The sequence below is a fragment of the Leucobacter rhizosphaerae genome (genome assembly GCF_022919175.1).
Lineage (GTDB): Bacteria > Actinomycetota > Actinomycetes > Actinomycetales > Microbacteriaceae > Leucobacter > Leucobacter rhizosphaerae.
This window is the reverse complement of sequence record NZ_CP095043.1, coordinates 2342167-2398685: the sequence shown is the minus strand read 5'-3', so window position 1 is coordinate 2398685 and position 56519 is coordinate 2342167. Positions and strand designations below refer to the sequence as shown.

The 56519-nt window shown below is 69.3% G+C and carries 52 protein-coding genes (2 of these 52 only partly in view); 12 read left to right on the top strand and 40 right to left on the bottom strand.

From position 1 onward, the window contains the following. The 7 genes from MUN76_RS11120 to MUN76_RS11090 form a co-directional block, all read right to left on the bottom strand. Positions 1 to 291: the start of an amino acid ABC transporter ATP-binding protein gene (locus MUN76_RS11120; RefSeq protein ID WP_244688760.1), read on the bottom strand. 462 nt of this gene lie to the left of the window's left edge; the window shows 291 of its 753 coding nt (coding positions 1-291); the start codon lies at positions 289 to 291; its stop codon lies off the left edge, out of view. Between the two features lie 23 nt (positions 292 to 314). After that, entirely contained in the window at positions 315 to 1346 is a 1032-nt protein-coding gene (locus MUN76_RS11115) for an amino acid ABC transporter permease (RefSeq protein WP_244684678.1), read from the bottom strand. A gap of 30 nt (positions 1347 to 1376) precedes the next feature. Next, entirely contained in the window at positions 1377 to 2261 is an 885-nt protein-coding gene (locus MUN76_RS11110; RefSeq protein WP_244684676.1) for an ABC transporter substrate-binding protein, read from the bottom strand. Positions 2262 to 2477: 216 nt separating this feature from the next. Continuing rightward, entirely contained in the window at positions 2478 to 3368 is an 891-nt protein-coding gene (locus MUN76_RS11105) for a metal ABC transporter permease (protein WP_244684674.1), read from the bottom strand. Then, the gene (locus MUN76_RS11100) at positions 3365 to 4303 is read right to left on the bottom strand and encodes a metal ABC transporter permease (protein ID WP_244684672.1); all 939 of its coding nucleotides are present in this window, start codon (positions 4301 to 4303) and stop codon (positions 3365 to 3367) included. Before MUN76_RS11100 ends, MUN76_RS11105 begins: the two co-directional genes overlap by 4 nt. Further along, positions 4300 to 5052 (bottom strand): metal ABC transporter ATP-binding protein, encoded by a 753-nt coding sequence (locus tag MUN76_RS11095; RefSeq protein WP_244684670.1) that lies wholly within the window; start codon positions 5050 to 5052, stop codon positions 4300 to 4302. Before MUN76_RS11095 ends, MUN76_RS11100 begins: the two co-directional genes overlap by 4 nt. Further along, positions 5049 to 5927: a metal ABC transporter substrate-binding protein gene (locus tag MUN76_RS11090; protein ID WP_244684668.1), complete on the bottom strand. Its 879-nt coding sequence runs from the start codon at positions 5925 to 5927 to the stop codon at positions 5049 to 5051. Before MUN76_RS11090 ends, MUN76_RS11095 begins: the two co-directional genes overlap by 4 nt. A 195-nt stretch (positions 5928 to 6122) precedes the next feature. Here MUN76_RS11090 and MUN76_RS11085 point away from each other — a divergent pair, with 195 nt between their 5' ends. Together MUN76_RS11085 and MUN76_RS15575 are read left to right on the top strand one after the other, a co-directional pair. Beyond that, positions 6123 to 6749 carry a Pr6Pr family membrane protein gene (locus MUN76_RS11085; RefSeq protein WP_244684666.1) on the top strand — a complete coding sequence of 209 codons (627 nt, stop codon included), beginning with the start codon at positions 6123 to 6125 and terminating at the stop codon, positions 6747 to 6749. Then, positions 6746 to 9388: an MFS transporter gene (locus MUN76_RS15575; protein ID WP_346730388.1), complete on the top strand. Its 2643-nt coding sequence runs from the start codon at positions 6746 to 6748 to the stop codon at positions 9386 to 9388. Before MUN76_RS11085 ends, MUN76_RS15575 begins: the two co-directional genes overlap by 4 nt. On the opposite strand, the gene MUN76_RS11070 is transcribed toward MUN76_RS15575, so the two are convergent. From MUN76_RS11070 to MUN76_RS11020, 11 genes are all read right to left on the bottom strand, one after another. Then, the gene (locus MUN76_RS11070; protein ID WP_244684664.1) at positions 9385 to 10056 is read right to left on the bottom strand and encodes an amino acid synthesis family protein; all 672 of its coding nucleotides are present in this window, start codon (positions 10054 to 10056) and stop codon (positions 9385 to 9387) included. The two genes, MUN76_RS15575 and MUN76_RS11070, sit on opposite strands and share 4 nt — an antisense overlap. Further along, positions 10053 to 10460, bottom strand: a complete 408-nt coding sequence (locus tag MUN76_RS11065) for a cupin domain-containing protein (protein WP_244684663.1) — start codon at positions 10458 to 10460, stop codon at positions 10053 to 10055. Before MUN76_RS11065 ends, MUN76_RS11070 begins: the two co-directional genes overlap by 4 nt. Positions 10461 to 10464: 4 nt before the next feature. Beyond that, entirely contained in the window at positions 10465 to 11592 is a 1128-nt protein-coding gene (locus MUN76_RS11060) for an ABC transporter ATP-binding protein (RefSeq protein WP_244684661.1), read from the bottom strand. Positions 11593 to 11617: 25 nt separating this feature from the next. Then, complete coding sequence (locus MUN76_RS11055; RefSeq protein WP_244684659.1) at positions 11618 to 12418, bottom strand: ABC transporter permease; 801 nt, start codon at positions 12416 to 12418, stop codon at positions 11618 to 11620. Then, on the bottom strand, positions 12415 to 13296 hold the full coding sequence (locus MUN76_RS11050) for an ABC transporter permease (RefSeq protein WP_244684657.1): 882 nt from the start codon (positions 13294 to 13296) through the stop codon (positions 12415 to 12417). The genes MUN76_RS11055 and MUN76_RS11050 overlap by 4 nt, the downstream gene beginning before the upstream one ends. Beyond that, on the bottom strand, positions 13293 to 14372 hold the full coding sequence (locus tag MUN76_RS11045) for an extracellular solute-binding protein (RefSeq protein ID WP_244684655.1): 1080 nt from the start codon (positions 14370 to 14372) through the stop codon (positions 13293 to 13295). The genes MUN76_RS11050 and MUN76_RS11045 overlap by 4 nt, the downstream gene beginning before the upstream one ends. 72 nt (positions 14373 to 14444) lie before the next feature. Further along, positions 14445 to 14795 (bottom strand): carboxymuconolactone decarboxylase family protein, encoded by a 351-nt coding sequence (locus MUN76_RS11040; RefSeq protein WP_244684653.1) that lies wholly within the window; start codon positions 14793 to 14795, stop codon positions 14445 to 14447. A gap of 37 nt (positions 14796 to 14832) precedes the next feature. Further along, a complete protein-coding gene (locus MUN76_RS11035; RefSeq protein ID WP_244684652.1) occupies positions 14833 to 15609 on the bottom strand; it encodes an alpha/beta fold hydrolase in 777 nt (258 codons plus the stop codon). Further along, positions 15606 to 16658: an LLM class flavin-dependent oxidoreductase gene (locus MUN76_RS11030; protein ID WP_244684650.1), complete on the bottom strand. Its 1053-nt coding sequence runs from the start codon at positions 16656 to 16658 to the stop codon at positions 15606 to 15608. The genes MUN76_RS11035 and MUN76_RS11030 overlap by 4 nt, the downstream gene beginning before the upstream one ends. A 38-nt stretch (positions 16659 to 16696) precedes the next feature. Next, positions 16697 to 18241 carry an aldehyde dehydrogenase family protein gene (locus tag MUN76_RS11025; protein ID WP_244684649.1) on the bottom strand — a complete coding sequence of 515 codons (1545 nt, stop codon included), beginning with the start codon at positions 18239 to 18241 and terminating at the stop codon, positions 16697 to 16699. A gap of 2 nt (positions 18242 to 18243) precedes the next feature. After that, the gene (locus tag MUN76_RS11020; protein WP_244688756.1) at positions 18244 to 19257 is read right to left on the bottom strand and encodes a flavin reductase family protein; all 1014 of its coding nucleotides are present in this window, start codon (positions 19255 to 19257) and stop codon (positions 18244 to 18246) included. A gap of 111 nt (positions 19258 to 19368) precedes the next feature. Here MUN76_RS11020 and MUN76_RS11015 point away from each other — a divergent pair, with 111 nt between their 5' ends. Further along, a complete protein-coding gene (locus MUN76_RS11015; protein WP_244684647.1) occupies positions 19369 to 20073 on the top strand; it encodes a GntR family transcriptional regulator in 705 nt (234 codons plus the stop codon). 191 nt (positions 20074 to 20264) lie between these two features. Here the strand turns inward: MUN76_RS11015 and MUN76_RS11010 are convergent, their stop codons facing one another. The 7 genes from MUN76_RS11010 to MUN76_RS10980 form a co-directional block, all read right to left on the bottom strand. Then, positions 20265 to 21521: a M20 metallopeptidase family protein gene (locus tag MUN76_RS11010; RefSeq protein ID WP_244684646.1), complete on the bottom strand. Its 1257-nt coding sequence runs from the start codon at positions 21519 to 21521 to the stop codon at positions 20265 to 20267. Continuing rightward, a complete protein-coding gene (locus MUN76_RS11005; protein ID WP_244684645.1) occupies positions 21518 to 24202 on the bottom strand; it encodes an ABC transporter ATP-binding protein/permease in 2685 nt (894 codons plus the stop codon). The genes MUN76_RS11010 and MUN76_RS11005 overlap by 4 nt, the downstream gene beginning before the upstream one ends. Next, the gene (locus MUN76_RS11000) at positions 24199 to 25221 is read right to left on the bottom strand and encodes an ABC transporter permease (protein WP_244684644.1); all 1023 of its coding nucleotides are present in this window, start codon (positions 25219 to 25221) and stop codon (positions 24199 to 24201) included. The genes MUN76_RS11005 and MUN76_RS11000 overlap by 4 nt, the downstream gene beginning before the upstream one ends. A gap of 10 nt (positions 25222 to 25231) precedes the next feature. Next, positions 25232 to 26797, bottom strand: coding sequence for an ABC transporter substrate-binding protein (locus MUN76_RS10995; protein ID WP_244684643.1), 1566 nt, complete (start codon positions 26795 to 26797; stop codon positions 25232 to 25234). A 125-nt stretch (positions 26798 to 26922) separates the two neighbouring features. Continuing rightward, positions 26923 to 28368, bottom strand: coding sequence for an aldehyde dehydrogenase family protein (locus tag MUN76_RS10990; protein ID WP_244684642.1), 1446 nt, complete (start codon positions 28366 to 28368; stop codon positions 26923 to 26925). Then, positions 28365 to 30035 (bottom strand): thiamine pyrophosphate-dependent enzyme, encoded by a 1671-nt coding sequence (locus MUN76_RS10985; protein WP_244684641.1) that lies wholly within the window; start codon positions 30033 to 30035, stop codon positions 28365 to 28367. The genes MUN76_RS10990 and MUN76_RS10985 overlap by 4 nt, the downstream gene beginning before the upstream one ends. Before the next feature lie 72 nt (positions 30036 to 30107). Then, positions 30108 to 31568: a S10 family serine carboxypeptidase-like protein gene (locus tag MUN76_RS10980; RefSeq protein ID WP_244684640.1), complete on the bottom strand. Its 1461-nt coding sequence runs from the start codon at positions 31566 to 31568 to the stop codon at positions 30108 to 30110. A gap of 117 nt (positions 31569 to 31685) precedes the next feature. Here MUN76_RS10980 and hisC point away from each other — a divergent pair, with 117 nt between their 5' ends. Further along, positions 31686 to 32795: a histidinol-phosphate transaminase gene (hisC, locus tag MUN76_RS10975; protein WP_244684639.1), complete on the top strand. Its 1110-nt coding sequence runs from the start codon at positions 31686 to 31688 to the stop codon at positions 32793 to 32795. 21 nt (positions 32796 to 32816) lie between these two features. Here hisC and MUN76_RS10970 read toward each other — a convergent pair whose 3' ends face one another. The 3 genes from MUN76_RS10970 to MUN76_RS10960 form a co-directional block, all read right to left on the bottom strand. Continuing rightward, positions 32817 to 33599 (bottom strand): helix-turn-helix domain-containing protein, encoded by a 783-nt coding sequence (locus tag MUN76_RS10970; protein WP_244684638.1) that lies wholly within the window; start codon positions 33597 to 33599, stop codon positions 32817 to 32819. Next, a complete protein-coding gene (locus tag MUN76_RS10965; RefSeq protein ID WP_244684637.1) occupies positions 33596 to 34303 on the bottom strand; it encodes a FadR/GntR family transcriptional regulator in 708 nt (235 codons plus the stop codon). The genes MUN76_RS10970 and MUN76_RS10965 overlap by 4 nt, the downstream gene beginning before the upstream one ends. 77 nt (positions 34304 to 34380) lie before the next feature. After that, positions 34381 to 35862 (bottom strand): S10 family peptidase, encoded by a 1482-nt coding sequence (locus MUN76_RS10960; protein ID WP_244684636.1) that lies wholly within the window; start codon positions 35860 to 35862, stop codon positions 34381 to 34383. A 169-nt stretch (positions 35863 to 36031) separates the two neighbouring features. Here MUN76_RS10960 and MUN76_RS10955 point away from each other — a divergent pair, with 169 nt between their 5' ends. Both MUN76_RS10955 and MUN76_RS10950 read left to right on the top strand, forming a co-directional pair. After that, entirely contained in the window at positions 36032 to 37261 is a 1230-nt protein-coding gene (locus tag MUN76_RS10955) for an acyl-CoA dehydrogenase family protein (RefSeq protein ID WP_244684634.1), read from the top strand. An 11-nt stretch (positions 37262 to 37272) separates the two neighbouring features. Then, on the top strand, positions 37273 to 37914 hold the full coding sequence (locus MUN76_RS10950) for an SDR family NAD(P)-dependent oxidoreductase (protein WP_244684633.1): 642 nt from the start codon (positions 37273 to 37275) through the stop codon (positions 37912 to 37914). Positions 37915 to 38026: 112 nt separating this feature from the next. Here the strand turns inward: MUN76_RS10950 and hpaB are convergent, their stop codons facing one another. From hpaB to MUN76_RS10925, 5 genes are all read right to left on the bottom strand, one after another. Then, positions 38027 to 39487, bottom strand: coding sequence for a 4-hydroxyphenylacetate 3-monooxygenase, oxygenase component (hpaB, locus tag MUN76_RS10945; protein WP_244684632.1), 1461 nt, complete (start codon positions 39485 to 39487; stop codon positions 38027 to 38029). A gap of 73 nt (positions 39488 to 39560) precedes the next feature. Further along, positions 39561 to 40103 carry a flavin reductase family protein gene (locus MUN76_RS10940; RefSeq protein ID WP_244684631.1) on the bottom strand — a complete coding sequence of 181 codons (543 nt, stop codon included), beginning with the start codon at positions 40101 to 40103 and terminating at the stop codon, positions 39561 to 39563. 242 nt (positions 40104 to 40345) lie between these two features. Continuing rightward, positions 40346 to 41128: an anti-sigma factor gene (locus MUN76_RS10935; RefSeq protein ID WP_244684630.1), complete on the bottom strand. Its 783-nt coding sequence runs from the start codon at positions 41126 to 41128 to the stop codon at positions 40346 to 40348. Then, entirely contained in the window at positions 41125 to 41724 is a 600-nt protein-coding gene (gene sigK, locus MUN76_RS10930) for an ECF RNA polymerase sigma factor SigK (RefSeq protein WP_244684629.1), read from the bottom strand. The genes MUN76_RS10935 and sigK overlap by 4 nt, the downstream gene beginning before the upstream one ends. Before the next feature lie 51 nt (positions 41725 to 41775). Next, positions 41776 to 43494 carry a cytochrome c biogenesis protein CcdA gene (locus tag MUN76_RS10925; protein ID WP_244684628.1) on the bottom strand — a complete coding sequence of 573 codons (1719 nt, stop codon included), beginning with the start codon at positions 43492 to 43494 and terminating at the stop codon, positions 41776 to 41778. Positions 43495 to 43737: 243 nt separating this feature from the next. Here MUN76_RS10925 and MUN76_RS10920 point away from each other — a divergent pair, with 243 nt between their 5' ends. Together MUN76_RS10920 and MUN76_RS10915 are read left to right on the top strand one after the other, a co-directional pair. Beyond that, positions 43738 to 44400 carry a fasciclin domain-containing protein gene (locus MUN76_RS10920; protein WP_244684627.1) on the top strand — a complete coding sequence of 221 codons (663 nt, stop codon included), beginning with the start codon at positions 43738 to 43740 and terminating at the stop codon, positions 44398 to 44400. 141 nt (positions 44401 to 44541) lie between these two features. Next, positions 44542 to 45252: an SDR family oxidoreductase gene (locus tag MUN76_RS10915; protein ID WP_244684626.1), complete on the top strand. Its 711-nt coding sequence runs from the start codon at positions 44542 to 44544 to the stop codon at positions 45250 to 45252. 43 nt (positions 45253 to 45295) lie between these two features. Here MUN76_RS10915 and MUN76_RS10910 read toward each other — a convergent pair whose 3' ends face one another. The 7 genes from MUN76_RS10910 to MUN76_RS10880 all read right to left on the bottom strand — a co-directional run bounded on the left by MUN76_RS10910 (position 45296) and on the right by MUN76_RS10880 (position 51946). Continuing rightward, positions 45296 to 46576 carry an amidohydrolase family protein gene (locus MUN76_RS10910; RefSeq protein WP_244684624.1) on the bottom strand — a complete coding sequence of 427 codons (1281 nt, stop codon included), beginning with the start codon at positions 46574 to 46576 and terminating at the stop codon, positions 45296 to 45298. Between the two features lie 31 nt (positions 46577 to 46607). Then, positions 46608 to 47477, bottom strand: coding sequence for an ABC transporter permease (locus MUN76_RS10905; RefSeq protein ID WP_244684622.1), 870 nt, complete (start codon positions 47475 to 47477; stop codon positions 46608 to 46610). Beyond that, a complete protein-coding gene (locus tag MUN76_RS10900; protein ID WP_244684621.1) occupies positions 47474 to 48235 on the bottom strand; it encodes an ABC transporter ATP-binding protein in 762 nt (253 codons plus the stop codon). The genes MUN76_RS10905 and MUN76_RS10900 overlap by 4 nt, the downstream gene beginning before the upstream one ends. A gap of 53 nt (positions 48236 to 48288) precedes the next feature. Beyond that, positions 48289 to 49401 carry an ABC transporter substrate-binding protein gene (locus tag MUN76_RS10895; RefSeq protein ID WP_244684619.1) on the bottom strand — a complete coding sequence of 371 codons (1113 nt, stop codon included), beginning with the start codon at positions 49399 to 49401 and terminating at the stop codon, positions 48289 to 48291. 131 nt (positions 49402 to 49532) lie between these two features. After that, the gene (locus MUN76_RS10890; protein WP_244684618.1) at positions 49533 to 50249 is read right to left on the bottom strand and encodes an Lrp/AsnC family transcriptional regulator; all 717 of its coding nucleotides are present in this window, start codon (positions 50247 to 50249) and stop codon (positions 49533 to 49535) included. Between the two features lie 387 nt (positions 50250 to 50636). After that, positions 50637 to 50837: a CDGSH iron-sulfur domain-containing protein gene (locus MUN76_RS10885; RefSeq protein ID WP_244684616.1), complete on the bottom strand. Its 201-nt coding sequence runs from the start codon at positions 50835 to 50837 to the stop codon at positions 50637 to 50639. Beyond that, entirely contained in the window at positions 50834 to 51946 is a 1113-nt protein-coding gene (locus MUN76_RS10880) for an iron-containing redox enzyme family protein (RefSeq protein ID WP_429952641.1), read from the bottom strand. Before MUN76_RS10880 ends, MUN76_RS10885 begins: the two co-directional genes overlap by 4 nt. 126 nt (positions 51947 to 52072) lie before the next feature. Between MUN76_RS10880 and MUN76_RS10875 the strand changes: the two genes are divergently transcribed. From MUN76_RS10875 to MUN76_RS10860, 4 genes are all read left to right on the top strand, one after another. Further along, positions 52073 to 53056, top strand: a complete 984-nt coding sequence (locus MUN76_RS10875; RefSeq protein WP_244684614.1) for a LysR family transcriptional regulator — start codon at positions 52073 to 52075, stop codon at positions 53054 to 53056. Between the two features lie 123 nt (positions 53057 to 53179). Beyond that, positions 53180 to 54589 carry an MFS transporter gene (locus MUN76_RS10870; protein WP_244684612.1) on the top strand — a complete coding sequence of 470 codons (1410 nt, stop codon included), beginning with the start codon at positions 53180 to 53182 and terminating at the stop codon, positions 54587 to 54589. Continuing rightward, positions 54586 to 55866, top strand: coding sequence for a M20 family metallo-hydrolase (locus tag MUN76_RS10865; protein WP_244684611.1), 1281 nt, complete (start codon positions 54586 to 54588; stop codon positions 55864 to 55866). Before MUN76_RS10870 ends, MUN76_RS10865 begins: the two co-directional genes overlap by 4 nt. Then, a protein-coding gene (locus MUN76_RS10860; protein WP_244684609.1) for an amidase crosses the window boundary here: on the top strand, positions 55863 to 56519 show its 5' end (the start). It continues 840 nt past the right edge of the window; the window shows 657 of its 1497 coding nt (coding positions 1-657); its start codon is at positions 55863 to 55865; its stop codon lies beyond the right edge, outside the window. Before MUN76_RS10865 ends, MUN76_RS10860 begins: the two co-directional genes overlap by 4 nt.

Genomic DNA, 56519 nt, shown 5'->3' with positions numbered 1-56519 from the left:
GTTGAAGCGCTGGAAGACCATGCCGATGTCGCGGCGCTGCTTCGCCGCCTCGCGCGGGTGCATCTCGTAGAGCTTGTCATCCTTCTGGCGGTAGCCGACGATCTCGCCGTCGACCGAGAGCCGGCCGGCGTTGACCGTCTCCAGGTGGTTGATGCACCGCAGGAAAGTCGACTTGCCCGAACCCGAGGGCCCGACCAGGCAGAGCACTTCGCCCCGCTGCACCTCGAGCGAGATCGACTTCAGCACCAGGTTGGAACCGAACGACTTGGACACGCCCTCGGCCTTCACCATCGGGACATCGGTTGCATGCACGTTCACGCGGCACCTCCTCCGGGTCGGCTGTGGGGCGGCACGATGTTCTCGCCGCCTCCCGCGCTGGGATAGGTCGGGTGATGGTCGACATCGCCCGTGATCCCGATCACGCCGGTCTCGACCGTCGGCTTCATGACGTCGGGGCGCTGCCCGACGCCCTTCGCGAAGTGCCGCTCCAGGTAGTACTGCCCGACCATGAGGACCGAGGTGACGACCAGGTACCAGGCCGAGGCCACCATGAGCATCGGGACCGGGTTGTAGGTGACCGCCGCGATGTCCTTCGTCTTCATGAAGAGCTCGAGCGTGAACGGCACGGCGCTCACCAGCGACGTCGTCTTCAGCATCGAGATGACCTCGTTGCCCGTGGGCGGGATGATGACGCGCATCGCCTGCGGCAGCACGACGCGAGTCATGGTGTGCCACCAGCCGAGGCCGAGCGCGATCGCCGCTTCGTCCTGACCGCTGTCGACCGACAGCAGACCGGCGCGAACGATCTCGGCCATGTACGCGGCCTCGTTCAGCGCCAGGCCGATGATGGCGAGCGTGAACGCCGTCATGATCGCCTTGGTCTCGAACTCGAACACCGGCGGCAGGCCGGGGAGCCCGAAGCCGATCGTCGGATAGATGACCGCGAACAAGCCCCAGAACACCAGCTGCACATAGACCGGCGTGCCGCGGAAGATCCACAGGTAGACCCACGCGACGGCCTTGACGATCGGGTTCGGCGACAGCCGCATCACCGCGAGCGCGACGCCGAGGATGATCGCGATCACCATCGAGTAGATCGTGAGCATCAGCGTGTAGCCGACGGCGGTGACGATTCGAGTGTCGAAGAGGTACTTGCCCACCTCGGGCCAGTTGTAGGCCTCGCGATTCGCGGCGTCGAAGATGAAGAGGCCCGCGAGGACCACCAGCACGACCGCCAGGATGATCCTGCCGGGGTGCTTCAGCTTGATCGCGGTGATCGGCTCCGACTCGTAGAACGGCTGGGACCGCGGAGTGCTCTCCGCGGTCCCACCTTGAGCATCAGACATCGTGTGATCCTCTGTGGTGTCCGACTCGGCCTAGGACCCGGCGTTGATCGTCGCCTCGTCGATGGCGCCGTCCTCGACGCCGGCCTTCGTGAGGATCTCGAGGTACGTGCCGTCGTCCATGAGGGACTGCAGTGCCGCCTGCACGGCCTGGGTCAGTTCCGTATCCTTCGGCAGCGCGTAGCCGTAGGGCGCGACGTCGAAGGCCTCGCCGGACGCGGCGATCTTGTCCTTCTGCGCGTTGATCGCGTCGAGGGTGACCGGGGAGTCCGCGGAGAACGCCTCGGCCTGCCCGAGGACGACCGCGTTCGTCGCCTCGGCCTGACCCTCGAACGGCATGATCTCGATGGCCGGCTTGCCCGCGGCCTCGCACTCCGCCGACTTCGCGGGGAGCTCATCGGTGTGCTGGAAGGTGCCGGCCTGCACGGCCACCTTGTGCCCGCACGCGTCGTTCGGGTCGATCTCCTTGCCGATGGGGGCCGCCCAGAGCACACCGGCCTCGTAGAAGTTCACGAAGTCGACCGTCTTCTGACGCTCGGCGTTGTCCGTGAAGGACGACGAGCCGATGTTCATCTTGCCGCCCTGGATGCTCGGGATGATGGTGTCGAAGCCCGACTCCTCCCACTGGGGCTCGAGACCGAGGCGCGCGCTCACGGCGTCCATGAGGTCGACGCCCCAGCCGACGATGTTGCCCTCGGAGTCCTTGTACTCGTTGGGCGGGTAGGAGGCGTCGGTGCCGATGATCAGCACACCCGACTCCTTGATGTCGGCGGGCACGAGCGCCGCGGCCGCCTCGTCGACGGTGATGCCCGAGGTGTCGGTCGACTCGCGTTCCGGCCCTTCGGTGTTGGTGACGCACCCGGTGAGGGTGAGTACGGCAGCAGCGGCAAGCGCGGGGAGCGCGTAACGAATCTTCATCGATCCTCCAAATAACAACAGGCTGGTTTCACGGGCGAAACCTCGATCCGAGTGTACTGCGCGGTTTCGCGGGAAATGTTTCAGAGTGTCTACCCGGCTCAATAGTCAGCCTGGATCTTCCGGGAGTTTTCCGCGGGTTCCGGCCCGATACTGGGCATACGGCAGTAAGTAACATTCCGGTTAAGCTTGCAGACCCTCGCGCGGACCGTGACAGACCTAGTGTGGATCTGAGGGAACGCCCGCGGTGGACCCGCGCCGCTGGTGCCGGCGCTGCCGCCAGCGGCTGATCAGGAAGACCGCGATGAACAGGATCCCGTACAGCACCGCCATTCCGGCGCTCGTCGCGGCGTCGAGCACGTACGCGATCCCGAACCCGGCGAGTGCGCCGCCTGCGGCGAAGGCCAGCGTGAGCGCGATCAGACTGCGTAGCCGCTGGGTCAGCAGGAACGCGGTCGCGGCGGGCGCGACGACGAGCGCGATGACGAGGATCGCGCCCACGGCGTGGAACGCGGCGGTGACGGTCACGGAGACGAGGAACATGAAGGCCGTGCCGAGGATCCGGGTGCGCACGCCGATCGCGGCGGCGAACGCGGGATCGAAGGTCATGACCTTGAGTCGCGGGTACAGGAGTGTGATGAACAGCGCGTTCACCGCCAGCACCGCGAGCATGACGTACAGGTAGGCCGGCCCGATCGAGACCCCGCCCACCTGCAGATGCTCGAAGGCCGCGAGGTTGAGGTCGCCGACGAGCACGGCGTGCACGTCGAGGTGCACGTTCGCGAAGTTCAGGGTGACGAGGATCACACCGGCGCTGAAAAGCGCCGGGAATATGAGGCCCTGCGGCGCGTCTCCGGTGAGCAGCCCGGTGCGCGCGAGCCACTCGCTGCCGAGCACGACCACCAGACCGGCGAGTGCCGCACCCAGGATCAGGAGCGGCGAATCGAGATTGCGGGTGAAGAAGTAGCCGACGACGATGCCGGGCAGGATCGCGTGGCTGATCGCGTCGACGAGCATCGAGTTCTTGCGGAGCACGATGAACACCCCGGGGAGCGCGCAGGCGAGCGCGGTGACGACCGCGAGCAGGATCGTGCCGATCAGGAAGCTCATCGGGCGACGCTCCCCTCGGCGACGAGCTCCGCACGAAGGGCCGCTCGGGCTCGGGATCGCGCGACGGCCCGCACGAGCACACTCCGGCGCGGCGAGCACAGGATCGAGACCAGGAAGATGGCGAACAGCGTGAGCACGATGAGCGGTCCGGTGGGCACCTTGCCCAGCACGATCGAGAGATACGCGCCGACGCCGCTGCCGACGGCTCCGAATACGCCGGAGAGGATCACCATGCTCGGGAGGGTGCGGGTCCACTGCCGCGCGGCGGCGGGCGGCGTCACGACGAACGCGACCATGAGCACGAGGCCCACGGCCTTCACCCCGATGACCGTCGCGATCACCACGGTGGCGAACATGAGGATGTCGACGATGCGCCCGTTGAAGCCGAGCACGCGGGCGTGGTCGGGGTCGAAGGTGCGCAGGGCGAATTCCTTCCAGAACACGACCATCAGGGCGAGGGCGACGGCACCGACCGCGATGCTCGTCGTCAGGTCGGCGATCGTGATGACGGAGGCGTTGCCGAAGAGGTAGTCCTGGATCCCGCCCTTGCCGGGCAGCGTGCTGTTGGTGATGATCCGCATGAGGAGCATGCCGCCGCCGAAGAACAGCGTGAGCGCCACGGCCATCGCCGCGTCGATCCGGATCTTGGAGTGCCGCGCGATCCCGTTCGAGAGCAGGACCGCCAGGATCCCGGCGACGACCGCGCCGATCACGAGGCCGATCATGTTCCGCCCGTCGGCGCCGAACACCGTGACCGCGGCGAGGAACGCGAGGAGCGCCCCGGGCAGCGCGGCGTGCGAGACGACGTCGCTGATGAGCGACTGCTTGCGCAGGTAGGCGAAGCTGCCGAGCGCGCCCGCGACGAGGCCGATCACCGTGGTGCCGAGGAACACCATGCGGTAGGTGTGGTTGCCGAAGAACTCGATGAGGGTCATGAGGCGAACTCGAGGAAGGCGTCGTCACCGGCCGCGACCTCGTAGGTCGCGCGGATGTTCTCGCGGGTGTAGGCCTCGTCGACGGGGCCGGAGGCGATGATCGTGCGGTTCAAGAGGGTCACGCTGTCGCAGTACTCCCGCACCGTCGCCAGGTCGTGGTGCACGATGACGACCGTCTTCTGGGCGGCGCGCAGCCGGTGGAGCACGGCGACGATCGCCTGCTGACTCTTCGCGTCGATGCCCTGGAACGGCTCGTCCATGATGTACAGATCGGGATCCTGCACCAGCGTACGCGCGAGGAAGACCCGCTGTCGTTGGCCGCCCGACAGCTCCCCGATCTGGCGCGTCGCGAGGTCGGCGATCCCGGTCTGTTCGAGCGCCACGAGCGCCCGCTCTCGCTCGGCGCGACCCGGGCGGCGGAACCAGCCGAGCCCGCCGTAGGTGCCCATCGTCACCACGTCCTGCACCGTGGTCGGGAAGTCCCAGTCGACGCTCGTGGACTGCGGCATGTACCCGACCCGTCGGCGCACCTCGGCGAGCGGCCGCCCGAAGAACTCCGCCGAGCCGGTGAGCGGCGGCACGAGACCGAGCATGGCCTTGATGAGCGTGGACTTGCCCGCCCCGTTCGGACCGACGATGCCCATGACGACACCGGTCGGCACCGCGAAGTCGATCCCGCGCAGCACGGGCTCCGACCGGTACGCGACGCTCAGGCGGTGCGTGGCGCACGCGAGACCCGACTCGGTCATGGTTCCTCCGTTCCGGCCAGCGCGTCCGCGATGGCCCGACTGTTGTGGCGAAAGACGTCGAGGTAGGTGTCGACCCCGGGATCGGCGCCGAGCGAGTCGGCGTAGAGCTCGGATCCCGAGACCTCCACGTTCCAGCCGCGGGCGCGCACGGCCTCTTTCAGGCTCGTGATCGCCTGCGGGTTCGCCTGGTTGTCCTGGAAGATCACCGGTACCCGGTGATCGGTGATGAGGGTCGCGAGTTCGGAGAGCTCCTCCGGGCTGAGCGCGGCCTCGGTGGAGACGAAGTCCGTCGCGTGGACTTCGAGGCCGTACGTGTCGCCGAAGTACCCGAAGGCGTCGTGCCCGGTGATGAGGATCCGCCGGTCCTCCGGGATCTCCGCCAGGAGGGCCTCCGTCTCGCGGGCGGCCTCGGCGATCTCCGTGAGGTACGCGTCAGCGTTGCGCCGGTACTCCGGTGCGTGCTCGGGATCGGTCTCGGCCAGCTTGTCGACGACCTGCTCGACGACGAGTGACCAGGCGGCGGGGCTGTTCCAGACGTGGGGGTCGTGCAGCGGGTTGCCGAGCTCGTCGGTCTCCGGCCAGTTCAGCAGCAACTCCGCGGGCAGGTGATCCCCCACCGCGAGCTGGCGATCCCCGAGGCTGCCGAGCTGATCGAGCATCTGCGCCTCGAGGTGCAGGCCATTCCAGAGCACCACGTCCGCGTTCAGGAGCGTCTCGATGTCGCGGGTCGACGGCTGGTACGTGTGCGGATCGCCGCCCGGACCCACCATCGTCGTGATCTCGGCCTCCGGCGCGATTGTCGCGACCGCGTCGGCGAGATACCCCGTCGTGGCGTAGACCCTGAGCACCCCGTCATCGGCGGCGTCAAGACTCACGGGCGCGGCCGTCGGGACGCACCCCGATAGCAACGCCACCGCGAGTCCGGCTGCCGCCACTCGCCCCCATCGCCGTGCAGTCCGCACCCGACGCCCTCCGATCATCAAGTTTTGATACTCGAAAGTATAAGTTCGCCATGCCGAACTTTCAAGTGCGACTCATCTCGCGCTCCGTCGGTGCAATACCCTGACTGCATGCCCTCTCGCCCTGCGACCCCACGCGGTCTCGCCCTCGCCCGCCTCGCCTGGGGCCTCGCCACGCTCGCCGCCATCGTCGCGACCTTCGTCGACGCCGCCGCGCGTGGACCGGTGAACCCGTTCAACTTCTTCGGCTACTTCACGATCCAGTCGAACGTGCTGCTCGTGCTCGTCGCCCTCGCCGCGGGCATCGTGGGTCTCGTGCGACCCGGGGTGCAGCCCCGGTGGCTCGTCGCGGCTCGCGGACTCGCGACGGTGTGCATGATCGTCGTGGGGCTCGTCTACGTCACCCTCCTCCTGCCGGTGCACGCCGCGGGAGGCGTGGAGGTGCCGTGGGCGAATGCGGTGCTGCACATCTTCGGTCCGCTCCTCGTGATCCTCGACTGGGCGCTGACGACCGACCGCACCGCGCTGCCCCGCTCCGCGATCCTGTGGCAGCTCGCGTACCCCCTGGCGTGGACCGCCGTGGTGCTCGTGCGCGGCGCGACCGATGGCTGGGTGCCCTATCCCTTCCTCAATCCCTCTCAGGGCTACGGCACCGTGGCCCTCTACGTCGCCGCCATCGCCGTCGTGTTCCTCGTGATCTCGTGGCTCGTCGTCTGGTGGTCGCGGAAGCGCCCGTGACGGTTGACGGACCGGCCCGACTCCGGATCGGACGCACACTCGGGCGCCTGTACTTCGCCGGGCAGGCCGCGGCGGGTGCGCTCTGGTGGCTCGGCGTCTTCGCGGTGCCCGGGGTGCGGGAGCTCACCCTCGGCGGGCTGCACCCGATGCTGGTTGCGGCGCTCGACATCCCGCTCTTCGTGATCCTCTCCGGGATCGCGGCGGCCGGCATCGGTTGGGCCGCCTGGATCGCGACCGGGTGGACACTCCTGGTGGCCCTCGGCATGGCGCTCTACGCGACGGTCACAACCCAGGCGGGCTGGGGCGCCCTGCTGATGCTCGCCGCAGCCGCGGGCAGCATCGCCGCGGTGCTCCTCCTGCGCGACGGTCGGTTGCCGACCGAGCGGATCCTCTTCGGCCCCTTCGTGTTCCGGCTGGCGCGCCCCGCCTCGGCCACCCGCAACGCAGCGCGGACCGGACTCCAGATCACCCTGTTCTGGGGGCTCTGTCTGGGGGTGATCCCGGTGCTCATCTGGCTGGTCGAGGCGCGGTGGGGGCTCGCGATCGAGACGCCCGCGGCCGTGCGGGTGACCGGCGCCGCGCTGTTCGTGCTGGCGAGCGCCCTCGCGCTGTGGGCCGCGATCAGCATGTCGACGCGCGGCGAGGGCACTCCGCTGCCCTCCGCGATGCCGCGCCGACTCGTGATCAGCGGTCCGTACCGGTACGTGCGCAACCCCATGGCCATCACGGGGATCACGCAGGGCGTCGCCGTCGGGCTGGTGCTCGGATCGTGGCTCGTGGTCGCGTACGCGCTCTGCGGCTCGCTGGTGTGGAACTGGGTGATCCGCCCCTCGAGGAGACTGATCTCGCGGGCCGATTCGGGGCGGAGTTCGAGGCCTATCGGGCGCGCGTCGGGTGCTGGATCCCGCGGTTCGGATCGTCGCGCATCGATGCGGCAACGGAGGGGCGCCGGAGCGCAACCTGAGGGTTATGCTGACCCCAGGGAATCAAAGGGGGATGCCGTGACCGAGACAGCACACGCGAGCGCACCGGCCCGGCCCGAGGAGCGGCGCTCCTGGGTCCCGATGGTCTGCCTGTTCCTGGCGCAGATCCTCATGTCCTTCAACGTCGCCGCGCTCCCCATCTCGATCGGCGGCATGGTCGCCGATTTCGGGGTGCCGCCCACGGTCGCGAGCTCGACGATCGTCGTCTACGGCCTCGTGGTCGCCGCGCTCGTGATGACCGGGGCGAAGCTCGGGCAGCGCATCGGCTGGGTGCTCATCTTCCGCTGCGTCGTGGTCGTCTTCGCGGGATCCTCCCTGATGATGATCCTCGCCCCGACGATCACCTGGGCCATTGCCGGACAAGTGCTCGCCGGTGCTGCGGCCGCGATCATCGTCCCGTCGCTCGTCGCGCTCATCGCGGAGAATTACCGCGGTGCCCAGCAGGCCACCGCGATCGGTTCGCTCGGCTCCGCCCGCGCGCTCTCCGGCATCAGCGCCTTCCTGATCGGCGGCACCCTCGGCACGCTCGTGGGCTGGCGACCCGTCTTCATGATCGTGCTGGCGCTCGCCATCGCCGTCTTCTGCTTCAGCTTCACGCTGCGCTCCGACCGGGGCGATGCACGCGTCAAGATCGATCTCGTCGCCTCGCTCCTCATCGGCCTCGCGATCATGATGCTCACGCTCGGCTTCAACAATCTCAACGGCTGGGGTGCGTTCTTCGCCGGCCCCGGGGCCCCGTTCGACCTGCTCGGCCTTTCCCCCGCCCCGTTCCTGATCCTGCTCGGCATCGTGCTCGGCCAGGCGTTTTTCATGTGGACCAGGCGGCGCATGCGCGAGGGCAAGGCCCCGCTCATCGACCTCTCGATCCTGCGCTCCTCCCGCGAGCGCTCGGCCGTGTACGCGATGTTCATCGTCGTGGGTCTCGAGGCCGCGCTGAACTTCACGGTGCCGATGTACATCCAGATCGTGCAGGGACGGACGCCGTTCGAGACCTCGCTCGCCATGATGCCGTTCAACCTCACGGTGTTCATCACCGCGACCCTGATCGTGCGCTTCTACCGCCGATTCCCGCCGCGCACCATCGGGGTCACCGCGTTCATCTGCACCACGGCGGCGCTCGTCTGGCTCGCATTCGTCGTCAACAACAACTGGGAGACGCTGCCCACGATCCTCGGACTCGTGCTGTTCGGGATCGGGCAGGGCTCGCTCGTCACCCTGGTCTTCAACGTGCTGGTGACGTCGGCCCCCGCCGAGCTCGCGGGCGACGTGGGATCGCTGCGCGGCAGCACGCAGAACCTCGCCTCTGCGGTGGGCACCGCGGTCGTCGGGGCGCTGCTCGTGGCGCTGCTCAGCGTCGGCATCGGCCGCGCCGTGGTCGAGCACCCCGAGCTGCCCGCGGATCTCGTCGCCCAGGTCGACCTCGACAGCGTGAACTTCGTGTCGAACGACGAGCTGCGAGAGGTGCTCGGGCGGACGGCCGCGTCACCGGCGCAGGTGGACGCTGCGGTGCAGGTGAACGAGGAGGAGCGGCTGCGCGCGCTGAAGCTCGGGCTGCTCGTGCTCGCCGGGCTGAGCGCGGTCGCGATCCTGCCCGCGTCGCGGCTGCCGCGCTACAAGCCCGACGAGATCCCGGCGCCCGACGCGGTGGACGTCTAGGGCGCGGCGGGCACGGGGGCGGCGTCGCGATCAGCCGCGGGGCCGAGGTCGATCCCGATCGCCCGAGCGCGCTCACGGTACTCCTCGAGCGCCACGGGACGATCCGTGGTCCGATCGCCGATGCGCGCGTGCGGGCGGCCACCGGTCGCCGCCACCACCGCGATCACGAGCTCGTCGGCCGCTGGCGCGTCCGGAACCGAGAACCCGAACGTGATGAAGTGCGAGCGGATCCCCGAGTTCACCGTGTCCGCGAGCGGCACGGTGAGGTGCGCGCCCGCCGCGGCGCGGCGATCGGCGTAGCTGATGTACTGATCGCTCCCCAGCCGCTCACGGATGATGTTGCCGAAGTACGGCGTGTGCAGAAACGCCGAGCCGTGCTCCAGCTCGCCGTCGATGCCGACGATCGCACCCTTGCCGAACGCGGCGACACGATCAGCCGACCCGAACGTGGAGAGGATCTCCTGGGTCAGCAGGAGCGCGAGCTCCGGTGCCTGCGCCCGGACCTCCGGGCCGAGATCTTCGGCGAACCGTCCCACCCAGGGATTCGGGATGACGGCGGCCGCCGCGCACAGGGTCAACGGTTCGGGCACCGCGCGTCCCCCCTCCACGAACACCCGCTCGATCACCGTCGATATCTTGCGAACCCGCATGTCTGTGCCTTTCGTCATGAGCGCGAGCCGCCGTTCGGCGCCGCGCAGTCGTCCAATTGTTCGGGGGTCAGCCATTCCGTTCCACCCGGGGTGACGGAGAATTGCACCCACGCGGCGTCGGGACCCGCGCCGTGCTGGTGTACGACCCCCGGCGGGCACCAGATCCGGTCCCCCGGCTCGAGCATCACGGGTGCGCCGCCGAGCTCGCGCACCCACCCGGTCCCGGAGATCGATTCGAGGTACTGGCCCCGGTCGTGCCGATGCCACCCGCCGACGTCGCTGCCCGGGGGCAGGGTGACCGCGAGCACCACCGCGCCGTCGGCGTCGGGGACCAGGTCCGTGAACCGGACCTGGTGCTCGGATCCGCCCGGTGCGAGATCGGTCGCGGACGCACGGGGAATACTGATGCGATGGTGCACCACGCGCCTACCCCTCGGCCGGCACCACGACGCTCCGCTGGGGGTCCCAGCAGAGGGCGACGGGCTCCTGGACGCGGACGAGCGGGGCATCCCGATGCGACAACCAGATCTGGCACGGAGAGCCGTCGACGAACGACCCCGTGCACCGCAGCCGGTCGCCCAGGAAGATGATCTCGTCGAACACCGCGGAGAACTGATTGCCCGGCGCTGTCGCACCAGTCGCCACGACGCAGTCCTCCGGCCGCAGCATCACCTGGACCTGCGCTCCCTGCGACAGCACGTGCTCGGTCCGGGCGGTCGCGGCGATCCCACCGGCGACACGCAGCTCGACGACTCCTCCGGAGGAGTCGCGCGCCACCGTCGCGTCGAGGAAGTTCGCAGCGCCGAGGAACTGGGCGGTGAAGCGAGAGTTCGGGAGACCGTAGATCTCCGTCGGGGTGCCGAGCTGCGCGATCCCGCCGTCGCGCATGATGACGATGCGGTCGCTCAGCGCGAGCGCCTCCTCCTGGTCGTGGGTCACGAACAGGACGGTGGTCCCGAGCTCCTGGTGCAGTCGGCGGATCTCCTCCTGCATCTGCGTACGGAGCGACTTGTCGAGCGCGCTCAATGGCTCATCCATGAGCAGGATCGGCGGATTCGAGACGAACGCCCGGGCGAGCGCCACGCGCTGCTGCTGCCCACCGGACAACTGCACCGGCTTGCGACCTGCGAGGTGGCCGAGCGACACGGCCTCCAGCGCCTCCGTCGCCCGCTGCCGCTTCTCGGCCGCTGATCCGCCGCTCCGCTGCAGCGGATAGATCACGTTCTCCAGCACGGTCAGGTGCGGGAAGAGCGCGTACGACTGGAACACCATGCCGAGGCCGCGCTTGTGCGTGGCCAGCCGAGTGATGTCGAGATCCCCGAGCAGGATCCGCCCCGCGGTCGGCGTCTCGAAGCCGGCGACCATGTTGAGCGTGGTCGTCTTGCCCGATCCGCTCGGCCCGAGGAGCGTCAAGAACTCCCCCGGCTGCACCGAGAGGGTCACGTCCTGCACCGCGGTGACATCGCCGTAGCGCTTCTCGAGGCCGATCAGTTCGAGCCCGACCGGGCCCTCGGATGATCGTGCCCGGGCCGGTGCGAGTGTGGTGGAGGCCATCAGATTTCCGTTTCTTCTCATGAGGTCAGGCTGCGGCGCGGCGGCGAGACACCGCGGTGAGCGCGAGGCTCAGCCCCAGCAGCAGGAAGGTGGCGAGGGTCAGCACGGTCGCCGCGACGGGCACGACCGGATTCAGCTCGTAGGTGATGCTCGCGAACATCTTGACGGGCAGGGTCGGCTCGCGGTCGCCGGCGACGAACATCGCGATCACCGGTTCGTCGAGCGACACCATGATGGAGAGCAGCGTCGCCGCCGCGATGCCGGGAGCGATGACCGGGACCACGACCCCGAGGAACGCCCGGGTCGCACTCGCGCCGTGCACGCGCGCCGCCTGCACGAGCTTGAAATCGAACGTGCGGAGGGACGCGGTCACCGTGGTCACCACGAACGGGATGGCGAGCCCGACGTGCGCCAGGACGACGAGCGGGAGCCCGCCCTGAATCCGCAGCATCAGCACCATGACGTACAGCGCGAACCCGGAGATGACGACCGGCACCATCATGGGCATCATCAGGATCGGGTCGGTGGCGCGGGAGGTGCGCGAGTTGGCGCGGACCATGGCGTACGCGGCCAGGGTGCCGAGCGGTACCGCGATCACCGCGGCCGAGGCGGCCACCACGAGGCTCCGGGTGAGCGCGGCGGTCCAGGCCGGATCCGCGAAGAACTGCTCGATCCACTTCGTGGAGAATCCCGGGGGCGGGAACTCGAGGAAACTGCTCGAGCTGAAGGCCATTGGGATCACCGCGAGCGCCGGCAGCACGAGGTACCCGACGATCAGGAACGCGAAGATGACCCCGACGATGCGGGTCGATCGGCGCTGTCTCATGAGGCATTCCTTCCGACACGGCGGGCGAGTGAGCGGAGCGCGAACATGACGGCGAAGGTGATGACGAGTAGCGCGCTCGAGAGCGCGGCGCCGTAGCTCCAGTCGAGCGTCGTGCCGACCTGGTCGCTGATGAGCTGACCGATCATCATCTCCCGTGGCGAGCCCAGGATCGAGGGGATCACGAAGTAGCCGAGCGTCGTGACGAACACGATGGTGGACCCCGCGAGCATGCCCGGGGTGAGCTGGGGCAGCGTCACCGTCAGGAAGCGACGCGTCGCCCCCGCACCGTGCACCGCGGCGGCCCGCTCGATGTTGGGATCGAGGCGACCCATGACGTCGGTGAGCGACATCACCATGAACGGCAACCCGTACTGCACCATGCCGATCGCCACGCCGGTGGGGCTGTTCACGAGCTGCAGCGATTCCGTGTCGATCCCGAGACCCTCGAGGAACCCGAGGACCGGACCGCCGTGCCCGAGGAGCGCCAGCCAGGCGTACGCCCGGACCAGCACGCTGAAGAAGAGCGAGGCCGTGACCGCCCCGAGCAGCACGCTGCGGAGGCGCGGCCGCGACTTCAGCGCGATCGATGCATACGGGATCGCCAGCACCAGGGAGACGAGCGTGACGAACAGCGCCATGCCGAGGCTCCGCAGCAGGACGGCCCGCACGAGGTCGCTCTCCCACATGCGCTGGTACTGGAAGAACACTCCCTCCTCGCTCGTGAAGCTCGACACCAGGAGAATGGCCGTCGGCACGAGGAAGATGGGCACCAGGATGATCAGCGCCGGGACGAACAGAAGCCCCGGCGCCGCGTGCCAGGCCGAACCGCTGCGAGCGCGGCCGGCCTGGTCACGGAGGGTGATGACGTCGGTGGTCACTGACCAGCCCAACTGTTCCATTTCTCGACCGCGGTGTCGAAGTTCTCCGCCCACCACTGGAGGTTGATCGAGCCGACGGCCTGGTCCATGTTGTCAGGGTGGACGTTGTACCAGGGCTGATCCTCGGCCGGCAGAGCCTCGAACGAGGAGCGCAGGATGGGCGAGTACCCGGTGGCCTCCGCCATCTTCGTCTGGGTCTCGGTCGTGATCGCCGAGGCGAAGAGTTCCAGCGTCTCGTCGAGCTGCGGGTTGTTCTTCGCGGTGACCATGTACCCGCCGTCCTGCAGGTTCTCGCCCCAGTCGATCGCGACGGGCTGGCCCTCTTCGGCGAGCGCCGCGATGCGGTTGTTCCAGGCGAACGAGTAGTCGACCTCGCCGGACGACATCATCTGCTGCAGTTCGGCACCCGAGTTCCAGAAGACCAGGTCGTCGCGCACGGTGTCGAGCTTCGCGAGCGCACGATCGATGTCGAGCGGATACAGCTCCTCGAACGGCACCCCGTCCGCGAGCAGCGCGACCTCGAGCATGCCGTAGGGCCAGTTGTACACGCCGCGCTTGCCCGGGAACTGCTCCGTGTCGAAGAACTCCTCCCAGGTCGACGGGGCGGTGTCGACGGCGTCGGTGCGGTAGGAGATCACGAAGGAGTACGAACCGCTCGGCAGTGCCCAGTCGGCGTCGGACTCCGCGGCGCCCGGCAGCGTGATGAGATCATCGGCGTCGATGGTCAGCTCCGGAGTGTTCGTGGCCGCCCACCAGTCGGAGTGCTGCACCGTGAACCATCCCTCGAGGTCCACCCAGTCCCAGACGACCTGGTCGGCCTCGATCTGCGCGGAGAGCTTGCCGTAGTCCACGGGGTTCACCATCTCGGTGGGGATGCCGGTCGCCTCGGTGAACGGGTCGGCCCACGCAGCCTTGTACCCTTCCTCCGTCGTACCGCCCCAGGTGACCAGCGTCAGCGGTTCTCCGGACGCGGCACCGCCGTCGCCCCCGCTTCCCGTCGAGCACCCCACCAGCATGGCGCCGGCGACGAGCGAAGCGGCGCCCAACGCCAGTGTTGAATGAATACGCTTTCGCATCTCGTTCCCTTTCAGTTTCAGTTCGTGTCGTTCAGTGGTCATTCGGTCGCGGCACGGAAGCCGCGCGCGTACTCACGCGGCCGGAGCTGCGTCCTGCTCGAACTCGGCGATGATCCGGCGCATGACCTTCATCGCGCCGACACCGGCGGGCACTCCGCAGTAGACGGTGAGCTGTTTCAGCACCGCGAGCAGCTCGTCGGGCGAGACGCCGTTGCGCAGGGCTCCCCGCGTGTGGATCTCGAGTTCCTCGAGCCGCCCCAGGGCACCGGTCATGGCGATCACCAGCATGCTCCGAGTCGCGAGTGGCAGCGTGTCATCGGTCCAGATCTCGCCCCAGCAGTAGCTGACCATGAAGGGCTGGAAGGCCCGGGTCAGCGGATCGTCCGGGCCGACGGCGGCATCGACGTACGCGTCTCCCAGCACGCGTCGCCTCACCGCCATTCCCTCGGAGAACAAGGGTTCAAAGTTCTTGTGTTCGGACAAACTGATCAATCTCCTTTGCGATCGTGTCGGGGGTCTCCTGGAGCAGCTGGTGCTTCACGCCCGGAACGACGATCGCGCTCCCCCGCTGCACTCGCCGGGCCAGGAATTTGGACATGTGCGGGGGCGACCCCACGTCGCCGTCTCCGGCGATCGCGAGCACCGGCGCGGTGATCGCCCCGAGATGCTCGGCGAAATCGCTCGTTGCCAGCACGCGGTAGGCCGCGGCGTAGCACTCCGGCTCCAACTGAGCCATGCGCCCGAGCGTCTGCTCACGTGCCTCGGGGTGCCGGGCCAGGTAGGCCGGGGTGTACCAGCGATCAACGCTCTGCCGTGCCACCGCGAGGGGGCCGGATGCGGTGACCTCGCGAAATCGCTCGAGTACGCGCTGCTGCTCAGCTTCCGAGCGGTTCGCGACGCTGCCGACGACGATGAGTCCCGCCACACGATCCGGGTGCGCGAGCGTGGCGGCCTGCGCGATGAGCCCGCCCAGCGAGAAGCCGGCGAGGATAGCCCGCGGGAAGCCGAGCTCGTCGAGCAGCGCGATGAGGTCGGCCACAAAATCGCTCATCTCGTAGGGAGGCGGCGCGTTGTGTCCCCGCTCCCCGTGCCCCCTGAGGGTGTAGCGGACGAGCGGACGGTCCGCGTCGAGCCGGCCCGCGACCTCCTCCCAGGACTGGAGGGAATCGCCGACGCCGTGGATCATCACGATCGGCGTGCCCCGTCCGTCGGGGTGCGAGACCTCGAACGCGGTCACGGCGCCGCACCTTCGTACGTCGCGATGACCTCCCGGCCGAATCTCCGGATCGATTCGACCTCCACATCGAACGAGAGCCCCCAGGTCGCGTTGTAGAGATAGGTGTCGGTGCCGAGCCGCTCGTACTCGGCCAGTCGTGCGCGCAGCTGCTCGGCGGTGTCGAACATCTGGTTCCTGCGGATCTCATCGCGCTTGAAGCGGTCCGCCTGCTCGTCGATCGACTCGGGATCGACCCACTTCACCCAGCCGTCCTCGACGTCGCCATCGGTGCGGAAGAGATTCGTGAAGTAGCCGTCACCGTAGAGCACCCCGTCGATGGCCGCTTCGATCCCGGCCTCGTCCTCCGCGACGTAGGTGTCCCGCAGCACCATCATGCGCGGGGTGTAGTCGGCATCTGCGCGCTCGACCGCCTCGTTCAGCCTGACCCGGAGCGACTCGACCTCCTCAATCCCGAGCGAGAGCGGTGCGACCATGATGTTCGCGCGATTGCGGATCGCGATGTCGAACACGTCCGGATGCCGCGCCGAGACCCAGAGCGGCGGCCCGTCCGCCGTGCGGGGCCGCGGGGTCGTCGTGGTCTGGGGGAACTTCCAGAGCGTGCCGTCGTGCGCGTAGTCACCCTTCCAGAGTCCGTGGAGTGCGGGGAGCAACTCCGCGAGCTGCTCCCGAGCGATCTCGGGCGGGATTCCGTTGGCCATGCGAGCGAACTCGTACGGGTAGGCGCCTCGCCCGATCCCCAGCTCAAGTCGACCTCCGGAGAGATGGTCGAAGAGCGCGGCCTCACCCGCGAGACGGATCGGGTGCCAGTACGGCGCGCACAGCACGGCGGTGCCGAGTCGCACGCGCTCAGTCACGGAGGCGAGGTGGGTGAGCAGCGTGAACGGCGCCGGTGCGATCGTCATCTCGTGGCCGTGGTGCTCCCCAACGAAGACCGCGGAGAAGCCCACCTCCTCGGCGACGCGCACCATCTCGGTGATCTGCCGGAGATTCTCCTCGAAACTGATGTCCGGGCTGCGTCGCCCGAGGTCGAGCATGATTGCGAATTCCACTGCGTTCCTCTGCTTTCGTCGTGATCGAGATCGGATGCTCAGGAGTCGGACGGACGGGCGGAGCCGCCCATGACGAACGGATCGTTCCCGATCCCCGAGTAGTTGATGATGACGGTCTTCTCGCGGGTGAACTCCTCGAGCTCCCGCCGACCGCCGAGGCGGCCGTAACCGCTGTCCTTGACGCCTCCCGCGCTGAGCGACGCCTCGGGGGCGCGGTAGGTATTGACCCACACCGTCCCCGATTCGATGCGCCGCGCGGCGCGCAGTGCGGTATCGATGTCCTGAGTCCACACCCCGGCCGCCAGCCCGAACCGGGTCGCGTTGGCGAGTTCCATCGCGTGCTCGAAGTCGGAGAACGGGGTGAAGCCGATGACCGGACCGAACACCTCTTCACGGTAGAGGCGGTGTTCGGGGGCGACGTCGGCGAAGACCGCGGGCTCGAAGAAGCTGCCGCCGCCCGCTCCGGTCGGGCGGGTCCCCCCTCCCGCGGCCAGGCGCGCACCATCGGCGTGGGCGTGCTCCACGAACCCGCGTGCGCGCTCCAGCTGCCGAGCGGAGCCGAGCGGCCCGATCTCGGTCGCGGGATCGAGCGGGTCGCCGAACCGCAGGGTCGCCGCGCGCGCGGCGAGCCGCTCCACCAGCTCGTCGTGCACGTCGACGTGGACCAGCGCTCGACCACCGGCGACGCACGTCTGCCCCATCGCGGCGAACACCCCGCCGACGAGGCCGTTCACCGCGCGGTCGAGGTCCGCGTCCGCGAACACGATCTGCGGCGATTTACCGCCGAGCTCGAGCATGACCGGCTTCAACAGCTCGGCGGCCGACACGGCGACCCTTCGGCCGACCTCGTCTCCTCCGGTAAACACGATCTTCTGCACCGCCGGATGCCGCACGAGCGCGTTGCCGGCAGCCGACCCCCGGCCGGAGACGACATTCAGCAGCCCCGCCGGCAGCCCGCTCGCGTGCGCCAGTTCTGCGAACGCGAGGATGGAAGCGGTGGCGTCCTCGGACGACTTCACCACGACCGCGTTGCCGGCGGCGAGCGCGGGTGCGGCGGCGGAGATGAGCAGGGGAACGGGCGAGTTCCATGGCACGATCATGCCGATGACGCCGATCGGCTCGCGCACGGTCATCGCGAGCAGGTCGGGCTTCGACGCGGGTGCGGTCACCCCCTCGATCTTCTCCGCGTTGCCGGCGGAAAAGCGGAGCGAGTGCGCCACGCCGGCCGCTTGCGCGCTCGTCTCCCTGAGGAGTTTGCCGTTGTCGAGTGTGTCGAGGATCCCGAATGCCTGCGCGCGGGACTCGACCGCGTCTGCAATGTCGAGCAGCACCCGCGAGCGATCGTAGGCGGAGGTCGCCGCCCAGGTCACCTGCGCACGCCGGGCGGCTTCGACCGCACGGTCGACGTCCGTCTCATCGGCGTCCGCGACGCGATGCCACGGTTCGTCGGTGAAGGGGTCGATCGCCTCGAAGGTCCGCCCCGAGTGGGCCGGCTGGAGTTCGCCGTCGATGAAGAGCTGCGCCCCATCGTCCGCGATACGGGAGGCGAGACTGAGATCCAGGTCCGCGGGAAGTGCTCGCATGTTCAGACGCTCTCTTTCGCTCGGCTGGGTCGGTGATCGGACGTGATGTCCTGGATGTGCGCGATCGATCCCTCGGCCAGCGACCCCGCGTAGAGCCCGAAGCGCGCGTTCGCCAGCTCCTCGAGATACCGATCGACGACCGCTTCCTCGCCCGGGCCGTGGAATTTCGTCGGGTCGACCTCCCCGGGTGGCAGCGCCAGATAGCCCGCCGCACGCAGGTCCTCCGAGTCCGCGAAAACCTGCCCGCGGTACACGAGGGTCAGTTGATCGCCGTGGCCTTCGTAGACCGAGTAGAGGAATTCGGTGCTGGTGGGTAGACCGAAGCGCTCGGTGGCCTCTTCGGTGAGCGCGGCGGCGTGGATCCGGCTCGCGCTCAGCGTGCTCTGCGGGAGCGCCAATCCGCCGTCGGCTGCGGGGGCGGCGATCACGTTGCCGTCCTGGCTCTGCATCATCCAGCCCACCGTGATCTTCGCTGATTGCGGCACGGTCGCGCTGATCTCCTGATCGGTGTTGAATCCGAAGAACCGGCCCTGGTAGAAGCCGAGCGGCCGCGCGGGAGCGGCACTGTACCGCTTGACCTCGCCGATGATGATCGCGTGATCACCCGCGATAACGACCTCGCTGAGCTCGCAGTCCAGCCAGCCGTGCACATCGCGCAGGATCGGCGCCCCGCTCACCCCGGTGTCGGTGTCGAGGTGCTCGAACTTCGTCTCCGACTTCGAGGCGAAGGTGCGTGCGAGATCCTGCTGCTCCGAGCTCAGCACGTGGATGGCGAACCCCGAGGCCTGCTGGAACGTCTCGTAGCTCGCCGCGCGGTAGTCGACGCAGAAGAGCACGAGCGGCGGGTCGAGGGAGACCGACGTGAACGAGTTCGCGGTGATGCCTCGAGGGCGCCCGTCGGCGTCGATCGTGGTGATGATCGTGACGCCGGTCATGAACGAGCCGAGCACCTGACGGTAATGGCTGATGTCATCGATCGTGCCGTTGCTGGCGAGACCGATCGATCCTGCGGGCATTGCTTCCACTGCGGAATCCCTTCGTTGCGATTGCGTGATCACAACCTACAAGTCTGCTGACTGACCTGTCAACTGTCTGACAGGTCTAACGTTTGGGGCTACACTATCTGCATGCCCCCCTCCTTCGCCCTCCCCGAGAGCTCCATCCAACGCAGCCCCGCGCTCCTTCGCGATCAGGTCGCGGAATATCTCCGCGAGGCGATCTTCCATTTGGCACTGGCTCCGGGGACTCCGCTCGTCGAGCGGGAGATCTGCGAGGCCACTACCGCTTCACGGGCGACGGTGCGAGAGGCGCTCCGGCAGCTCGAGTCCGAGGGGCTCGTGCGCTCGATCCAGGGCAAGGGCACGATCGTCGCCGGGCTCACCGCCACCGAGGCGCAGGAGATCTACGAGATCCGGGCGCAGCTCGAAGGGCTCGCGGCTCGCCTGTTCGTCGAGCGCGCATCGGACAAGCTCGTCCGCGCACTGCAGAACACCCTGGTGGAGCTCGCCGAGGTCGTCGACCAGCCCGCAGACATGATCGCAATCAAGGCCGACTTCTACGACGTGCTCTTCGCAGGTGCCGGCAACGGTGAGCTGCAGCGCTTGCTCCATGGGCTGCGCCAGCGCATCACGCTCGCGCAGTCCAACTCCCTCGCCGTTCCCGGACGCGGGCAGCAGTCACTGGCGGAGCTGCAGGAGATCGTCAGTGCGCTCGCCCGCCGGGACGCGGATGAAGCGGTGCGACTCACGGTGGAGCACATCAACGAGGCGTCGCGCGCCGTGCGGCTGTTCCGCGAGGGCAACCTCGAAGAGTACTCGCGCTCGATCGCCTGAGCGGGGCGGGATCCGGGCTCTCCCAATCTTGCCGAGCTGCCACCGAGTCGTCGAAATGCCACCATTTCGGCGCATGGACGGTGGCAGCTCGGCTGAAGGGTGGCAGGTCGACGCCGAGCGAGGTGGGCGCCGATCCGGAACCTCAGCGCCGGGCGCCGCGGGCGCAGCCCGGCCCGGGCCGGACCGAGGACCTACACCCGGGGCGCGAGCGCGAGCGCCGCGAGCGCCGCAGCCTGATCCGCGAGTACCCGATCGTCGAACACGACCTCGGGCGAGTGGTTCGGGGCCGCCGCCTCGAGGTCGACCTCCGGCGGCGTCGCCCGCAGGAAGAGGAGCGTGCCCGGCACCTCCTGCAGCACGTACGAGAAGTCCTCCGACCCCATCACGGGCGCCGGCGATTCCCAGACCCGGTCTTCACCGAGCAGCGCGCCCAGTGCGGCGCGCGCGTGCTCGGTCTCCGCAGGATCGTTCACGGTGGTGGGGCACAGCAGCGCGAGCTCGACCGTGGCCGTGCATCCGCCGGCAGCGCACACGTCGCGGATCAGCCCGGGCAATACCGTCTCCACCAGCTCCTGCGTTTCCCGGGAGAGCACTCGGATCGATCCCGCGATCTCCGCCGTGTCGGGCACCACGTTGCGCGCGACGCCTCCGGCCTGCAGCTGCGTGACCGACAGCACCACGGGGTCGAACACGCTCACCCGCCGCGTGACGAAACTCTGCAGTGCGGTGACCAGCTGCGCGGCGACGGGGATCGGATCGATCGTGAGGTGCGGCGCCGAGGCGTGCCCGCCGCGGCCGTGGATGCGCACCGAGAACTCGAAGGAGCCGGCCATGATGGTGCCGGGCCGGGTCGAGACGTAGCCGTACTCGCCGGGCACGACATGGATCGCGAAGGCGGCGTCGGCCGGGCGACCGGCCGCGGCGACCACCCCTTCCGCGAGCATCGCCTGCGCCCCGTCGCCCACTTCCTCACCCGGCTGGAACATCAGCACGACATCGCCGTGGAGCTGATCCCGGTGCTGCGCGAGCAGCCGGCCCGCGCCCACGAGTCCCGCGACGTGCAGGTCGTGGCCGCACGCGTGCATGGCTTCTCCGTCGGCCGCGAAGTCCAGCCCGGTGCGCTCGCGCATCGGCAACGCGTCCATGTCGCCCCGCAGCAGCGTGACCGGCCCGGGATGCGCGCCCCGCACCACACCGATGACTGAGCTCAACGCGTCGCCCGTCCGCAGTTCGATGCCGGTGCCCTCGAGCGCCTCGAGCACCCGCTGCTGCGTGCGCGGCAGGTGCATGCCGAGCTCGGGATCCCGATGGATCTCACGACGCAGCCGCACCAGGTCGGGCAGCAGCCCCTGCGCGTCGCTCCGCAGCGTGGACGGCAGCGCATCGGCCGTGCGGTCGGTGGTGCGACCGGCCACCGGGGCGCCGCTCGTGGGGGCCGGATCGGTCATGTGCGGAGGCTCCTCAGCAGGGCGTCGGTGCCGGCGTTCTCGATCCTCGGGATCGCGTTCACCAGCGTCTGGGTGTACGGGTGCTGCGGATCCTGCACGAGCTGATCCGGGTCGGCGATCTCCACGATCCGCCCGCGCTGCATCACCGCGGTCCGGTCGGCGATGTAGCGCACCGCCGCGAGATTGTGCGTGATGAAGAGCATCGACAGGTTCAGCTCGCGCTGCAGGTCGCGGATCAGGTTGAGCACGGCACCCTGCACCGAGGCGTCGAGCGCCGACGTGATCTCGTCCGCCACGATGAGCTTGGGCCGGGTCGCGAGGCACCGGGCGATCGCCACGCGCTGCCGCATGCCGCCCGACATCTGACCGGGGTACAGTTCCGCGGTGTTCGCGCGCAGCCGCACCAGATCGAGCAGCTCGGAGATCTGCTCCTTGCGCTCCCGCGAGCTCGTCATGCCGTGCGTGATGAGCACCTCGTCGAGCACGTCCCGCACGTTCATCCGCGGGTTGAGCGAGGAGTAGGGATCCTGGAAGATCATCTGCACGTCGCGAGCGCGCGCGAGCCGGTCCACCCCGGACATGCGCAGCAGGTCGTCGCCGCCGAGCGACACCCGCCCGCCGTTCGCGCTCTGCAGCCCGGCGATGGTGCGCGCGACCGTCGACTTGCCCGATCCCGACTCGCCCACGAGCCCCATGACGGACCCCTGGGCGACCGCGAAGGACACCCCGTCGACCGCGTTGAAAGCGCGGGATCCGCTGCCGAAGGTCACGACGAGGTCGTCGACGATGAGGTCGGCCGGCACCGCATCGCGCGACTGTGCGGGATCGGGCTCCACGACACTGAGCAGGCGCGTGGACTTTCGCTCCCACACGGGGTGCTCGCCCGGCTCCTCCAGGTACTGCGGATCCTCGGGGATCGTCGCCAGCGGCAGGGAGCGGTCGGTGGTGAGATCGGGCATGCACTCCACGAGCGCCCGCGAGTACGGGTGCTTGAGGCGCTCGGGGTGCGGCAGATCGCGCACGTCCACGTCCTCGACGATGCTGCCGTTGTACATCACGAGGATGCGCTGGCAGAGCTCGGCGAGCACCGCGATGTCGTGCGACACCACGATCGCCGCGGCGCCCGTGTCCTCGCACTTCTGCCGCAGCAGGGCGAGCACGCGCTGCTGCACGGTCACGTCGAGCGCCGTCGTGGGCTCGTCCGCGATGATCAGCGACGGGTTTCCGATCTGCGCCATCGCGATGAGGGCGCGCTGGCGCATCCCGCCCGAGAACTCGTGGGGGAACTGGTGCGATCGCCGCTCGGCGTCGGGGATGCGCACCTCGTCGAGGGCCGCCACCGCCTGCCGGTGGGCGTCGGCGCGGCTCGCGTGCTGGTGCACCCGCGGCACCTCGGCGAGCTGCGTTCCGACGCGGAGCGCCGGGTTCAGTGCCGTGAGCGAGTCCTGGAACACCACGCCGATCTGTGTGCCGAGCGCGCGGCCGGCCGCTTCCGGGTCGAGGCCCGAGAGCTCCTGACCGTTGAAGCGGAGCGACGTCGCCGTGACGGCCGCATTGGCCGGGGCGAGCTGCGCGACCGACATCATCGTGACGCTCTTGCCGCTCCCGGACTCGCCGACGACGCCGACGATCTCCCCCGGGGCGATGCTGAAGGACACGTCGCGCACCGGCCGGATCCAGCCGTCCTCACCGGGGAAGGACACGGACAGCCCGCGCACCTCCAGCAGCGGCGGCACACTGGGGGTCCGCGGCGCCACCGAGGCGACGGCCGCGGCGACCTCGGCCGGCGTGGTCGCCGCCGAGGTGTCGTCCGCGCGCGGCGCAGGGCCGAGCTTCTTCGCGGAGAGCAGGCGACCACGGCCCTGATGGCGCATGTGCGAGGCGATCGCCTCGCCGAGCATGCCGAAGGACAGACCCGCGAGCACGACCATGACGCCCGGTCCGACCACGGCCGACGGCTGACTGTAGACCTGGGCGAAGCCCTCGCTCAGCATGCGGCCCCAGTCGTACTCGGGCGGCTGGATCCCGACCCCGAGGAAGCTCAGGCTCGAGAGCGCGAGCAGGCCGCCGCCGATGGAGATCGTGACGTTCACGATGATCGGCTCCGCGATGTTCGGCAGGATGTAGCGCAGGAACTGCCGCTGCTTGGAGACCCCCAGGATCTTCGCCGCCGCGAGGTATTCGGAGCCGCCCACGCGCGACGACAGGGTCTGCGCGAGACGGGCGAACGACGGGGTCATGGTGAGCGCGAGCGCGATGATCGAGGTCGACGGGCCGGCACCGAGCAGGATCACCGTCAGCATCGCGACGAGCAGCACCGGGAAGGCGAGCCAGGTGTTGATGACCGCGCTGAAGGCGCGCTGCGCCCGCTGGCCGAGGACGGCGGGGAGCGCACCGAGGAGCAGGCCGGCGGTGGCGCCGAGGAGCGTGGCCAGCAGGGCCATGCCGAGCGAGGTACGGGTCGCGACGAGCGTGCGGAGCAGCAGATCTCGGCCGAGGCTGTCGGTGCCGAGCAGGTGCTCGGGGCTCGGCGGCTGCAGGAGGGCGACCGGATCCGGGGTGTTGGCCGCGGTGCCCCAGATCATCGGCGCGAAGATCGCGAGCAGGACGTACAGTACGACGATCGAGCCGGAGATCACGGCCATCGGCGACTGCAGGATGGAGGTGCGACGAGCGCTCATGCGGTTTCCAGAAGGGTTGTGCGGCGGTCGATGAGCGACAGCACCACGTCGACGATGAGATTGACGATGAGGATCACGCCGGCGTACACGATGGCGAGCCCCTGCACGATGCCGTAGTCCTTCGTGACGATGGCCTGCACGAACGCGGTGCCGAGACCGGGCCAGTTGAAGACCTGCTCCACCAGCACACTGCCGACGATCATCGTCGCGAGCAGGGACCCGCCCAGCGTGAGGGTCGCGGTGAGCATGTTGGGCAGCGCGTGGCGGAAGTTGATCATCCACCGCGGCAAGCGCTTCGAGCGCGCTGTGCGGATGTAGTCCTCGGAGAGCACGTTGAGGGCCTCGACGCGGGCGATGCGGGAGAGCGACGCGGCGGATCCCAGCGCAAGGGCGACGACCGGCAGGATGTACGTCTCCGGTCCGCCCATGTTGGCAACCGGCAGCAGCTTGAGCGTGACCGAGAAGATGATCACCAGTGCGACCGCGAGCAGGTATTCGGGGATCGCGGCGAAGAACCCCGTGACGGCGGTGAAGGTGAGCTCGGTGCCGCGCTTCCGGCCGCCCTGCGTGAGGATCGCGATGCCGAGCCCGAGAGGCACGGCGACGAGCAGCACCACGAGGAAGGCCAGGCCGGCGAGTTGGAGCGTGGCCGGCAGACGGAACTCGACGAGCTCCGTGACCGACCGACCGGTGATCAACGAGACGCCCAGGTCACCCTGGAAGAGCCCGGCGAGGTAGTTCCAGAACTGCACAATCAGCGGATCGTTCAACCCGAGTTGGTCGCGTCGGGCCTGGATCACCGACTCGTCCGCGGTCGGCCCGAGGGCGGCCCGCACGGGGTCGCCACCGGCCATGCGCAGCACGACGAATGACGCGGTGACGATGACGAAGAGCGCCACCACCATGCGTACGACGCGTCGCAGGAAGAAGGAGATCCACCGGTTGCCGTTGCGGCCCCGGGCAGAGCCCGAGGCCGCAACGGTGCCATCCGGTTGAACGGAGAGCTGTTGTGTCGTCATTGAAAAGGAATCACTCCGCGATTCGGAAGGTGGTCGGGTTCAGCACGGTCTTCGAGAGGCCGAACTCCACGTTGGAGCCGTACAGCGTCTCGGTCGCCGAGTAGACCGGCAGCACCTCCAGGTTACTGAAGAGCGAGTCCTGAGCCGCCTGCCAGGCGTCGCAGCCCTCTTCGCCCGCGAAGGCGTTGGCCTCGGCGACGAGGTCGAAGTACTCCTGGTTGGTGTTGTAGGTCCAGTTGCCACCCTCGGGCGGGAAGTCGCCGCCGAGGATGCCTGCCCAGTTGCTCGGGAGGCTGGTGTCGATCGGGGCCCACACCATGTCCCAGTCGCCGCCCGAGAAGATGACGTCCGTGTAGGACGGCGACGGCGTCGGGGTGCCCTCGATGCCGACCTCCTTGAGCTTGGTCTGCATGAGCTCGATCGCCGCGGTGACGCTCGCGCTCTCGTTGACCGGGTACAGCAGCAGCGCGCTGAGCTTCTTGCCGTCCTTCTCGCGGATGCCGTCGGCACCGACGACCCAGCCGGCCTCGTCGAGCGTCTTCTCGGCGGCGTCCGTGTCGAACGCGGGGATGGCTGCGGAGCTGTCCATCGTGGTGCATGCGGCACCGAAGTCGCTCACCAGGGTGACGAGCTGCTCGCCGCGGCCGGCGGAGGACACCGCACCGATCTCGTCGCGGTCGAGCGCCTGCGCGATGCCCTGGCGCACGGCCAGGTCGTTGCCGACGCGGCCCTCGGCCTGGTTGAAGAAGAGCAGACCCGGTCGGGTGGGCACCTCGAGGGTCTGTGCGAAGTTCGCGTCCTCGAGACGATCGCGCTCGGTGCCACCGACGGTGGCGAGCGTGAGCTCACCCGACTGCAGCATGTTGGCGCGGGTCGCCTCGCTCTCGACGACGGAGGCGACGACGGTCTTCGGCAGCGCCGCGTTCTCCGCCGTGACGCCGTCCGGGCCCCAGGCGTAGTCCTCGCGGAGCTCGAAGGTGTAGGACTGCCCTGGCGAGACGTCCGACATGACGTAGGGGCCGGTGCCGATCTGCTCGGTCTCGAGCTTCGTCGGATCCTCGAGCCCGGCCGCGCAGATGATCGGGAGCGCGCCGACGCTCTGGGCGAGGAACGCGTCCGGCTGCGGGTTCGTGAAGGTCACGGTACGGGCGGTGTCATCCGCCTCGATCGCGACTTCAGGGTTGAAGTACACGCCGACGTAGGGCGAGCCCGCCTCGGCGGCGTACTCGAACGTCCCCTTGACGTCGCTCGCCGTGAGTTCGCTGCCATCCGAGCAGAGGATGCCCTCCTTGAGCACGAAGCTCGCCTCAGTGGTGCTCTCCGTCCAGCTCTCGGCGAGCGATCCGATCGCCGGAGCGCCCGTCGGGAAGGTCAGGAGCGACTCGTAGCCGAACGCGCTGATCTCCTCACCGGAGTGCGTCGCGTTGAGCACCGGATCGATGGTGCCGGGATCCTTCGACAGCGCGAACTTCACGGTGCCGTCCGACGACCCTCCCGACGAGGGCGATCCGCTGCATCCCGTCAGGATGAGTGCGGCACCGACGATGCCGGCTACTGCGGCGGCTGTTCGTCTCATTGCGTGTTCCTCTCTGTTGGGCATCTCACGTCGCTGCGAGATGTCACTAATTCATTATTATGAATATTCGTAATAAGTACAGTCTTGCGAAGTAACAACTTGATTTCGGGCGGCTGCGAATCCGGTCACAGCGTGCCCGACGCGCCCATCACAGACTTGGTCTCGAGGAACTCCTCGAAGCCGAGGACCCCGCACTCCCGGCCGATGCCCGACTGCTTCACCCCGCCGAACGGGGCTCCGACATCGAGCCCCTCCCCGTTGATCCCAATCGTGCCAGTGCGCACCTGCAGTGCGACTGCGATGGCACGGTCGGTGTCGGCGGACCAGACCCCGCCGGAGAGCCCGTAGTCGCTGTCATTGGCGAGCTCGATCGCCTCCGCATCCGTGTCGTAGACCGAGACCGTGAGCACGGGTCCGAAGACCTCGTCCCGGAACACCCGCATCTCGGGGGTGACCCCGCCCAGGATCACCGGCTCCTGCCACGCGCCGACAGCGGGAACCGCGGGGACAGCGGAGTCGGCAGGGTCGCCCGCGAGCCCCAGGAGCGGCACGGCGCCGTCCGCGACCGCGTGCGCGAGGTGCGCGCGCACCCGATCCCGTTGGAGGCTCGAGGCGAGCGGGCCGAGCACCGTGTTCTCGTCCTCCGGATCACCGGGGATCCAGCTCCGGCCGGCCTCGACGAGCGCCCGCTCCCACTCCGCCTGCTGCGCCCGCGGCACGAGCACTCGGGTGAGCGCGGCGCAGGTCTGGCCGGTGTTCGCGAAGCAGGAGCGCACGACCCCCGCTGCGGCGTCGGCGATGGGGGCGTCGTCGAGCATGATGGCCGCCGACTTTCCCCCGAGCTCCAGCGCGACCTTCGTGATCGTCGCGGCGGCCGCCTCGGCGATCCGCGCGCCGACGTCGCGCGAGCCGGTGAACGTCACCAGGTCGACGTCGGGGTGCGCCGCGAGCGGCGCTCCGACCCCCGGGCCGTCGCCGAACACGATGTTGATGACCCCGTCGGGCACACCGGCCTCGGAGAAGATCTCGCCGAGGATCACCGCGTTGAGCGGCGCGACCTCACTCGGCTTCAGCACGACCGTGCAGCCCGCGAGCATCGCGGCGACCACCTTGAGCACGATCTGGTGCAGCGGGAAGTTCCACGGCGTGATCGCGGCGACGACCCCGGCCGGCTCCGACACCACGAGCGACCGCGACACGGCGGACCGGTCGACGTGCGCACGCGCCGCGGCGATGAGCTCGGCGATGTCCGCGAGCGCCACCCCCACCTGGGCCGCCCGCGCGAAGGCGATCGGCGACCCCATCTCGCGGGTCAGCGTGCGTGCGAGCCGCTCGCGCTGCGCGGCGATCCCGTCGCTCACCCGCTCCACGATCGCGATGCGCTCCGTCATCGGGGTCGACCGCCACGCCGGGAGTGCGCGCGACGCAGCCGCCACCGCGAGATCCACATCGGCTGCGTCGCCGAGCAGCACGCGTCCGACCTCGGTGTCGTCCGCCGGGTTGATGACGGCGAGGCTAGGGCGACCCTCGCTCGGGCTCCACCGCCCGTCGATGAGGTGCCGAGCGATCATCGCCGGTCCTGCACGGGCACCACGTGGGCGTCGGGCGCCAGGGGCGCCGGACTCGGGATCCCCTCGTGGATCAGGTGCCACGGCGACGGGAACTCGCCCACGGGCACCTCGATAAGGATCGGCTCGTTCGCCGGCACTGCTTCGGCGAGGATCTCGGCGAGTTCCGCGGGCGAGTACGCCTTCGCGGACCGGATGCCGAAGGCTGCGGCCAGCGCCTGGTAGTCGGGGTTCGTGAGGTCGCTCGCGAAGAAGCGGGCGCCGTACCGGTTCTTCTGGATGCGGCGCACGTTGCCGTAGAAGCCGTCGTGGAACACGATGGTGACGAGCCCGAGCCCGTAGCGCTTCGCGGTCGAGAGCTCCTGCAGGGTCCAGGAGAATCCGCCGTCGCCGTTCACGGAGATCACCGCGCGCTCCGGGTCGGCCGCCTTGACGCCGAGCGCGGTGGCGAAGCCGTACCCGAGGGTGCCTTGGTACCCCGGCCCGATGTAGGTTCGGGGATCGTGCGCCGGGTAACAGGCGCTCGCGGCGTAGCCGACCTGGGTGAACTCGCTGACGAAGACGCCGTTGTCGGGCAGCGCCGCGCGGATCACCTCGAGGTATTCGCGCTGCGGCGAGATGTCATCGAATCGCTCGGTGACCCACGCGCGGGTGCGATCCAGCTCCTCGTCGCGCCGCTCCGCCTGCCCCGCCGGCACCGCGGCGAGCAGCTCGGCCAGCCCGAGCTTCGCGTCGCCGTGGATGCGCACCGCGGCCGCGCGCGGTCCGTGCAGATCGGCCTCCTCCGCGTTCAGCAGGATCACCTGCGCGTCGCCCACGTCGACCTGGGTCCCGAACGTCGACACGAACCGGGTACCGACCGCGAGCACGAGGTCCGCGCGTTCGCGCAACTCGCGCAGCGCCAGCGCGTCGAACGCCAGGCGGTGCCGGGCGTCGATCGCGCCGCGCCCGTTCTCGGTCATGAGCACCGGAGCCTCGAGGCGCTCGGCGAGCGCCACCAACTCCTCGGACGCACCACTCGCGAGCACGCCCCCGCCCACGACGATCAGCGGGGCCTTCGCCTCCGCGAGCAGCTCGGCGGCGCGAGCGATGTCCCCGGCCGGCGGCAGCTGCGGGGCCGGCTCGACGTACGGGGCGATCGCGGCGTCGGAGAACGCGGCGAGCACGTCCGGCGGCACCTCGAGCGCCACCGGCCGCGGTCGACCCGAGCGGAGCTGGCGGAAAGCCTCCGCGACGAGGCCCGGGATCTCGTCGGCGCTCCGGGCGATCCCGGTCCACTTCGTGAGGCGCTCGAGCACGCCGGTCTGATCCGGGATCTCGTGCAGGGCGCCGAGCCCCTTGCCGATGGCCTGCGAATCGATCTGGCCCGCGATGAGCAGCACCGGTGAATTCGCCGAGTACGCCGTCGCGAGGCCGGCGAGCGCATTGAGCACGCCGGGGCCCGGCACGACCATGGCCACGCCGACCCGGCCGGTGCTGCGCGCGTAGCCGTCGGCCATGTAGGTCGTGGCCTGCTCGTTGCGCGCGCAGATGAAGTCGATCTGGTCGGCGCGCGCGTGGAGCGCGTCGGCCGCCGCGTCGAGCTGCACCCCGGGGATCCCGAAGATGCGGTCGACCCCCTGGGCGATCAGGGATTCGGCGAGGAGATCTCCTCCGGTCTGCTGGGTCATTCGGGTCCTCTCACGGATACTGACGATGTAATCAATATATTCGTTACATTGAATTAGTGCAAGACGCCGAAACTAGCGGCTCCCATCCGCGATGAACTCCCGCAGATCCGCGCCCAATCGCGCCGCCGCCGCGGGATCCGTGTACATCATGTGCCCGCCCTCGTAGTGGCGCTCGAGGACCCGGTCCCCGGGCAGCCCGTTCTGCGCGAGGAGATGCCGCGCGGCGCCGACCGTCGTGAGCGAGTCGTAGTGGCCCGTGCCGACGAACAGCCGCGCGCCGGGGTTCACGCGCATCCAGGAGCGGAGGTGGGCCGGGTAGTCGAAGAGCGCGAAGGGAGACGGCATCGGGCTCCCCCCGAACGCGCCCACCGAGCTCGCCTCCTGGTAGTCCCACCCCTCGTGCGTGGTGGGGTCGGCGAGCCGGTAGCGCACGTGCGCGGGGGCGCCGAGCGACTCCACGAAGAAGCGGTGGCTGATGGCCGTGTACGCGGCGTCGAGGTGGACCGACGTCGGCTCGAACTCGGGCCCGGCGACGCCGGGAACGGCCGTCGGCAGGGTGTACCGCGTGTCGGTGAGGCCGAGGACCGCACCCTCGTCTGCCAGCAGCATCCGCCGGTAGTCCTCCTTCGACACCCGCAGGCGTCGTCGCACCAGCTCCTCCTGCGGCAGCCCGCAGAAGCCCGCGAACTCCGCCGCGACCTCGGCGAGCTCCGCGGGCGGCACCTGGTCCCCGCGCAGCAGCACCGGCCCGAGCCGCTCAAGCGACCAGCGATGCGCGGCCTCGACCACCTCCGCGAGCGGACGACCGCCGTTCGCCCCACGGCCGTGGAAGTGCGCCGTCGCGGCGAGGAAGGGCACGGCAGCCACGAACCCGACCACGTTGCCCGGCCGCTGGGTGGTCTCCTGCACGTTGAGGGCCTGGCCGATGAGCGCCACTCCTTCGACCGCGACGCTGTTGTCGCGACCGAGCAGCCGCGTCGCGAGGAGCGAGGCCCGGATCGTCCCGTAGCTCTCTCCCACCAGGAAGACCCGACTCCCGAGGCGGCCGTGGCGCTCCAGCCACGCGAGGATGATGTCGGCCACGTGCGCGACGTCGCCCTCGACTCCGGCGACGAGCGCGGGGTCGGCGCCGTCGTCGAGCGCGCCGTAGCCGGTGCGGATCGGATCGATGAACACGAGGTCGGTCGCGGCGAGCAGGCTGCCCGGATTCTCCTCGAGTCGGTACGGCGGCAGGATCCCCTCGCGCAGCGCGGTCGGCACGGCGACCCGATACGGCCCGACCCCGCCGAAGTGCAGCCACACCGACGAGACCCCGGGGCCCCCGTTGAACACAAACGTGACCGGCCGCTCCGATCCCGCAGCGGGACCGAGCAGATACGTCGTCGTGAACGCCGAGCCGATCGGCGAGCCGTCTCCGGCCCGCACCGCGTGGCGCTCGAGGTGACCGGTGAAGCGCGCGCCGGCGCCGCCGTTCGCGTCGATGCCGGCCACGAACTCGTGCGCGCCCAGGGTCCAGTCGTCGATGTGTGTCACACGATCCTCCGCATTTTCAGACAAATGGTTATAATCAATTGAGATTTTAGGATTTGCGGCCCGCCACGTCAATGCGGGCACCGCCCCGAACCGCCCGATCGAAGGAGCACCAACCTCATGACCGACCTCCGCCTCCGCCCCGACCTCGACGCGCTCCCGAGCTACCGCCAGGGGAAGGCCGCCCCGACCGAGGCCGCCGACGGTCCCGTGTTCAAGCTCTCCTCGAACGAGAACCCCTACCCGGCGCTCCCCTCGGTCGCCACCGCCATCGCCGACCTGCTGAGCGGCATCAACCGCTACCCCGATTCCTCGGCCGCGGATCTCAGCGGGGCGATCGCCGCGCGGTACGGCGTCGACACGTCGAACGTCGTGCTCGGAAGCGGCTCGGTCGAGATCGTGTCGCAGCTCATGCGCGCCACCGCGGGTCCGGGCGACGAGGTGCTGTTCGCCTGGCGATCCTTCGAGGCGTATCCGATGCTGGTCCGGGCCGCGGGCGCCGAGTCGGTGCACGTGCCGCTCACCGCCGAGCACCGGCACGATCTCGACGCCATGGCCGCGGCCATCACGGACCGCACCCGACTCATCATCGTCTGCAACCCCAACAACCCCACCGGCACCACCGTGAGCAACGCCGAGCTGGTCCGCTTCCTCGACCGGGTGCCGAGCGACATCGTCGTCGTGATCGACGAGGCGTACCAGCACTTCAACGAGCAGGAGGATGCTCCGACGGGCGTGGAGCTCTTCCGCCGCTACCCGAACGTGGCGGTGGCGCACACCTTCTCCAAGGCCTACGGGCTCGCGGGCATCCGGGTCGGATACGCCATCGCCCCCGAGCCGCTGGCGCAGGCGATGCGGAAGGTCGCACTGCCGTTCGGCGTCACGAGCCTGGCACAGCGGGCCGCCACCGCGTCGCTCGAGGCGGAGGCGGAGCTCCAGGTGCGGGTCGACGCGCTCATCGCCGAGCGCGCCCGCGTGCTCGGCGCCCTGACGGCCGGCGGCTGGCGGCTCCCCGAGTCGCAGGGCAACTTCATCTGGTTCCCGCTCGGCGACGACACCGCCGCCGCCGCGGAGATCCTGGAGCGCCACGGGATCCTGGTGCGCCCCTTCCCCGGCGAGGGCCTGCGCGCCACGATCGGCGAGGTCGAGGCGAACGATCGGCTCGTCGCAGCGGCGGGCGAGCTGGCCGCCGCGGGAATCACCGGCGGACTGGTCGCGGTCGCGGTCTGATCCCGCCGCCGCGCGGAGCGCTCACCCCCGAGCCGGGGTGCGGCGCTCCGCGGCGGTGAACCCGAGCCCGGTGAGTCGTGCCGCGATGTCCTGGACCATGCGCTCGCCGGCGCGGATCACCCCGGCCTCGTCCCGTTCCTGGAGCGTCACGAGCATCGCGCACGCGAGGCCGTACTGTTCCGGCAGCTGCACCGGGAACGCGACGGCCCAGGCGCCCGCGAACGCCGCACCGCCGCTGGTCGCGTACCCGCGATCCCGCACCTCATCGAGCAGAGCCGACATCGACTCGGGATCCCGCGCGGCGGGGCGCTGCGCCTCGATGGCGAGCCGGGGTGCGATCGGCCCCTCCGTGAAGTGGTGGCCGACGGGGGTCACGAGGTGCAACTGTGTCGTCTCGGGCGACTGCGACACCGCGGCGACCAGCCCGTCCGCTCCCTCGAGCACCAGCACCGCGCCCGCGGCGGCGGCGTTCGCCGCGCGTTGCAGCGGCTCGACGAACACGTCCTCGAGCGAGCGCTGCATCGGCAGTGCGAGGTCCAGCAGCCCACCGCCGAGCACATACCGGGCGTCCGCGCGCCGGTGGATGAGCCTCCGGTCGAGCAGGCTGTTCGCGATGCGATAGAGCGGCGGGCGCTGCGTCTGCAGTGCGGCCGCGAGTTCGGTGATGGTGAGACCCTCCGGGTGCTCGGCGAGGAGCCCCAGCAGCCGGACCGCTCGGGAGACCGTCGTGGACTGCGGCGCGGCGACCGCACGCGTCCCGTCGGCCGACGTCTCGGCGTCCGCTGCGTCCGAGGTGCTCGTCATTTGCGCGACAGCACCGTGCGGTGGTCGCGCACGGCGTCGAGCGCCGTGTCGAGATCCTGATCGACGATCCCCTGCACGAGTCGGCGGTGCACGTCGAGGCGATCCTCCGACGTGGACGAGAACCCGGGAGCGTTCGGCACGCCGTCGAGGTGCGTGAGGATGTAGTCGACCACGTTCGTGTAGACGATGCTCAGAATGCGGTTCGGGGTGATCTCGGCGATGCGCTTGTGCAGGCGCCAGTTCAGCGGCTGCGCGAGATCCGTGTCGCCCCACACGCGTTCGAGTTCGACGAGCATCGCGGCGAGGTCGGCGGCGTCCTGAGCCGTCCTGTACCGCACAGCGTCGCGCACGACCTCCTGGTCGAGCGAGTCGGTGATCCCGAGGCAGTCCTCAACGGACGCGTCGGTGGCCTCCAGCTGAATGAGGCTGTGCCCGAGTCGCGTGATGGGCGACTGCGCGGCGAGGAAGATGCCGCCGCCGGGACCCGGCTTCACGGTGATGACCCCGCGGTTGCGGAGCACGCGGATCGCCTCCCCGAGGGTGGCGGGGGCCACGCCGAAGCGCTCGAGGAGCTCCTTCTTCGTGCCGACGAAGTGCCCCGGGAGCAGGTCACCCTCGCGGGCCTCGCGCTCGATCAGGTCGACGAGCGTGTCCGCGATCGCGCGGGTCGCCGGGACCGACTGCCTCGAAGCCTGCGTATTCACTGGGGTACTCATTCTCTCCGGAGCCGCGTCGCTCGCGCGCGGTGCGCTGGACGGTCGCGACTCGCTCACTGACTCAACTATGACGTATGCGGCAGTGTACCGCGATAGAACCCGGCGAGGTCGGCGCTCATGCGGGTGATGACCTCCTCGTCCACGAACGACATGTGCCCCGCCTCGTGCCACACGAACTGCAGGTTCGCGCGGACCTCCGGGGAGAGGAACATGCGGGCCACGTCGTTCTCGGCGTGGAAGAACGGGGTGGCGAGGTCGTAGACTCCACCCGTCACGAGCACGCGGAGCGCCGGGTTGCGGCGCATCGCGGCGGCCAGGTCGTAGCCCACATCCGGCACCTCCAGCGGCACATCGATCCCGGGGGCCTTGTGCTTCCAGTCCCACGCGGCGGCCACCTGCACGTTGTTGAGCGGGAGGTAGGGCAGCTCCGTCTCGAAGCCGAGGTCGGTGTGCAGGTGCTCGCGGTACGCGGCCAGGTGCGCACTGTTCACGGCGGCGGTGGCCGCGTCGTCGGTCGCGGGATCGTGGGATCCCGTGCCGATCACGTAGCCGTTGTCGGCCGTGAACCGGGCGTCGAAACGGCCGATCTTCCGCTCCTGGTTGCGCAGCAGCGCCTCGCGGAACCACTCCATCTCCGGGCGCAGCCGCTGGCGGATCAGCTCCGCGGCGGGAATGCCGATGAAGCCGGAGAGCTCCTCGGCGACCGTCGCGAGCCGGGAGTCGTCGAGCCGATCGCCCGCCAGCAGTGCCGAGCTGTACTCCCCCAGCGCGAACGCGCGCGCGGCATCGAGGAACGCCGCGTCATCGAGCCCGGTGTGCCCGGCCACTCCGTGGTACCGGGCCGTCGCCGCGTAGCTCGGCAGGAGGTTGATGTAGAAGTGGTCGCCCGCGGAGAACGAGGTGCTCCGGTTGAGCAGGGTCGAGAGCAGCACGACGCCGTTGACGTCGATGCCCTGGTTCTGAAGCCGGTGCACGAGACCGGCGGCGCGCGTGGTGCCGTAGGACTCGCCGAAGAGGTATCGCGGCCGGTTCCAAGCCCCGGTGCGTGCCAGATACCGCGTGACCGCCTTCGCGAAGAGGTCGATATCCTGGTCCACGCCCCACGCACGCGCGGGGTCGACGCCCGGTGCCAGTCGCGAGTACCCGGTGCCGACCGCGTCGATGAACACGAGGTCCGAGTACCCGAGCATGGTGTGCGGGTTGTCGCCCCAGGCGTAGGGCGCAGGGGGCGTGGCGGACGGAGTGAGCGTGGACGCCCGGCGCGGGCCGAAGCCGCCGATGTTGAGCCACAGGCTCGCCGATCCCGGGCCGCCGTTGAAGAGGAAGGTGATCGGCCGCTGCGGGTCGCGCGGCAGTCGCTCGTACGCGGTGTAGAACATCGACGCGATGGGGGCGCCCTCGTTCTCGCGCACCACCAGCGTGCCGGCGGTCGCCGCGTAGTCGAACGTCTCGCCCGCGGAGAACTGCCGCGTGGTCGTGCGCGTCACCTCGTGCACGTCACCGGGCACCTCGATCTCCTGCTGCGTCGCGGGCGTGGGCTGATCCATCGTCGATTCTCCAAGCGTCATCGGCATCTTCCAGCATCAACTATATTCATTTATCACTTTTTCTGCGATTTCCCAGTGCGGACTCGCAGGATCGCTGCTACCTTTGCACCATATTGATTCACATGAATTGTGATTCGTATCAATAGTATTCGCAGCCGTAAGGAGCCCCATGTCCGTCGAACCCCTCGATCGCCCACGACTCATCGAGAGCGTGCGCCCGCTCGAGCCCATGATCCTCGCCGCCGAGGCGACGATCGAGGACGAGCGGCGGATGCCCGCCGAGATCACCGACGCCCTCTACGAGACCGGCATGTACCGGGCCTTCCTCCCCGCTGAGCTGGGCGGCCTCGACGTGCACCCGCTCGAGTGGCTCGAAGCCGTCGAGGAGCTCTCGCGTATGAACGGCTCGGTCGGCTGGCTCTGCATGCTGCACACCGGGTCGACCTGGGCGCAGCCCGAGGCGATGCGCGAGATCCTCAAGACCGAGCGCTGGATCACCGCGGGCAATGTCGGCCGGGCGAGCGGCATCGCGCGCAAGGTCGAGGGCGGCTACATGGTCACGGGCAAGTGGCCGTTCTGCTCGGGATCCCCCGAGGCCACCTACCTCTACGGCCGCTCGGTGCTGCACGGCGAGGACGGCGAGCCGCTCACGAGCCCGCGCGACGGCCTGCCGTACTACATCTCGGGGTACATCCCCGCGAAGGACGTGCAGGTGCACAACAACTGGAACGGGCTCGGCCTGCGCGGCACCGGCAGCGGCGACATCACCGTCGAGGAGGTGTTCATGCCCCGCGAGATGGTGAACGAGTCGGGGATCTGGACTCACCACTACGCCTCCCCGCTGATGCGCGCGAACTTCAACCTCGCCGCGCACGCCGCCCACGCGCTCGGACTCGCGGTCGCGGCCCTCGAGGAGTTCAAGAAGACCACGCTGATGCGCGCCCGCCGCGGCTCCTTCCGCCAGGCGCGGCTCGGCAAGGAGCAGACCAACTACATCGCGGTCGGCAAGGCCGACGCGAAGATCCGCTCCGCCCGCCTCTTCATGCAGGACGTGATCGCCCGCGCCTACGAGAACGCGAAGACCCAGACGCACATCGACTACGAGCTCCGCGTGCTGATGCACGAGGTCAACGTGCACGTCGTGAGCGAGGCGCGCCAGGTCGTCGAGCTCATGTTCAAGGAGATCGGCGCGGTCGGCACGGTGAAGGGGCTGCGCATGGAGCGCATCTTCCGCGACATGATGACGGCCTCGCAGCACGCGATCGTCATCGAGTCGTCGTACGACCGAGCCGGGCAGTACTGGCTCACGAAGGATCAGGAGGAGGGACCGATCCTCGACGTCGAGTTCGGCTACGTGCGCCCGCCGCACCCGCAGAACAGCCACCTGTTCGACAAGTGACGGACGACACGATGGAGACGGTCCTCATCTCCGGCGCTTCGAGCGCAACCAGCGAGGCCCTGGCTGAGGAACTCCTCGGCCGGGGCCTCCGGGTCTGCCTCGTGAGCCGCCGGGGCACGCTCCCCGCGGCCCCCGCCGTGCAGCGTGCGGGCGACCGGGTGAGTGCGCACGCGGTCGACCTCACCGATCCCGACGCGACCGCGGCGCTGCACGCCGCGCTGCTCGCGTCGGGCACGACGGTCAGCCACCTCGTGCACCTCGTCGGCGGATGGGCGGGCGGCACGGGCATCGCCGGGCAGAGCGACGAGAAGTACCGCCTGCTCGCGGGCTCCTTCGACAGCCTGCGCGTGGTGAGCCGGGAGTTTCTGCCCGACCTCATCTCGACCGGGGGGCCACGCATCCTGACGGTGAGTTCCCCGCTGGCGCAGGCCCCCACGGCGTCGAGCGCCAACTACGCGGCGGTCAAGGCCGCCACCGAGGCGTGGACCCTCGCGCTCGACGCGGCGCTGCGGGCGGAGACCACGGAGGGCGCCGCGAGCATCATCGTCACCGACGGCCTGGCCGGTCGGGAAGCCGGGTTCGCGTCCCTCGCCGCTGACGTGCTGCAGGCACCGGCCGCACGCGTGCGCGGGCGCCGGATCGCGCACGTCTGAGGTTCATCACGCCTGAGGCCGACCACGCCGCCGGCACCCAGAGCAGGGGCCCGCACCGTCACCGGTGCGGGCCCCTGCGCGTCGAGCGATCCGCGTCCGACGCGCCGCGCCCCTACGCTCCGCGAGCCAGCAGCTCCCGCACCCGCGCGCGGGCCGGGTCGCGGTCGTAGCTCGACACCAGCGCCGCCTTCATCCGCACGGGATCCCCGAAGAAGAAGTACTCGTACAGGTTCTCGCGGCCCGCGAATCCGGAGACGGAGGCATCGAGCGCGAGCTTGAACAGTCGGATCCGAGTCTCCGCGTCGACGCGGGCCCCCTGCAAGTAGCGATCCAGATCGGCCCGCGCGTCGAGGTGCTGGAGATCCTGCTCGCCCGGGAGCGACATGAGCCCCGAGGCCGAGAACTTGCGGATGATCTCGGTCAACCGCTGCGACACGCTCTTCGGGAACCAGTTGCGTGCGGCGTTCAGGGTCTGCCAGCGCGGCAGGTACACACCGTCGGCGTTGACCTCGCCGTCGGCCTCGGCGGCGCGCAGCAGCGCCCGCTCGATCTCGACGTAGGTGATCAGCTCGCCGAGGTCCTCCTGAATGTGCTGGAACTGCTCGATGCCGATCGCGTCGGCGATCTCACTCGCGAGACCGAGGTAGAACTCGGTCTTCGCGAGGGTGCGACAGGCGACCTGGTGCGTCATCAACTGGCCGGCCCCGGTCGCCGAGTACCACTCGTTCCGCACCTTCGGGTTGCCGAGCATGAAGATCCGGTCGTTCGGCACGAAGACATCGTCGAACACGACGAGCGCGTCGACCTCCTCGTAGCGCGCGGCCAGCGGCTCGTTCACCACCCCGGACCCGCCGTACATCGACGTGCGGCAGTAGTACTTCAGCCCCGGGGCATCGCTCGGGATCGCGAAGGCGTAGGAGTACGGCGCGTCCTGCGGCGCACCGCGCAGCACCGTCGACGGGAAGACGAGCAGCTCGTCGGCGATCGGGGCGGCGGTGGCGAGCATGCGCGCCCCGCGCACCACGATCCCGTCGGCCCGCTCCTCGACCACACGTGCGGCGATGCGGCCGTCGCCCTGCTCCGAGCTCGGGACCGCGCGGTTCGTCTGCGGCGGGATGAGCGCGTGCGCGGTCAGCAGGTCGTTCTCGCGCACGTACTCGGTGTAGGCGGCGATCCGCTCACCGAACACCGGATCCGCCTGCGCGAAGAAGCTGGTGGCCGCCGCCAGCGCCGTGAGCGCGCTGTTCATGTAGTCGCCGGTGCGCCCGAGGAACCCGTTGGTCTCGGTCGCCCACACGCGCATGCCCTCGCGGCGGCGCACGAGGTCCGCCTCGGTGCGCGGCACCAGGAACGAGGTGCTCACCAGGTCACCGGTCGTCGGCGACGCGAACGTCAACGCGGCCTGGTGCTCGGAATCGTGCTGCATGTCGAAGAGCCGCGCGAAGGTGCGCACGCTCGCGGCGAACTGGGGGTGATCCGCGAGGCCTGCGCCGATCCGCTCGCCGTCGATGAACACGTCGGGGCGACGCGCGTTCACCCGATCGATGTACTGCTGTCCGGTGCTGATTCCCATGCTGAGTCCTTCGTGTGCTGCGGTGTGCGGTGCGGTGCTGCGGTGCGGTGCTGCGGCGGCACCGGTGGTGATGCTAGAAGAGGTCCTCCGGACTGCCGCCCGCCTCGGGAATCACAGTGAACTGACCGCCGACGAAACCGAGCGCGTCGCCCCGGCTGTAGTCGAAGTTCCGCACCTCCCCGAGGAAGATGGTGTGGTCGCCGCCGTCGTAGTCGGCCCAGGGCGTGCACTCGAACCAGCTGATCGTGCCGCCGACCCGCGGCGCGAACTCGCCGTCGATCCAGACCGGCGTCGCCGATCCCGGTCGGCCCGCGAACTCGCTCGCGAGCGCCTGCTGCTCGGCCCCCAGGATGTTGATGGTGAAGTTGGCGCCCTGGAGTGCGTCGTGCGAGCGCGCAGTCCGCCCGATCGACGCGAGCACGAGCGCCGGATCCATCGAGATCGACGTGAAGGAGTTGATGGTGATGCCGCGGCGCTCGCCCTCGGGGCCGATGAACGTCACCACGGCGACGCCGGTCGCGAAGCGGCCGAGGCTGCCCCGGAAGTGATGCTGCGTGGGGTGGTACAGCTGCGAATCGGGCAGGAAGCCGCTCGGATTCGTGTGGTTCAGGCTCATCGCGCGCTCACTCTCCGCAATTAACTATAATGAATTACATTATAGGCACGGATCGCGCCCGATTGCACGTTGAGCTCGCGTCGTTTCTTGCATCGTGCGCGCTGGGCGCACCCCTCTCGCACGTTCCCTCCCGCCGAGCTGCCATCGGATCGTCGAGCTGCCACCATTTCGGCGCATGGTCGGTGGCAGCTCGGCTGGAGCGTGGCAGCTCAGCGAGACAGGGTCGCGAGGAGACGGGCGCTCTACGCGGTGGCGATCGCGAGGATCGGGTCCGAGGTCGGGGCGCCCGACGGCGATCCACCGGCCTGCTCGACCGTGATGGCGAGGGTGTCGCCCGCGACGAAGGTGTCCGTCGCGAAGATCCCCTGCTCCTCATCGTCCGGCTGCATCAGCCCGACGGAGATCGCCTCCTGGCCGCGCACGAGCCACAACTCGAAGTCGGTCCCCGCTTCGGCCGGCGCCATGCCGTCGGCGACGAGCACCGCCTGCCCGGCGGAGTCCGACCAGTGCAGGGTCGCCGACCCGCCTCCCGGCAGGTCGAGGGTCGAGGAGTCCGCGTCCGGCGCATCCTCCACTTGCTGCAGGGCGACGACCGCGGGATCCTGGGGCGCGAAGGACTCGATGATCCTCGGCCCGAACATCACCGTGGTGAGCAGCACGACGGAGGCGGCGAGCGCGAAGGCACCGATCCGCCAGGCGCGCGACGCCTGCCGCTGCGTGGCGGATCCCTCGGCCTCGATCTCGTCGAGGGCCGGCGCGGGATCCTCGTCCACCGCGTCGCCCGGCTCGGGATCCAGCTGCGGCACGCCGGTGATGGCACCGAGGATCTGGTCGCGGAGCGCGGCGGGCGGCGGGATCTCGGGAATGCTGCGACCGAGGCCCGAGGCCGCGGCGAGATCCTCGTCGACGATCCGCTGCCACTCGGGATGCTCTGCGAGCGCGGCGGCGAACGCACGCTCCTCGTCGGAGGTCAACGCGCGTAACGCGTGACCGGCCGAGAGCTCTCGGAACTCCTGCTGATTCATCGCGTCACCTCCATCTCTGTTCTCAGACGTGACAGGCCGTCACGCATCCGAGTCTTGACCGTTCCGAGCGGGGCTCCCAAGAGCGCCGCGATCTCCCGCTGGCTGTACCCGCCGAAGTAGGCGAGCACGATCGTCTGCCGCTGCGACTCCGGAAGAGTGTCGAGCGCCCGCGTCGCCCGCGAGCCGTCGACGAGCAGCTGCACGTGCTCCTCCACCGACGACACCGGGGTGTGCACTTCCTGCAACCCGACCCGCGTGTCCCGACGGATCCGCGCCTCGGCGGAGCGCACCCGGTCGACCGCGCGTCGATGGGCGATGGTGAGCACCCAGGAGCGGGCGTGACCGCGGGAGCCGTCGAACGACCGCGCGGACTGCCACACCTCCAGGAAGACCTCCTGGAGCACCTCCTCGCTCTGCGAGCGATCGACGAGGACCCGGACGATCAGTCCGAAGACCCGGCCGGAGAGCATGTCGTACAGCTCCGCGAACGCCGACTGGTCTCCCGACGCGGTGCGCGTGAGCGCGGCGTCGGCAGGGTCGACGCCGTCCGCGTCCCCCGATATCTCCACTCCGTCGATCACCATCTCCATAAGCATGCCCTATACACCTCCTCCGCACCGATCGCTCTGCCCTGTGTCTCGGGTTCCCTACCCGAAGGTGAACGAGTAGACCTCGATGCCGGGTGGCACCTCGACCTCGATCACCCCGTCGAGTGAGCCCTCTCCGGCCTGGAGTTCGTAGGATCGCGGGGTGCCGCTCACCTCGATCTCGCGCGCGGCGTTCCCGTCGCGGCTGACCGAGAGCGTGCCCTCACCCGCGACCACGATCCTGACCTCCTCGCCCTTGAACTGGAGCCTGATCGTCCCGGAGTCACCCACGGGCGTCGCCGCCTGGGTCGCGATGTCCCAGGTGCCGTCCAGCGCGAACGTATCGGCCTGCTGGTCATCGGGGAAGCGGTACTCCCCCTCGCCCGCGCGGTACTTGCCGGGTCCGGCGAAGTTCAGATCCTTCGAGGATCCGAGGAAGGTCTCCGGGGTGGTGGCTCCCATCTCGGGGGTCGTGTCGTCGACATCGGTCGCCGACGGCAGGTCGACCTCGGGGTCGGCGTCCTCGAGCAACTCGCGGATCAGCTTCTCGGTCGCGGCGTAGTTGCCCTCCCCGAACGAGATGTGGCGCACCGTGCCGGAGGCGTCGATGAGGTAGTGCGCCGGCCAGTACCGGTTCCGGTAGTTCGTCCAGGTGGAGAGCGTGTTGTCGAGCGCCACCGGGTATTCGATCCCGAAGTCGTCGACCCCGGCCTGCACGTTCGCCCGCTCCTTCTCGAACGCGTACTCGGGCGAGTGGACGCCGATGACCTGCAGTCCGGCATCACGGTAGGTCTCGTCCCAGGCGACCACGTGCGGGATCGAGCGCTGGCAGTTGATGCAGGAGTAGGCCCAGAAGTCGATGAGCACCACCTGGCCCCGCAGCTCCTCGAGGTCGACGGCCGCCCCGTCAGGGGTGTTGATCCACGACTCGATGCCGCGGATGCTCGGCGCCGTGCCGCACGACTCCAGCTCCTCTGCACCGTTGGTGCACTGATCGAGCTCGCGGTTCTCGTCGGTCACGAGCCCGCCGAGGTTCAGCGCGCGCTCTCCGGCCTCACTCGTGGCGAGATCCTGCTGCAGCCCGGCCGTGTAGTCCGGAAGCATGCGCTGCAGCACCTGCGGCACGTTGAAGACCAGCCCGATCGCGAGCGCGATCATGGCGATGCCCGCGGCGATCCGGATCCCCCGCTCCTTGCTGCGGAAGAACTTGATCCGCTCGACGAGCCCGCGTCCGGCGAGCGCGAAGATCAGCAGCGGGAGGGCCACACCGATCGCGAAGGAGACGGTGAGGAGCACCGTGCCGGCACCGATCGAGCCGGTCGCCCCGGCGACGATGATCGCGGCCAGCACCGGGCCGGCGCACGGCACGAACACCGTGCCCAGAGCGAGCCCCATGCCGAAGCCGTTGCCCTTCTCATTCACCTTGCGTTTCGGGATCCACTGGAACGGCTTCTCGAGCAGCTGCTCGAATCGCGGGATCAGCATGCCCACACCGATGATGAGCAGCACCGCGACACCCGCCCAGCGGATCGCGTCCTGCGGGAGGTTGAGGAGCCCGAGCAGGAGGGAACCGATCAGCGTCACGATCGTGAAGCTCGTCACCAGCCCCGCGATCACGAAGTACGGTCGACTGCGCGGAGCCTCGATCACCTCTGGCTTCTGGCCCTTGCCCGCCGACTGCGCACCCGCGGTGAGAAAGATCACCGGCAGCACCGGCAGTATGCACGGCGAGATGCCGGTGATGAGCCCACCCAGCAGGCCGATCAGAACTGTATCCATGGGGTTCCTCCCTGTCACAGAGGTATTCGGAACGCACGCCCGATCGGATTGATTCTCGCGCGGGATCCGACCCGGGCGGGCGGATTCTCGTGCGGGATCCGGCGCCCCGCTCCGACCCCGATCCGGCGCCCGGATCCGACCCCGCAAAACTTTTTCGAACTTTTTCCCATCCGATCGACGGAGGGCTCCGAATCATTCACAAGCCGCGGAACGCCGTGGTGCCACATACTGAGGAGGAACGTCATGTTTACCACCCGGAAGACCCTCACCGCCGCTTTCGCTCTGACCGTCGCAAGCGCCTTCGTACTCACCGGTTGCTCGATGGACGACACGTCGGCTCCCGCGGAGACGGAGTCGATGCCCGACACGAGCCAGACCGAGGAGATGGAGACCGAGGCCATGGACCCGGCCGCGAATCTCGTCGGACCCGGCTGCGCGGCGTACGCCGAGGCCGTGCCGGACGGCGCGGGCTCGATCATGGGCATGTCCCAGGATCCGGTGGCCGTGGCCGCCTCGAACAACCCGATGCTGAAGACCCTCGTCTCGGCGGTGAGCGGACAGCTGAACCCCGATGTGAACCTCGTCGACACGCTGAACGGGAGCGAGTTCACCGTCTTCGCGCCGGTCGATGACGCCTTCGCCAAGATCGACGCGGGCACCATCGACACCCTGAAGACCGACAGCGACCTGCTGACCTCGATCCTGACCTACCACGTGGTTCCCGGCCAGATCGAGCCCGATGACATCGTGGGCAGCCACGAGACGGTGCAGGGCGGCACCGTTGAGGTGACCGGCTCGGGCGACGAGCTGATGGTCAACGACGCGACCGTCGTGTGCGGTGGCGTGCAGACCGCCAACGCCACGGTCTACCTCGTCGACACGGTGCTGATGCCGCCGGCTGCGTAATGCCGACCGCGCACGGAGTGCGCCGAGCGGGGCCGGTCTGATCCTTCGGGATCGGGCCGGCCCCGCTGTCGTGCGTGCGCCGGATGCGGCGGATGCGGTCGGTCCGAGGTCGCGATGGTTGCAGCGTGCCATACTGCGGATATGCGAGTACTGATCGTGGGTGCGAGCCGTGGGCTCGGCCGGGCACTGGTGGAGGCGCTCTCCGACGACGGCCACGAGGTGGTCGGGGTGTCGCGCACGGTGCCGGAGGATCTCGGCGCCGTGCTCGCGGCGCGTTGGATCGCCGCGGATTTCGGAGACCCGGCGGCCGCCGCCGAGGCCGTCGCCGCGAGTGCCCCCGCAACCCTCGACGTGGTGATCTACAACCTCGGCATCTGGGAGCCCGACGCGTTCTCCGAGGCCTATGACTTCGCCGACGAGCAGGACGCGACCACCCTCGACCTCGTGGCGACGAACATCGCGGGGCCCCTCCTGCTGCTCCGCCGGCTGCTCCCCCGCCTGCTCGAGTCCGCCGCGCCGCGCCTGCTCCTGACGGGGTCGACATCGGGGCTGCCGCGCAGCGGACGACCGGAGCTCGCCTTCGGAGCCTCGAAGTTCGCGCTCACCGGGATCGCCGACGCATTGCGCGAGCACTACCGCGATCGCCGGCTGGCCGTGACGACGCTCCAGCTCGGCAACCTGAACACCGTGGATGCGCTCGACGTGCCGGTCGAGATGGCCGCGGCGCGCGGGGACGGCGCACTGATCCCTCTCCACGACGTGGTCGAGGTGGTGCGCACCGCGATCGGACTGTCACCCGCGGCGTACCTTCGGGAGATCGTGCTGCCCGCGATCCTCGACGAGCGGTTCTGAGCCCGCCCTGCGCGGGGCGCGTGAGGAATCGATGCGCCTCCGCCTAGGCCGGCTCCACCTCGCGCGCGGTGCGCCGAACCAGCTCGAGATCACCGCTCGTGAGCCCGGACTCGAGCACCCGGCCGTCCTCGACCACGAGGCGCCCGGCAGTGATCACGGATGCCACGCCGTAGTCGGCGTCGAGCAGCACGAGATCCGCCGCGCCACCCACCATCACGCGACCTTTGTAGGGCCAGTCGAACATCTCCGCGACGTTCGTGGACGCCATGCGCACCGCCTGACCGACACTGAGCCCCTGGCGCACGATCAGGTTGCGGAAGACCTCGTCGATCCGCGGCGGGATCAGCCGGATCAGGGTCTCGACCCGGCGGAACTCGTCGAGGTACGCCTCATTGCCGCCCGCATCGGAGCTGATCGTGATCCGCGATGCGTCGACCCCCTCGCGCAGCAGGTACATGATCGCCTCGTCACCGGGGATCTCGCTGCCGAACCCGCTGCGATCCGGCATCCCGGCGGTGATGTCCGCGTAGCCGCCGAGCCGGGTCACGCGCATCGTCTCGTCGAGCAGCCCCTCGTTCCAGTTGCAGTGGGTGATCTGGAAGTGGCCACCCACGCTCCGCGACGCACCGTGACGGGCGTTCTCATCGGTGCCGGTGAAGTCGTAGCGGTGCACGACGTCCTCGATGACGCCCAGCCCGCCGGGCAGGATCCCGGCGTGCACGTGGATGATCCCGAGTTTGCCCGCCATCTGCGACCCCGAGAGCACCTGCCAGAGCAGGCGGTGCAGCTCGTCCGGTGTCCACGGCGGGGCGAGGAAGTCGGAGAGGGCGATCTTGGCGCCGACGAACTCCGGGATAAGGAACAGGTCTCGGGTCACGCTCTCGGTGAGCGACTGCGGCGGGTTGCCGAAGCCGTTGCTCCAGAGCCGCGTGTCGAGCCCCTCCGCGGCGAGCGCACGCGCCTTCTGCAGCATCGCCTCGTAGGAGCGGGAGATCGAGTCGGCGCCCTTGGGGCTGATCGCCGTCGTGATCCCCGCGGCGACGATGTCGCCGAAGGTGAACTCGGGCTCGCGCGAGATCGGCCCGGCGCCGATGCTCCCGCCCCCGGTGATGTGCAGGTGGGAATCGATGAATCCGGGGATGAGGATCCGGCCCTCGGCCTCGATGACGCGCGTGCCCGGTGGCACCGGGTCGATACGATCGGCGATGGCGCTGACCCGCCCGTGGTGCATCAGCACGTCGCGGCGGCCGAGCGACTCGGGGGCGTGGACCTCGGCATCACGGATCAGGATCGCGGGAGCTTCGTGGTCGAAGTAGTGGGTCATGTCTGCAGTCTTTCGTCAGCGGGTGGAGGGGCTACGCCGTGGCCTCAGTGGTCTGTTCCGCGGCCACCCAGTGGATGAGCCTGCGTCGCAGCAGCCGGACGAGCATGTTGAGCACGATGCCGATGGCCCCGAGGATGAGCAGGAGCGCGAACACCGCGGGCGTGTTCATCTGGAACTGGGCCTGGACAATGAGGACCCCGAGGCCGCTCTGTCCACCCACGAACTCGGCCACGATCGCACCGAGCGTGGAGAGCACCACCGCGACCTCGAACCCGGTGAAGATCTGCGGCAGCGCGGAGGGGAGCACGACCTTGCGGCGGATCTGTCCCCGGGTCGCGCCGTTCACCCGCATCATCTCGATCTGCGCCGGATCGACGTTCTTGAACCCCGACATCGTGTTGATGAGGAGCGGGAAGAACGTGAGGAGCGCCACCACGACGATCTTCGATTCGATGCCGAAGCCGAACCAGATCAGCAGAAGGGGTGCGATCGCGACCTTCGGGATCGACTCGAACGCCACGATGTAGGGGTAAAACGTGCGCCGGAAGACCTCGACCTCCGCCAGCAGGATGCCGAAGAGGAACCCGAGGAAGGCACCGATCGCGAGACCCGCCATCGCCTCCCCGAGGGTGACGAGACTGTTCTGGAAGTAGAGCGGCACGGCGGCGGGATCGAGCAGCGCCTGCAGCACCGCCGACAGGGACGGGAAGTAGATCGTCGGGACGTCGAACGCCCGAGGGATGATCTCCCACATGGCGAGCGCGAACACCAGGAAGGCCAGCGGATAGACCAGCCTCGACAGGCTGCGCCGGGTGCGCCCGGCGCGCGGTGCGGGGGTGGAGGCGGCCGCACGCGGGGCGGCCGGCGCGGTTTCGACCGCAATCGATCGGGTGACGCTCATCGGGTCGTCTCCTTCGCCTCGAGTGATTCGCGGATGCGCAGCACGAGCTGACCGAATCTCGGATCGGCCTGCACGCGCTCGTCGCGCTCGGGGCCGAACGGCACGTCGAACGTCTCGATGATGCGGCCGGGTCGCGGGCCCATGACCACCACACGCTCCGCGAGGAACACGGCCTCGGGGATGTCGTGGGTGATCATGACCACCGTCTTCCCCGTCGAGCGCCAGAGCTCGTTGAACTCGAGGTGGAGGTGCTCACGGGTGAGTGCGTCGAGTGCGCCGAACGGCTCGTCGAGCAGAATCACCTCCGGGTCGGCGATCAGTGCGCGGCAGATGGAGGCCCGCTGCTGCATGCCGCCCGACAGTTCTCGGGGATACCGATCCGCGAAGTCCGTGAGGCCGACCATGGCGAGCAGTCGCTTCGCGTTCTCGCGATCGGCGTCGTTGGGCCGGCGTCGCAGTTCGATGGGGAGGAGGAGGTTCTGCAGGATCGTGCGCCACTCGAGCAGCACCGGACGCTGGAAGACGACGCCGAGCTTCGGGCTCGGGCCGACGACCGCGTCGCCGTCCACGAGGATCCGCCCGTCGCTCAGGGTCTCGAGTCCGGCCATCATGCGCAGCAGGGTGGTCTTGCCGCAGCCGCTCGGTCCGACGATCGCGACGAACCCGCCCGGCTCGACGTCCAGGTCGACGCGATCGACGGCGAGCACCGCTCCTCCGCGCGATGCGAACGTCTTCGAGACCTGCTCGATGTGGATCATGGCGTCCGTCCGTCCCGGGGCCGAGCGATCGGCGGGAGACGGAGATCTGCCGACTACGGCTTCCACTGCTCCGCCTCCGCGATGACCTCGGCGTCGTCGAAGTCGTTGTACGCCTCCGAGAACTCGTTCGTGAAGAGCGTCTCCGCGTCGAGCGGCGTGCTGATGACCCCGGAGTTCTGGGCGAAGCTCACCCACTCCGCAACGGCCTCGGGCGAGTAGGCGCCCCAGGTGCCCTCGGTCGCCGGATCGCCCGCGGTGAGGATCCCGAGCCGCGCCTGGAGGGCGATCGTGTCCGAGGCCAGCTGCTCCTCCTCGGCCGTTCCGGCGATCCGCGTCTCGGGGAATGCCCCGTACATCATGGTGAGCGCCGCCTCGGGGTTCGTCGCCGTGAAGAGACTCGCCTGCGCCATGGCTCGGCCGAACCGTTCGATGGTGTCGCCGTGCGCGTCGGCGTAGGTCCGCGAGGTCATGTAGGTGGTGGAGAAGAGCTGCTCGGCGCTGTCGCTGCTGAAGGTGCGCAGGGGCACCCCGTTCGCCTCGATCGCGGCGTACTCGGTGTCCCAGAGCTCGAGCGCGTCGACGCGACCACTCTCGAGCGCGTGGATGGCCTGTGCACCCACCCCGACGGCGAGGTGCTCGTAGTCGCGACCCGGCGCGAGATCCACACTCGCCAGGATGCCGTCGGTAAGCAGGATGTTGCCGCTGCCGAGGGCGTCCGCGCCGATCGTGGTGCCCGCGAAGTCCTCGAGGGACGCGATCGGGCTGTCCTCGAGCACCGCGATGCTGCCGGTAGGGGCGCGCAGGTAGTTGTAGACCATCACGAACTCCTGACCGGACTCCTGCAGCTGCAGGATCGGGCCCGGGGTGGCGCTCTCGATGTCGACCTTGCCGGTCATGAGGGCCTGCCCCTCGGATGCCGACGTCGTGTTCACGATCTCGACGTCGAGGCCCTCCTGCTCGAAGTACCCTCCGGCTACCGCCACGGCAAGTGGCGAATTGTTGGCACCCATGACAGATGGGAGGCCGAAACGAACCTTGGTGAGCTCGGACGACCCCGAGCCGTCACCGTTGCCGGACGTGGGCGAGCACGCGACCGCGCCGGCGGCGAGCCCGAGCGCCACGGCGACTGCGGCTGCGCGCCGCAGTGCCCTGTTGCGAATAGTCATGGGAATCCTCCTCGATTCGGGATCGTGCACTCGCGCGCCCCGGCATCATCATGACACAGTTTTCGCCACTATTCAATTTCTTTAGTTTCATATTCGCCACATCTAGGTGGCATGGGGCACGAAACAGTGATCTAGGGAAATCGGATGTTCGCGCGCCGCACCTGGCGCGGCTCCGTCTCGCACTCCGCCACCACGACCCCGGAGAAGTCCGCGAGGGTACCGGTCGTCCACGCGTGCAGGTCCGACAGGCGGGGCAGCTTCACGATGCACTCGAGCGGGTGCGATCCCGTGGTCGCAACACAGTACATGATCGACGGGTCCGCGGCGAGATGCTGCCCCAGCGCATCGACGCGGGCGGCATCGACGGTGAAGCGGAGGTGGGCCTCGAGTGCCAGACCGGAGACCTCGGGCGAGACCTCCGTGCGCATCTGCAGCAGTCCGCTGCGGAAGAGCGCCCGCATGCGGCGCCCGATGAACTGGCTCGTGACCCCCGCGGCCTCCGCGACCTCCTTGGCGGGAGTGCGGCCGTCGCGCTCCAGGGTTTCGGTGATGATCCGATCCTGCGCCGTCAGTTCGACGATGCCGGCGTCGGCGCCCCCCTCCGCGGCGATGTCCTTCAGGAGCCGCTGCCGCGCCCCGGCGTCGAGCCGACCGCCGTGCCACTGGTGCCCGCGCCGGTAGGGGCGCGTGATCCGCGCCAGTTCACTGCCGATCACCCCGTCGATCTCAGGCAGGAGGTCGTTGGCGATCTCGTCGACGGCGTCCGGCCCGACCGGGAGGAAGAGCCCCTCCACTCGGTTCGACCCGGGGAACGCCGTGACGGAGTAGGCGTCCCTGCGCTGCGCCAAGTGCTCGGCAACGCTCGCCGTACCCCCTGACGCACATCGACACGCATGAGCAAGGCGTCAACGGCGCCCAAGCGGGCTTCGTCGAGGTAGGCGGAGATGCGCACGAGACCGGCGTCGAGCAGTTGCTGCCCGCGGCGGGCGACCGTGCGCTCTGGCTGCCCGATCACGTCGGCGATGAGGGTCCAGCTCGCGCGTCCGTTGACCTGGAGGCAGTCGGCGATGTCCGTGTCGAGCGTCGCGGTCTTCATGATTCGTTTCAACTCCATCGTCACCCGTTGCAGGACGTGCGAGGGCCGCGACTGGACGCCGACCCGACTCCCCCAAGGTATCGACATCGTGCTCGAATCGGAAAAGTGGCGCGGAGAACGTGGACGAGATCGACGCCCCTCAGTCCTCCGTGCGGAAGCCCGCCGGCTTGTGGGTGCCGTCGCAGAACGGTTTGATCGTGGAGAGTCCGCACCGGCACAGCGCCATCGTGCGGCGGTTCCGCTCGATCCGCTCGCCGTCGACCGTCTCGAGCACCACGTCCCCGCGCACGATCAGCGGGCCGTCCGGGTACGGCGTGATGCTCGCGGGCTCGTCGCTCATGCGTCGGCCCCCACAGGTTCAGCACCGGCACTGGCACCCGCACCGGTCGCCCCTGCCCGGAGCGAGGATCCGCCCGCCGTCCAGGCGTCGAACTGATGCCGCCCCATCCAGCCGTCGACCGCGAGGCAGGCCGCCGCCCCGAAGATGATGTCGGGCAGCAGCTCGGGATGATCCTCGGCGAGCGCGCCCGCGAGATCCCGCGCGGCGATCTGCTCGTGCACCGCATCCGCCTCGACGTGCTCGTCGAAGTAGTCGGTGACCTCGGGGCCGAACCCGAGTCGCTTCAGCCCGTCGCCGACCAGCCGGCTCGGAATCGAGGACGTCATCTCGAACGCCGCGAGGTGCCCGACGATCGCGCCCAGGAGCCGGCGATTCAGGCCGAACATCGACATCGTGTTGAGCGACGCGAGGGTGGCCGCCGGGGCGGCGTCGAGATAGGCGCCGTAGCGGTCATCGAGCCCGGCACCCCGCATCGCCGCCGCGAAGAGGGTGGCGTGCACCCGCTCGGGTCGGCCACCGCCGTACTCGTCGGACTGGATCTCGACGAGGGCCGCCTTGGGCCGACCGTGGAGGCGCGGGATCGCCCAGGAGTGCGGATCCGCCTCGCGCAGAGTGTAGATCGAGCGCTGGATCAAGAACTCGCGCGCCTGCTCGGCCGTCGCCTTCTTGGCGAGGTACCGCGACACACTCGGGCCGGAGTCGGCGCCAGTCAGCGCGAACAGGGCCCGCGCGACGGCGTCGGCGTTCGGCTCGGGAAGCTCGGGCATCGGCACCGCGGTGCGGAGCTCGGCCTCGAACGCGGCCTCGAGCGATCGGCGCACGCGCAGCAGCTGCGGCTCCCACTCGAGCTCCGCCGAGAACTCCGGGATCGACCCGTAGGCGGAGGCGTACAGGGCGAACAGCGCGAGCTGGATGTCCTCATCCTCGGCGATGCTGCGGGATCCCGACACCGCCTGGTCGACGAGCTCGTCCCAGGACGCGTATTCGAGATCCTCCCCGCCGACGAGGCGCTGCAGCACCGCCCGGCTCAGGGGCCCGCGGGCGGGGAATGGCAGACCGTCGGGCCGAGCGTGATCGGTCCGAGCGACGGCGGTGGGGGCGTGGGGCACAGTGTTCTCCTCGAGGTGCGGGTGGCCTCAGTGTCTCGCTCCTCCAGCTGCGAGCGCAGGGGCTTGACCCCGATCGTTCGGGGGGCTATCGCGGAACACAGCGGGCACCCTGGAAGAATGAGGGACATGACACCGGCGTTCACCCTGGTCCAGCTCCGCTACTTCGCCACCGTCGCCCGGTTGGAACACATGACGGCCGCCGCGGCCGAGCTGAACGTCACGCAGTCGACCCTCTCGAGCGCGATCGCACAGCTCGAACTGGAGTTCGGAGTGCCGCTGTTCGATCGATTGCCGCGTCGCGGTCTACGGCTCACCCCGGCGGGTCACACGCTCCTCGCGCGCAGTGCCGCGTTCCTCGAGGAGGCCGAGCTGATCTCCCGTTCCGTGCGCGAGGACACGACCGTGCTCAGCGGAGATCTCGTTGTCGGGATCTACGCACCGCTCGCCCCGTTCCGCGCCCCGGTGCTGCTGCAGCAGTTCACGAGCGAGCACCCCGAGGTCAACCTGGTGTTCTTGGAGGGCGACCAGGGCACGCTGCAGCAGGCCCTGCTCGACGGCCACTGCGAGGTCGCGCTCATGTACGACCTGGGGGTGGGCGAGCGCTTCCACCGACAGATCATCGAGCAGATCCCGCCCCACGTCATCGTGCCCGCGCACCACCCGCTCGCGCTCGCCGGCCGGAGCGAAGCGAGCCTTGAGGAGTTCGCCGAGGAGCCGCTGATCCTGCTCAATCTGCCGCACACCCGCGAGTACTACCTCGGACTGTTCAAGCAGTTGGGCATCGCTCCCCGGGTCCGCCACGTGTCGCTGGGATACGAAACCGTGCGCTCCTTCGTGGCGCTCGGCCACGGGTATTCGGTGCTGAACCAGTGGGTCGACCACGGGATGACCTACGCCGGAGCGCACGTCGTGCCGATCCGTCTGACCGACAAGCTGCCGCCGACCGAGGCGTCGCTCGTCCGCCTCGCCGGGATCCGCCCCACACGGAAATCGCGGGCGTTCGAGGCGGTGTGCCTCTCGCTCGCGGAGCGCCGAACCTCGGCCGTGGATCCCGGTTATTCAACGGTTCCGACTGTCGCCATCGAAGCTTCGCATCGAACGAATCGATGAGAAGCAACGAAAGTCTCCATTAGACGCGCGCCTCCCCGGCCTCAATGATTGAGGCAGTCACTCACCTGCGGTCCGGCAACGATGCCGGGTGCCGCCGCAGCAGGTACCGATCAGGAGGACGCAATGACGCACCAATCCGATCCATCCCGCGGATCGCTGGCGGGGTCCGCCACCGCCGTCGACACGGATCCCGTCAACATCCCGACCGGTCCGCTCCCCGTCGTCGAGCGCCGCGCGCTGGACAGCAAAAAGCGGCGAGTGCTCCTCGCGGGCAGCGTCGGTCAGTTCATCGAGTTCTACGATTTCAGCCTCTACGGACTGTCGGCGATTACCCTCTCCCGTCTCTTCTTCCCCGGCGAGAGCCCGGTCGCCGCGCTCCTCGCCACCTTCGCCACGTTCGGCGTCGCCTTCCTGATCCGCCCGCTGGGGGGCCTGTTCTTCGGGGCGCTGGGCGATCGCTACGGGCGTCGACCCGTGCTCTACATCACACTGCTCACCATCGGCATCGCGACGGCGGCGATCGGATTGCTCCCGACCTTCGCCCAGATCGGCGTCATCGCTCCGATGCTGCTCGTACTCTGCCGCCTCCTGCAGGGGTTTTCGGCCGGCGGTGAGTCCGTCGGCGCTCCCGCGTTCGTCTTCGAGCACGCTCCGAAGCACCGCCGCGGCTTCTGGCTGAACATCACCCTCGCCGCGACCGCCCTGCCCTCGGTGGTCGGCGGAACGCTGATCCTGGTGCTCTCGACGAGCATGAGCGCGGAGGCCTTCGAAGCCTGGGGCTGGCGCATTCCGTTCCTGCTCGCGCTTCCGCTCGCGCTGTTCGGTCTGTGGATCCGGTCGCGCACCGAGGAGTCGGACGCCTTCAAGGAGGTGCAGGCGAAGCGCGGCAACGCGGAGCACACCCCGATCCGCGACGCGTTCCGCGAGAACTGGCTCAAGATGCTGCAGGTGATCCTGGTCATGGGCCTCACCGCAATGGGGTTCTACTTCCTCACCGGCTACTTCGTCTCGTACGTGCAGACCGCAGGCGCCCTCAGCCGCGAGCAATCGCTCCTCATCAACGCCGCGGCCATGCTGCTCTACACGCTCGTGCTCCCGATCGGCGGCATGATCGGAGACAAGGTCGGTCGCAAGCCGATGCTCATCGCCGGGGCGCTCGCCATCGCGATTCTCGCGGTGCCGTCCTTCATGCTGGTGACGTCGGGGTCGCTCCTCCTCGCGCTGCTCGGCCAGTCCCTCTTCGTGCTCTGCATCTGCCTCTATGGTGGCGGGTGCTACACGTTCTTCGTCGAGATCTTCACGACCCGCACCCGGTTCACCTCGGCTGCGATCAGCTACAACGTGGGATACGCGATCTTCGGCGGGACCGCGCCGTTCATCGGCACCTGGCTCGTCGACGCGACCGGCATGAACGCGAGCCCGGGCATCTACGTCGCGAGCGCCGCCGCCATCGTCTTCCTCGTCCTCGTATTCACCAATGTCCCCGAGACCCACCCGCTCAAGGGACGCGCACCGAAAGGAGCGAACGCATGAGCTCGTCCGCATTCCTCGCTGATTTCCACGCCGTCGCAGAGATCGGAGCCACCGAGCATCAGGGCGTCGATCGCCAGGCGGCCACCGAGGAGGATCGGCAGACCCGCGAGTGGTTCCGCGCCTTCGCCGTGGAGCGCGGCTGGGAGGTGCGGGTCGACGGCATCGGCAATCAGATGGCGCTCATCGAATTCGCACCGGGCGCACCGCACATCCTGCTCGGGTCACACCTCGACTCGCAGCCACTCGGCGGGCGCTTCGACGGTGCGTACGGCGTCATCGCCGGGCTCCACGCGGCGGAGCGTATTGTGCGGCGGGTCGCGGCGGGCGACCCCCCGCCGCCGGTGAACCTCGCCGTGGTGAACTGGTTCAACGAGGAGGGTGGACGCTTCGCGCCCTCGATCATGGGCAGCTCGGTCTTCGCGGGGTTGATGGACGAGACGCAGATGCTGGCGGTGCGCGACCTCTCCGGAGTCAGCGTCGAGGAGGCCCTCGCCGCGATCGGATACCTCGGCACGGATGCGCGCCCCGACATCGCCGGATACGCGGAGATCCACATCGAGCAGGGCCGGATCCTCGAGCGGGAGGCGACGGCGATCGGAGCGGTCGACTTCAGCTGGTACACGCAGAAGCTGGACATCGAAGTGCTGGGCGAGCAGTCGCACACCGGCGCAACCGCGATGGCCGATCGTCACGACGCGCTCGTGGGTGCGGCCAAGATCATCGTCAAGGTGCACGAGGTCACCGACGGGTTCGAGCCCGAAGCACTCGTCTCCTCGGTCGGGCAGCTCACGCTCGAGCCGAACTCGCCGATCGTGGTCGCCCGCCGGGTCCACCTCGTCGCCGATCTCCGTGCGGCCGAGAAGGACATCGTGCTCGCCGCTCGAGCGCGGCTGCTCGAGGAGATCGCCGAGATCGCGGACGCCGCCGGGCTCACGATCAACGTGCGCGACTTCGATGTGCGCGACAACCAGTACTACCCCGAGAACGGCATCGGCCTCGCGGAGTCCGTATCGGCGGATCTCGGGTTCGGCGTGCGCCGGATCCGCACGATGGCCGGGCACGACTCCGTCGCGATGAACCGGATCGCCCCCACCGTCATGCTCTTCATCCCGTCGGTCGACGGCGTGAGCCACTGCGAGCGCGAGTTCAGCCGAGACGACGACATGGCAGCCGGGGTCGACGTGCTCACCGAAGTGGCCTGGCGCATGCTGCACGGGGCCCTGCACGATGCGCCGGAGCCCGCGCACTCGGCGATCACGGCTCCGGTGCCGAGGTGACCGCGTCGTCGTCCGCGGACTCCAGCGTCGAACTGACCTCGCTGAGCGCAACGGACTCCCTCGCGGGGTTCCGAGCCGGGGACTTCTCGCCGAGCGAGGTACTGGACGCCACGCTGGCGCGGATCCGGAGCGTGAACGGCGATGCGCAGACTGGCATCAACGCCTTCTCCGAGATCCTTGCCGACGACGCGCGGCGCGCTGCGCGGCGGGCGGATGACGCCTACACATCCGCCCGCCGCGAGGACGCCCCGGTTGCCGTGCTCCTCGGCCTCCCGGTCGCCACGAAGGAGAAGCACGGGCTCGCCGGGCGCACCCTCGAACAGGGGCTCGCCGCGACGCGTGGCGAGATCGCGGCGGCGAACCATCCGGTCGTGGATCGGATCCTCGACGCGGGTGGCATCATCCACGCGCGCACCACCTCGCCCGAGTTCTCCTGCGCGACGGTCACGCACTCGCCCGCGTGGGGAATCACCCGCAACCCCTGGAACACGGCTGCCTCCCCCGGCGGGTCGTCCGGCGGAGCGGGCGCGGCGCTCGCAGCGGGGATGACCTCCCTCGCCACCGCGTCCGACATCGCCGGCAGCACACGCATTCCGGCCGGGTTCACCGGCACCGTCGGGTACAAGGCACCGTTCGGCCGCATCCCGGGGCTG

What these genes read in the sequence shown, in the direction of transcription:
- MUN76_RS10950 (WP_244684633.1), top strand. Translation starts at nt 37,273, where the DNA reads ATGGAGACGGTCCTCATCTCCGGCGCTTCGAGCGCAACCAGCGAGGCC.
- MUN76_RS11085 (WP_244684666.1), top strand. Translation starts at nt 6,123, where the DNA reads ATGCCCTCTCGCCCTGCGACCCCACGCGGTCTCGCCCTCGCCCGCCTC.
- MUN76_RS10905 (WP_244684622.1), bottom strand. Translation starts at nt 47,477, where the DNA reads ATGAGCGTCACCCGATCGATTGCGGTCGAAACCGCGCCGGCCGCCCCG.
- MUN76_RS11015 (WP_244684647.1), top strand. Translation starts at nt 19,369, where the DNA reads ATGCCCCCCTCCTTCGCCCTCCCCGAGAGCTCCATCCAACGCAGCCCC.
- MUN76_RS11100 (WP_244684672.1), bottom strand. Translation starts at nt 4,303, where the DNA reads ATGACCCTCATCGAGTTCTTCGGCAACCACACCTACCGCATGGTGTTC.
- MUN76_RS11005 (WP_244684645.1), bottom strand. Translation starts at nt 24,202, where the DNA reads ATGAGCGCTCGTCGCACCTCCATCCTGCAGTCGCCGATGGCCGTGATC.
- MUN76_RS11070 (WP_244684664.1), bottom strand. Translation starts at nt 10,056, where the DNA reads ATGACGAAAGGCACAGACATGCGGGTTCGCAAGATATCGACGGTGATC.
- MUN76_RS11095 (WP_244684670.1), bottom strand. Translation starts at nt 5,052, where the DNA reads ATGACCGAGTCGGGTCTCGCGTGCGCCACGCACCGCCTGAGCGTCGCG.
- MUN76_RS11000 (WP_244684644.1), bottom strand. Translation starts at nt 25,221, where the DNA reads ATGACGACACAACAGCTCTCCGTTCAACCGGATGGCACCGTTGCGGCC.
- MUN76_RS10900 (WP_244684621.1), bottom strand. Translation starts at nt 48,235, where the DNA reads ATGATCCACATCGAGCAGGTCTCGAAGACGTTCGCATCGCGCGGAGGA.
- MUN76_RS11020 (WP_244688756.1), bottom strand. Translation starts at nt 19,257, where the DNA reads ATGCCCGCAGGATCGATCGGTCTCGCCAGCAACGGCACGATCGATGAC.
- MUN76_RS11025 (WP_244684649.1), bottom strand. Translation starts at nt 18,241, where the DNA reads ATGCGAGCACTTCCCGCGGACCTGGATCTCAGTCTCGCCTCCCGTATC.
- MUN76_RS11045 (WP_244684655.1), bottom strand. Translation starts at nt 14,372, where the DNA reads ATGCGAAAGCGTATTCATTCAACACTGGCGTTGGGCGCCGCTTCGCTC.
- MUN76_RS10935 (WP_244684630.1), bottom strand. Translation starts at nt 41,128, where the DNA reads ATGAATCAGCAGGAGTTCCGAGAGCTCTCGGCCGGTCACGCGTTACGC.
- MUN76_RS10925 (WP_244684628.1), bottom strand. Translation starts at nt 43,494, where the DNA reads ATGGATACAGTTCTGATCGGCCTGCTGGGTGGGCTCATCACCGGCATC.
- MUN76_RS10995 (WP_244684643.1), bottom strand. Translation starts at nt 26,797, where the DNA reads ATGAGACGAACAGCCGCCGCAGTAGCCGGCATCGTCGGTGCCGCACTC.
- hpaB (WP_244684632.1), bottom strand. Translation starts at nt 39,487, where the DNA reads ATGGGAATCAGCACCGGACAGCAGTACATCGATCGGGTGAACGCGCGT.
- MUN76_RS10920 (WP_244684627.1), top strand. Translation starts at nt 43,738, where the DNA reads ATGTTTACCACCCGGAAGACCCTCACCGCCGCTTTCGCTCTGACCGTC.
- MUN76_RS11115 (WP_244684678.1), bottom strand. Translation starts at nt 1,346, where the DNA reads ATGTCTGATGCTCAAGGTGGGACCGCGGAGAGCACTCCGCGGTCCCAG.
- MUN76_RS11060 (WP_244684661.1), bottom strand. Translation starts at nt 11,592, where the DNA reads ATGGCCTCCACCACACTCGCACCGGCCCGGGCACGATCATCCGAGGGC.
- MUN76_RS10960 (WP_244684636.1), bottom strand. Translation starts at nt 35,862, where the DNA reads ATGGATCAGCCCACGCCCGCGACGCAGCAGGAGATCGAGGTGCCCGGT.
- MUN76_RS11110 (WP_244684676.1), bottom strand. Translation starts at nt 2,261, where the DNA reads ATGAAGATTCGTTACGCGCTCCCCGCGCTTGCCGCTGCTGCCGTACTC.
- sigK (WP_244684629.1), bottom strand. Translation starts at nt 41,724, where the DNA reads ATGCTTATGGAGATGGTGATCGACGGAGTGGAGATATCGGGGGACGCG.
- MUN76_RS10870 (WP_244684612.1), top strand. Translation starts at nt 53,180, where the DNA reads ATGACGCACCAATCCGATCCATCCCGCGGATCGCTGGCGGGGTCCGCC.
- MUN76_RS10970 (WP_244684638.1), bottom strand. Translation starts at nt 33,599, where the DNA reads ATGACGAGCACCTCGGACGCAGCGGACGCCGAGACGTCGGCCGACGGG.
- MUN76_RS11055 (WP_244684659.1), bottom strand. Translation starts at nt 12,418, where the DNA reads ATGAGACAGCGCCGATCGACCCGCATCGTCGGGGTCATCTTCGCGTTC.
- MUN76_RS10955 (WP_244684634.1), top strand. Translation starts at nt 36,032, where the DNA reads ATGTCCGTCGAACCCCTCGATCGCCCACGACTCATCGAGAGCGTGCGC.
- MUN76_RS10985 (WP_244684641.1), bottom strand. Translation starts at nt 30,035, where the DNA reads ATGACCCAGCAGACCGGAGGAGATCTCCTCGCCGAATCCCTGATCGCC.
- MUN76_RS10865 (WP_244684611.1), top strand. Translation starts at nt 54,586, where the DNA reads ATGAGCTCGTCCGCATTCCTCGCTGATTTCCACGCCGTCGCAGAGATC.
- MUN76_RS10885 (WP_244684616.1), bottom strand. Translation starts at nt 50,837, where the DNA reads ATGAGCGACGAGCCCGCGAGCATCACGCCGTACCCGGACGGCCCGCTG.
- MUN76_RS10910 (WP_244684624.1), bottom strand. Translation starts at nt 46,576, where the DNA reads ATGACCCACTACTTCGACCACGAAGCTCCCGCGATCCTGATCCGTGAT.
- MUN76_RS10875 (WP_244684614.1), top strand. Translation starts at nt 52,073, where the DNA reads ATGACACCGGCGTTCACCCTGGTCCAGCTCCGCTACTTCGCCACCGTC.
- MUN76_RS11105 (WP_244684674.1), bottom strand. Translation starts at nt 3,368, where the DNA reads ATGAGCTTCCTGATCGGCACGATCCTGCTCGCGGTCGTCACCGCGCTC.
- MUN76_RS11010 (WP_244684646.1), bottom strand. Translation starts at nt 21,521, where the DNA reads ATGACCGATCCGGCCCCCACGAGCGGCGCCCCGGTGGCCGGTCGCACC.
- MUN76_RS10940 (WP_244684631.1), bottom strand. Translation starts at nt 40,103, where the DNA reads ATGAGCCTGAACCACACGAATCCGAGCGGCTTCCTGCCCGATTCGCAG.
- MUN76_RS10990 (WP_244684642.1), bottom strand. Translation starts at nt 28,368, where the DNA reads ATGATCGCTCGGCACCTCATCGACGGGCGGTGGAGCCCGAGCGAGGGT.
- MUN76_RS10915 (WP_244684626.1), top strand. Translation starts at nt 44,542, where the DNA reads ATGCGAGTACTGATCGTGGGTGCGAGCCGTGGGCTCGGCCGGGCACTG.
- hisC (WP_244684639.1), top strand. Translation starts at nt 31,686, where the DNA reads ATGACCGACCTCCGCCTCCGCCCCGACCTCGACGCGCTCCCGAGCTAC.
- MUN76_RS10895 (WP_244684619.1), bottom strand. Translation starts at nt 49,401, where the DNA reads ATGACTATTCGCAACAGGGCACTGCGGCGCGCAGCCGCAGTCGCCGTG.